Below are 50,129 nucleotides of genomic sequence, written 5' to 3'. Positions count from 1 at the left end.
GCAGCCCAGCTCGGGCGGCCACCCGGGCTGGGCCATTCCTCACGGAACGAGGCCATTCTAATCCAGTGCGCTAAAACAAGGGTGGGCAAAGGCGCCCCTGCGCCGTGCCCACGTCTTCTAAATGGTGGGCACGCTATCGCTTTGCCCACCCTACGGCAGCGGTGAATGCGGCTACCGCCAGTGCAGCAACCTTGTCTCCAGCCAGCCGATCACCTTGCCCACCGCGAGCCCGAATACCGACAGGATCACCACGCCCGCGAGCAGCTGATCGGTCTGCATCAGATTGCCAGCCTGGAGCACGAAGGCGCCGATGCCGTATTGCGCGCCGATCATCTCGGCGCTGACGACGAGCAGCAGCGCCACCGAGGCGGTGATGCGGAAGCCGGCGAGGATCGCCGGCAGCGCGCCCGGCCAGATCACTTTCCGCACGATGGTTGCGAAGGGAACGTTGAAGCTCTGCGCCATGCGGATGAGGTTGCGCGGCACCGCATCGACGCCGCTGTAGACCGAGATCGCGGTCGAGAAGAACACGCCAAGCGCAATGGTCGCGATCTTCGGCTCTTCGCCGATGCCGAGCCAGAGGATCAACAGCGGTAATAGCGCGATCTTCGGAATCGGGAACAGCGCCGAGATGAAGGTGATGCCGACGCTGCGCGCCAGCCGCGACAGGCCGATGGCGAAGCCGACCGCGACACCGGCCGCAGTCCCGAGCACCCAGCCGACCCCGATGCGCAGCAGCGAGGCGGACAGATGCTCCCAGAGCGCGCCTGAAATCGCGAGCTGGTAGATCGCGCGCGCGATCGCCGACGGCGCTGGCAGGAACAGCGGATTGACGAGGCCGGTGCTTCCGGCGGCCTGCCAGACCGCGATGACGAGGGCGAGCGCGATCCAGCCGCCGAAGCGGCTCGACGCGGGCACGAAGCCGGCGCCGCGGAAGCGGACGCGCCGGATCGCCTCAGCCTTCTCTGATGTTTCCGTCACCGGCGCGCGGTCAAGCATGCTGGACCTCGCGCTCGGCATCGATCGCCTCGTTGCGGATCAACGACCAGATCTGATTCTGCAGCGCCAGCAGCTTTTCACGCGCCGTCGCCTCGCCGCGCGCCGCGCGTGTCATCGGCACGGTCACGACCTCGCGGATACGGCCGGGGCGGCGCGACAGCACCACGATGCGGTCGGCGAGCCGTGCGGCTTCTTCGAGATTGTGGGTGACATAGACCGCGCCCATGCCGCCATCGGCGAGCAGGCGGACGAAGTCCTCCATCAGCAGCTCGCGGGTCTGCGAATCCAGCGCTGACAGCGGCTCGTCCATCAGCAGGATCGCAGGTCTGACCGCGAGCGCGCGCGAGATGCCAACACGCTGGCGCATGCCGCCGGAGAGCTGTTTTGGGTAGGTCTGGCGAAAGTCGGTTAGCCCGGTGCGGCGCAGGGCATCGTCGACGAGCGCGCGGCGCTGGGCTGCCGAGAGCTGGGTATGCAGCAACGGGAATTCGACATTCTCCTCCACCGTGGCCCAAGGCAGCAGCGCAAAATCCTGGAACACGAAGGTGAGCGGATTGAGACTGTCCGCAGGCGGCGCCCCGCGCAGCTCGGGCGCGCCCGACGTCGGCTGCAACAGCCCGCCAAGGATCGACAGCAGCGTGCTCTTGCCGCAACCGGAGGGACCGACGATCGCCACCACCTCGCCAGCACTAAGGGTGAAGGAGATGTCGTCGAGCACGGCGAGATCGCCGAAATGGTGGGAGATGTGGTTGGCGATCAGGTCCATGGGCTGCGCCCTCTCACTCTCGCCCCGTCATCCTGAGGCGCTCGACTTGCGGCGCGCCGCAAGTCGAGCCTCGAAGGATGTGCGGCCCGGATGCTGCTCGGCCGTACATCCTTCGAGGCTCGTAGCGCAGTGCAGATGCACTGCGCTACTCGCACCTCAGGATGACGGGGAGAGAATATAGTGCGCAGCATCAATCCGCCTTCACATAATCCTTGGCGATGATCGCATTCGCGTCAAAACCCTTGTCCGCGAATCCCTGCTCCTGCAGCCATTTGATCTGGTTGTCGACGTTCTTCACGTCGAGCTTGCCGTCGGGATCGATATAGGCGCAGTTGCCGACCACCTGCTCGACCGGCAGGTTGGTGTACTTCGCGATGATCTCCAGCAGCGGCTTTGTCTGCTCGTTGATCGGCGCTGTGCCGTCCTTCATCGCGGCGAGGATGGTGTCGTGATATTCGCGGTCGGCTTTTGCGAGCACGCCGAGAAATTTCGTGACCAGCGCCTTGTTGGTCAGCATCTTCGGCGAGGCGAACACCGCGCCCAGCTGCCACGGCGTCTCGTCGCCGACCCAGCCCAGGAATTTCGCGCCGCCCTCGTCCATCAGTTTTCGCGCGGTCGAGATGGGGAGAAGCGCTGCATCGACGGTTTCGCCCTTCAGTGCGGCGGCTGCATTCGACAGCGATTGCAGTGGCACGATCTTCACGTCCGCGAGCTTGAAGCCGTATTTGTCGGCGAGCAGGCCGAGCGAATAGTGAAAGGAGGAGCCAACCTGCGTCATCGCCACGCGCTTGCCCGCGAGGTCCTTCGGCGTCTTCAGACCGCTCGCATAGGCGTTGTTGCTGGCGAAATAGCCGATCAGGGGATAGCCGGGCTTCTCGCGGCTCATGCCACCGATCACCTTCAGCACGCCCTTGCCGGCGAGATTGTAGAGACCGGCGGTGAAGGCGGTGACGCCGAAATCGACGTCGCCCGAGGTGGTGGCGACCGCGATCGGCTGCGCCGCGTCGAAGAACTTCAGCTCGACCTCCAAGCCGGCGTCGCGAAAATAGCCCTTGTCCTGCGCGATGAAGACCGGCGCAGAGGAGGACAGACGGAGCACGCCGACCTTGGCCTTCAGCGCATCCTCGGCCCGCGCCGTGCCCATCGCCATGATCGCCATCAGGCCAGCAGCTGCGAGCCTTGCAATTCCGATCATCCCGTTTCCTCCGTCGTCTTCTTTAGCTGCCCGTCACAGACCTTCTGGCACGGGCTGATCCCGCCCAATGAAGGCGCCCTGTTGTTTCAACGTTTCCTGCAATTTTTCAATGGGGATTTCGCGTGGAATCCGGTTTCCGGAGAGCGCCAATGCGGCGGCGGAACCGGCTGCCTCGCCCATCACGAAACAGGCACCGGAGACCCGCGCGGCCGACTGCCCCTCATGGGTCATGGAAGCGCAGCGGCCGGCGACCAGGAGGTTGTCGACGCCCTCGGGCACCAGCATGCGGTAGGGCAGCTCATTGTAGCCGCGCGACTCCGGGATCGGCGGGAAGGTGAAGACGACATCACCGGGAACATGGGCCTCGATCGGCCAGCCATTGACGCCGATGGTGTCCTCGAACGATGCGCAGCCGAGCACGTCCGCGCCGCTGAGCTGATAGCCGCCTCTGATGCGGCGGGTTTCTCGGATGCCGAGCTGCGGCGGCAAATCGACGATGTAGGATTTTTCAAAGCCGGGCACGGTGCTGCGCAGGAACTCGTACGCCGCGAGCGCCTGCTTGCGGCCCTCGATCTCGCCGCGGGTGAGATCGTCGGGCTCGATGCCGTTGATGGCATGGCCGTCCTCGCGCGCCACTTGTGTAAAGTTCACCCGCCATTCGATGCCGGATTTTTGCGGTCGCACGATCGCGCTTTTCCGCGGAAATTTATGCGTGCCGGCCGCGATCGCCTTTTCCATCAATTGCGGGATGGTGCGCCAGGCATCACCGGCCTTGTCAGGATCGATGCCGTTGAGACGCAGCATCATCGAGGGATAGAGCGGATGGCCGTGCTCGTCGCCGATCTCGAACGGTGCGCCGGCCCAGACCGCGAGATCGCCATCGCCGGAGCAATCGATAAAAATCTCCGCGCGCACGGCCTGCCGGCCGGCCTTGGTCTCGACCAGCAGCGCGTCGATGCGGCGGTCATCACTCATCACAACGCCGGCTCCGAGGGCATGGAAGAGGATGTGCACCTTGTGGCTCGCGAGCAGTTGATCGGCCGCGATCTTGTAGGCCGCGGTGTCGTAGGCTTGGGCGAAGACCTTGCCGAGGATCAGGTGCGGCGTGTTGAGGCCATTGAGGAGATCGATCCGTGCCAACAGCTCGGACGCCATGCCCTGCACCAGCCGGTGCGCCTTGCCGTAGACATTGCCGTGCAGGCCGCAGAAATTGGTGACGCCGGCCGCCGTGCCCATGCCGCCGAGAAAGCCGTAGCGCTCGATCAGCAGCGTCTTCCGCCCCGCACGCGCCGCTGAGGCCGCCGCCACGATGCCGGCCGGACCGCCGCCGAGCACGACGACTTCATATTCGCCGTAGAGCGGCACTTTGCGCGCTGGTTCATCGATCGTCGTGGCCCGCATGGCGCGTCCCTTCCCAAAATTCCTTGCTTGCGGCCGACTATGAATTAACGCGTAGCGGGCTACAATCCATCAAAATAGGCGATCAACTTTCGCGAATCGAGAAAGGTCGAAATGGACATCCTCGTGAACCTCCAGGCCTTCCTCGCCACCGCGGACGCCGCCGGCTTCTCCGCCGCCGCGCGAAAGCTCAATGTCTCGACCTCGGTCGTCGCCAAGCGCGTCACGCAACTGGAGGCGCGGATCGGCACAGCGCTGTTTCACCGCTCGACGCGGCAATTGCGGCTCACCGAAGCCGGCCAGCGCTACGTGCATCGCGCGCGCGGTGTCGTCACCGATGCCACCGACCTGCTCTCGCGCATGGGCGAGAAGGGCCACGATCTCGTCGATCACCTCCGCATCAAGGCGCCGACCTCGCTGACGGTGGCGCGGCTCGCCGACGCCTTCAGCGCATTCCAGACCCAGAACCCGCGGCTCAAGCTCGATATCGTGCTGATCGATCGCCCGGTCGATCCAGTCACCGAAGGCTTCGACATCGCCATCGGCGCCTTCCCGCATTCGTTCGGCGGTGTAGTCGACGAGCCCCTGTGTTTGCTGAAGCGCCTGCTCTGCGCCTCGCCCGCTTATTTGAAGAAGCACGGCACGCCAAAACATCCGCGCGACCTGGTCGAGCATCGCTGCCTGAGCTTCCTGCCGACCGGCCCGGAATGGGTCTTCGACGGGCCGCGCGGCCGCATCAGCATCCAGGTCAGTCCATTGCTGTCCTCCAACGAGGGCCACGTGCTGGCGCGCAGCGCCATCGCCGGCAACGGCATCGCGCTGATGTCGCATTACCTCGTGGCGGATGCGTTGCGTGACGGCTGGCTGAAGCCCGTGCTGCGCGACTTTCCGATTCCAGAATTGTGGGTGAAGGCCGCAATTCCGGAACGGCGACGCAACGCCGCCGCGGTGCAGGCGCTGCTGACTTTGCTCAAGACGTCACTCGCACCGTCGCTGTAGCCCGTGTCCAGGTGGCCGTAGCCCGCATGAGCGAAGCGACATGCGGGACTCTCGCGACATTCCCGGATGTCGCTTCGCTCATCCGGGCTACGCGGTGCGCGCCGCGTCGCGCACCCGTCACAACTTCGCAGTTGCTCTCGCAGGACGGACCTGAGAGAAGCGTCGCCATGGATTCGATTCTCGTGAAATTTACTCTCGCCGCCCTGACTGCCCTCGCGCTCTCGGCCTCTCCCGCCTCGGCCCTGGAGCAAAACTGCCGCTTCATCCAGGCCAAGCCCGATCGTGAGGCCTGCTACAAGCGGCAGGAGGAAGAGCTCGCCGCGAAGCGCAAGCCGGCCGCGCCGACCGAGGAGAGCACGACGCTCGAAACGATGCGCCAGATGCGGCAGGACGACGACGCGGTCTATCGGAGCATCAACAACATCTGCCGCGGCTGCTGAAGCTCAACCTTTCCCGCCACCCCAACTCGCCGCCCGCTTCTCCGCAAACGACGCCAGCCCTTCCGCGGCTTCCGCGCTCTGGCGCTTGAGCGAATGCAGCTGCACGAGCCGCGAATACGCCGCATCGTCCACCGCCATGCCGCCGAACGAGCTCTCCAGCGAGAGCTTCTTGGTCTCGGCCATCGCCTCGGGTCCGTTGGCGAGCAACTGCTCGACCACCTTGGCTCCGGCGGCTTCGAGATCGGCGAGCGGCACCACCTCATGGACGAGGCCGATGCGGCGGGCCTCCTCGGCTCCGAAGCGCTCGCCGGTGAGAGCATAACGACGGACTTGCCGGACCCCGATGGCGTCGCAGAGCTGTGGGATGATGATCGCGGCGGTCAGGCCCCAGCGCACCTCGGTGATGGAGAACAGGGCGTTGTCCGCGGCAATCACGACATCGCAGGCCGCGATCACGCCGGTGCCGCCGCCGAAGCAGCCGCCCTGCACCAACGCGACCGTCGGGATCGGCAAGGTGTTGAGCCGCTGCACGGCCTCGAAAGTCGCACGCGAGGCCGCCTCGTTTGCTTCCGTCGATTGCGGCCGCACGCCATTGATCCATTTGAGGTCGGCGCCCGCCTGGAAATGCCTGCCGTTGCCCCTGAGAACGACGACCCGCAAGGCCGGCTTCTTGGCCAGATCGTCCATGGCCGCCAGCACGCCTGATATCAGCGCGCCGTCATAGGCGTTGTTGACCTCCGGCCGGTTCAACGTGACGCTCGCAACCCCGCGTTCATCCAGGGTCCACAGGACAGGGCTGGCAGTCATCGGCGATCCTCCGGTTGTTTGCCGCGCACTATGACCGAGGCCACGCATCCCGATCCATATCTTTCCGGCGTAGGGCAGCCGCGTCCATCGCATGGCGGCTTGTGTCATGCTGCCGCCTGATGGCACCAAGAGATCAGGGACAGGATCAACATGCGCATCTGCATTTTCGGCGCGGGCGCCGTCGGCAGCCACATTGCGGTACGGCTGGCACGCGCCGGCCATGAGGTCTCATGCGTGATGCGGGGGGCGCATCTCGAGGCGGTGCGCGCGGGCGGCCTCAAGCTGCGGGTCGGCGATTCCGAGGTTAGCGCCAAGGTGAACGCGTCAGGGGATCCGGCCCAGCTCGGCCCGCAGGACGTCGTGATCTCCACGCTGAAGGCGACCGCGCTGACGGGACTGGTTTCCAGCATCAAGCCACTACTCCAGGACGACACCGCGATCGTGTTCGCGCAGAACGGCATTCCCTGGTGGTACGGTATCGGCCTGCCGCCCCGGCATCCGACACCGCCGGACATTTCGTTCCTCGATCCCGGCGGCCGCCTGCGCGCCTGCATTCCGAAAGAGCGGATCATCGGCGGCGTCATCTTCTCCTCCAACGAGGTGACCGCGCCCGGCGTGGTGCAGAACCTGACGCCGGACCGCAACCGCCTCCTGATCGGCGAATGCGACGATCGCAATTGCGAGCGGATCACGAAGCTTCGCAACGTCTTCAACGACGCGCGGCTGGAATCACCACCGGTGGCCGAGATCCGCGAAGCGATCTGGTCAAAGCTGCTGACCAACATGTCGCTGTCGGTGCTGTGCCTTCTCACCGGCCAGACCGCGCGCGGCGTACGCGACGACCCCGCTTTCGCCGAGGTCATTCCGCGCATGCTGAACGAGGCCAACGACATCGCCCAGCACTTCATCCCCGAGGTCAAGCGCGTGACGCGCAGCGGGCCCGCCCCCAACCACAAGCCGTCGCTGCTGCAGGATTACGAGCTTGGCCGCGCCATGGAGATCGACGTGCTGGTGAAGGCCCCGGCCGCCTTCGCGCGCACCGCCGGCCTGTCGACGCCGACGCTCGACCTGATCGCCGCGCTGGCGATCCAGAAGGCGCGCGACAAGGGGCTCTATTCGGCGTGAAGCGCAAGCGCTTCACATTATCTTTTGGAGCACGATCTTCTCGGAAAACCGCCGCGCACTTTTCCGGATCATGCTCGTGCCTCAGGCGATTTGGTCGATCCAGGCTACGAGCGCGTCCAGCACCTCCGTGAGCGCCTCGTCATTCGTCCGGCCAGACTTTTTCAGCACCGCAAACGAGTGATCCCCGCCTTCGACCTGATGCAGCATCGCCTTCGCCCCGAGCTTCTCGACGACAGGCTTGAGGTAGCTCAGGTCGGCAAGACCATCGCGGGTGCCTTGCAGGAACAGCATGGGGACAGTGATACCGGCGAGGTGCTCGGCGCGCTCGGACGACGGCTTCTTGTCGGCATGCAGGGGAAACCCGAGGAAGGCGAGCCCTTTGACGCCAGGCAGTGGCGACTTGGACTGCGCCTGCGAGGTCATGCGCCCGCCGAACGACTTGCCGCCGGCGACAAGCGTCACGCCGGGGCACAGCCGCGCCGCCTCCGCGACCGCCACGCGAATCGCGGCGTGCGCAACCGCCGGCTGGTCGGGACGTCCCTTCTTCTCTTCCATGTAGGGAAAATTGAAGCGGAACGTCGCAATGCCGCGCTCGCTGAGGCCCGCCGCGACCTTCTCCATGAACGCATGCCGCATGTCCGCACCCGCACCATGCGCCAGCACGTAACAGGCGCGCGCATCGTCCGGCAGCGTCAGGATGGCCGAGACCGTGCCGATGCGTTCGATGTCGAGCTTGAGCTCAGTCGTCTTGCTCCTCATGGCGTCTTGCAGCCTCGATCTGCACCTAGCAGCGCGCGCCCCTCGCGGGCCAGAGGTAGTCCAGGACCTGGTTGAGCGTCATCATGACCTCGCGGCGCCCCTCGTTCTTCACTGAGCCGAATTTCTCTTCGAGTGCAAGCTTGGCAAAGCCGTGAACGGTCGACCAGGCCGCCGCGGCCGCCGTCCTCGCCTCCTTCGGCCTGCCGCCGACCAGTTCGGCGACGACGACCTCGAACGCCTGGCCGGCGGCTCTGCTCGCCTGCCTGAGGCGCGCGTCGTCGGCGACGAGGCGCTTGTTCGCAAACATCATCTGGAAGCGGCCGGGATGTCGCAGGGCAAAATCGACATAGGCAAGGCCCTGGGCATGGAGTTTTTCGCGCGCGCCCTCTTTGCCGGACGCCGCCTCCCGCAAGACGCCGGCAAGCGCGTCGTAGCCGCGGATCGCAACCTCGGTCAAAAGGCCCTGGGCATTGCCGAAATGATGCGATGGAGCGGCCGGCGAGACGCCGGCGCGGCGCGCGGCTTCGCGCAACGTGAAACCTTCGGCACCTTGCTCGGCGAGAATGGCTTCGCTTGCGGCGATCAGCGCCTCCTGCAATTCGCCGTGATGATAGCCAGGCTCTGGCTGGGCGATCCGGGTGCTGCGGCTGGCGGGAGAGGTCCGTTTTTTCATGTAACTTGACACTGTTCAGATTGCGCCGTATCTATCTTAACACTGTTCAGATGGATCGACCGGAGTTCGAAATGACCGAAATGCAGGATATCACCACGACGAGCCCGGTAAAGCGTCGTCACCTGGTCGGTGGCGCAGCTCTGGGTGTGCTCGCCGGCGCGGTCGGCGGCCTCGCGGGCGGCGTGGCGCTCGGCCAGGGTGCGGCGCTGCCACAGCAGAAACCCAGCGGCAAACGCCGATTCGAGGGCAAGGTCGTGATCGTCACGGGCGGCACCTCTGGCATCGGCCGGGCCGCGACCCTGATGTTCGCCGCCGAGGGCGGCCGGATCGTGTTCTGCGGGCGCAACGTCGAGCGCGGCAAGCAGGTGGAGAACGACGTTCGCGAGGCCGGCGGTGAGGCAACCTTCGTTCGCGCCGACGTCCGCAACGAGGCCGAGGTGAAGGCGCTGGTCGACAAGACCATCGAACGCCATGGCCAGCTCGACGTCGCTTTCAACAATGCCGGCATCTCGATCGAAAGGCCGCTGCACGAATACAGCGCAGCCGAATTCGACGACGTGATCAGCACGGATTTGCGCGGCGTGTTCCTGTCGATGAAGTATGAGATCCCACACATGCTGGAGAAAGGCGGCTCGATCGTCGTCACCTCCTCTTCGAACGCCATCGGCACGACCGCCAGGCGCTCGGCCTATTCGGCGGCCAAGCGCGGGCTGGTCGGCCTGGTCCAGGCCGCGGCATTCGACTACGCAAAGCACGGCATCCGCATCAACACGTTGATCCCCGGCACCACGGACACGCCGATGATTCGCCGCCTCGCCGGCATGGAGGGTCTGCCCGACGCCGCCTGGCATGTCGGCATCGCGCAATGGGCCAAGTCCAACGTTCCCGGGTTGCAGCGCGTGGCGACGCCCGAGGAGATCGCCGCCTTTGCGCTCGTGCTGGCCTCCGACGATCATCCCTATACGACCGGTGGCCAGTTTGTCATCGACGGCGGCAAGACCGCACATGGCGGGTAGACCCCGCGCAGCCTGAAAACACAATTCAATGCGATCTCGATTGACGTAACACAGGCGCCGGGCCTTGCGCCCGTACCGGTCGCTGTGGCAGGCCTGACGCTCCGGCAGTCGCAAAGTGACATCACCGATCGAGGTAACCATGTCCTACCGCTCCTCCTGGATGACCGAAGAGCTCGATGTCTTCCGCGACCAGTTCCGGAAATATCTCGCCAAGGACCTGGCGCCGCACGCCGAGAAATGGCGCGAGCAGAAGATGGTCGACCGCTTCGCCTGGCGCGGCCTCGGCGAGATGGGCGCGCTGCTGGCGAGCGTGCCGGAGGAATATGGCGGCCTGGGTGCAACCTTTGCCTATGACGCCGCGGTGCTCGATGATCTCGAAAGCACGGTGCCGGAGCTGACCACCGGCGTCTCCGTGCACAGCGCCATCGTCGCGCACTACATCCTCAATTACGGCTCGGAGGAGCAGAAGAAGCGCTGGCTGCCGAAGATGGCCTCGGGCGAGATGGTCGGCGCCATCGCCATGACCGAGCCCGGCACCGGCTCGGACCTCCAGGCCGTCAAGACCACGGCGAAGAAGCAGGGCAATTCCTACGTCATCAACGGCCAGAAGACGTTCATCACCAACGGCCAGGCCGCCGATCTCGTCATCGTGGTCGCGCGCACCGGCGAGGCCGGCGCGAAGGGCATTTCGCTGATCGTGGTCGAGACTTCAGGTGCGGACGGCTACAAGCGCGGGCGCAACCTCGACAAGATCGGCCTGCACGCCTCCGACACGTCGGAGCTGTTCTTCGACAACGTGACCGTGCCGCCGGAAAACCTGCTCGGCAGGGAAGAAGGCCAGGGCTTTGTCCAGCTGATGCAGCAACTGCCGCAGGAGCGCCTCGCGCTCGCGGTCGGCGCCGTCGCCGCGATGGAGCGCGCGGTGAAGCTCACTATCGACTACACCAAGGAGCGCAAGGCGTTCGGCAAGCCGCTGATGGATTTCCAGAACACCGCCTTCACGCTCGCCGAGCGCAAGACCGAGGCGATGATCGCGCGTGTCTTCGTGGACTGGTGCATCGAGCGGCTGATCGCAAAGGATCTCGACACCGTGACGGCGTCGATGGCGAAATACTGGTGCTCGGACAAGCAGGTCCAGACTGCCGACGAATGCCTGCAGCTGTTCGGCGGCTACGGCTACATGCAGGAATACCCGATCTCGCGCATCTTCATCGATTCCCGCATCCAGAAGATCTATGGCGGCACCAACGAGATCATGAAGCTATTGATCGCGCGGTCGTTGTAGGAGCAGCTACCTCATCCGCTTGTCGGCGGCGATGAAGTCGATGAAGGTCCGCACTTTCGCGGAGAGATATTTGCGGCTTGGATAGACCGCGAACAGCTTGCCGACGAAGACGACCTGGTCCGGCACGACATGTTCGAGACGCCCCGCAGCGATGTCTGCGGCGACCAGCCATTTCGGCAGGAAGGCGAGGCCCATGCCTTCGAGCGCGGCCATGTGCAGCAGCGTCTCGTTGGCGCTGCGCAGCACCGGGGCGAGCTTGATGGTCTCGGGGCCGTTCTCGCCCTGGAAAGAGAAGCTCTCGCCGGGATAAAGCGCGTATTGCAACAGCGCGTGGCCGGCCATGTCGGCGATTCTGGCCGGGCGCCCTGCGCGTTTGAGGTAGGCCGGCGCGGCGACCATGTAGAAGGGAACGTTGGTGATGGGGCGCGCGATCAGCGCCTCGTCGGGCGCGGCGGTCGCGCGCAGAGCGAGATCGAACCCCTCTTCCACGAGGTTGACCAGTCGGCCGCTGAGATCGATGTCGAGGCGCACATCCGGATATCGCGCCTGATAAGCCGCCAGTACGCGTGCGAAGATCGTGTTCACCATCCACACCGGCGCGGTCAGGCGCAGCGTACCGCGCGGTACGACGGTCGCCTTGCTGACGGCAGCCTCGACCTCGTCGAGCGAATCCAGCATCTGCCGCGCCTGCTCGAAATAGAGCGCGCCGCTTTCGCTCAGGCTGACGCGGCGGCTGGTCCGGTTGAGCAGCCGCGTGCCCAGCCGCTTCTCGAGCTGCATCACATGCTTGCTCGCCATGGCGGGGGAGATGCGCAGGCGCTGCGCCGCAGCCGCAAAGCTCTTCAGCTCGGCGACCAGGCAAAACACCCTCATGCTGACCAGCGTATCCATCAGATCATCAACATCCAGGAAATGAACCTATCCCGGAACCGATAATGATCAAAAACAGTGAAACCATCAAATGGTGGCAACCCTCACATTCTGGAGAACCGTCATGTCCACCACCACCTTCGAGACCGCCACCCCCGGCCGCGCCCTCCGCATCGGCCTCTGGGCCGCCCAGATCGTCCTCGCCGCCGTCTTCGTCTCGGCGGGGTTCGTCAAGCTGACCACGCCGATTCCGCAGCTAGCCGCGATGATGCCATTTGCGGGCGAGTATTCCCCAACGTTCGTCCGTTCCGTCGCCCTGGTCGATCTCGCCGGTGGCATCGGCATTCTTCTGCCGGCCCTGACCCGGATCCTGCCGCGACTGACTGTGTTGGCCGCGCTAGGCTGCTCCGTGCTGCAGGTGTTCGCATTCGTCTTCCATCTCTCGCGCGGCGAAGCTGCGACAACACCGCTCAACCTCGTCCTGCTCGCGCTCAGCCTCTTCGTGCTGTGGGGACGTAACAGCAAAGCGCCGATCGCACCGCGCCAGTTCTGATGCGATAGCGGGCACGCTAACGTGACGACACTTTTCAATCGTTTGTCCCGCAGGGGCCTGCTCGCCGGCGTATCGATCCTCACGGCCGGCGGCACCGCCGCGGCCAAGGAGGATCGCCTCGACGGTGTCGTGATCCTGATCGACAGCAACGAGCCCTACGTCATGGGTCATGCGATCAGCTACTCGGCCAACCTCTCCAGGCATTTTGCCGACAGGGGCGCGCGGCTGCTGATCGAGATCGTCGCCAACGGCAAGGGCATCGACGTCTTCCGCGCGGACAAGACCCCACTGGTCGAGCCGCTCGCGACACTGCGGCAGTCGGTGCCCAACCTCACCTACAGCACGTGCGCTTCGTCCAAAGCGATCGCGGAAGCCAAGGAGCAGATCTCCATCCCGCTGATCCCGGGTGCGAGCCTCGTCCCGTTCGGGATCGGGCGCGTCGTCGATCTGCAATTGAAGGGCTGGGCTTATATCCATGCGTAGGGCGGCACGCGAAGGCGTTGCGCTGTCGCGGCGATCGATGCTGATGGCTGCGGCAGCCTCGCTCGCTGTCCCGGGCGCGGCCCGCGCGCAGGACAGCTGGCCGCCGGTGTTCGAGGCCGGCCGCAGCCAGTTCACGGTGGTCCGCCCGCGCGCATTGATGCCGCAGCTCAGGCTTCAGGACGTGCACGGCAAGGACGTCATCGTGACGGCAAAGCCGGGCCACATCACATTGGTGAACTTCTGGGCGACCTGGTGCGCGGCCTGCAAGCTCGATCTGCCGATGCTCGCAAGCCTTGCGGGCGCGCGGCCCAACCGGCTCGACATCGTCGCGATCTGCACGGACACCAAAGACCTGCGCAAGATCCGCGCATTTCTCGGCGGCCTCGCCGTGCAGTACCTCGCCTGCCATGCCGACAGCTACGGCGCGGCGGCCGAAGCATCGACCACGACGTTCTCGCTGGTCGGCATGCCCATCACCTATCTGGTCGGAACGAGCGGACGCGTCGAGGGCTACATCACTGGGGCGCCCGACTGGCTCTCACCCGCGGGCGCGCGGCTGCTGCAATTCTATCGCGAACAGGGTTAGTGCCGTCTCAGTTCGGATGCCACCAGCGGCCGCCGATGACGACGCCCTCCGAGACGATCTTGCGATCGCCGATCAGGTGCTCGCCGACGACGTCCTCATAGTCGAACTGACCCTGCCTGACCGTGACAAGCGTGGCGTCGCCGACGCTGCCGGGCTTGAGGCTGCCGAGTTCGGGGCGGCGCAGCGCCATCGCCGCGTTCACCGTCGAGGCCGCGACCACATCGGACAGCTCCATGCCCATGCACAGGAATTTCGACATGGTCGTGACCTGGTCGAAGGCGGGGCCATCGATGCAAAGCTGATGGATGTCCGAGGAGATCGTGTCCGGATAGAAACCGTTGGCGAGCATGGCGCGCGCGGTCTTGAACGCGAACGAGCCCTTGCCGTGGCCGATGTCGAACAGCACGCCGCGCTCGCGCGCGTCCAGCACCACCTTCTTCACCGTGCCCTGCGCGGTCGCGGGCGTGTTGGGGAAGGGACGGAACGCGTGGGTCAGCACGTCGCCGGGGCGCAGGCGCGCCAGCACCTCTTCATAGCTCGGCGGCGGATGGTCGATATGCGCCATCAGGGGCATGCCGACCTCGTTGGCGACCTCGAGCGCGATGTCGAGCGGCACCAGCCCTGAGGTGCCCGAGGAATGCAAGCCCACGCGCACCTTGATGCCGACGATGAGATCGCGGTTGGCATCGGCCACCTTGGCCGCCTCGATCGGATTCATCAACCGCAGCTCCTCGCTCTCGCCGACCATGATCCGGTGCGAGAAGCCGAAGATGCCGGCATGCGAGACGTGCAGATAAGCGAGAATGCGGACCTGGCTCGGCTCGATCACATGCTTGCGAAAACCCGCGAAATTGCCGGGACCGGCGCTGCCGGTGTCCACCGCCGTGGTGACGCCGGAGAGGCGGCAGAACTCCTCGGCATCGATGCCGAGCGAGGTACCGCCCCAATAGACATGGGTGTGCAGATCGATCAGCCCCGGCGTGACGATGTATTTCGAAACGTCGCGCACATCCGTGCCCGGATCCGCCTTGAGCCCGCTGCCGATCGCGGCGACCTTGCCGTTCGAAAATGCGACATCCGTCACGGCGTCGAGCTTCTGAGAGGGGTCAACGACCCGCCCGCCGCGCAGGATCAAGTCAAAAGGCATCATGGTCTCCGGATATGGCAAAGGACAGGCATGGACCGGGCTGGAAGGTGCCTTCCAGCCCGGCCGCTTCTGTTAGCAATTTTCACACCAGCCAAGCAAATCAGCGGGCATCCTGTCCGTTCGGCTTGCGGGCCGCCTTCGGCGCCTCCTCCTTCAGCCGCTCCAGGGCATCGGGCATCATGCGGCCGAACATCGAGCTCAGCATCGCGGTCGGGATCAGCCCAGCATTGCTGCTCTCCTGGCCCTGTCCGCCCGACATCAGGAATTGCGGCACCAGCGGCTGGTTGATCTTGGTCAGCGCCTCCGCGAACTTCGCGAAGTTCTGCTCGGCCAGCCTGAACTCAGGTCCGCCATAGGCGTCGACCGCGAGCTTGGTCGCCTGGGCGTTGGCGGTGCCGACCGCAAGCACGCGATCAGCTTCGCCCTGGCCTTCGAGCCGCGACTGCTGACCGACCGCGGCCGCCGTCACCTTGCGGGTCTCGGCGTCCTTCTGCGCGCGGGCGAGTGCGGCTGCGCCCTCGTTCTCGTTCACCTTGATCTGAATGAGGGACTGCGTCAGCGCCGATTGTGCCGCCGCCGTTGCCTTGGCCTCGTTGAGCGCGCGCTCCTGTACCGCGGCCTTCTCCTGCTCCTGATAGGTCTCGATCTGCTCGCGCGCGATCTGGCGCGAACGGAGCTGGATCAGGATGTTCTCGATGGTGTGATCGCCGGCCGCCGCGCGCGGCGTGCCGATCAGCACTTCCTGGAGGTCGAGAGAGTAGCTCTCGAACTTCGCCTTCATCTGCGCGGCCGATTCCTCCTGGATCGAGGCCCTGTTCTGCAGCAGCTCGATCAGCGTCATCTTCTGCGCGATGTTCTTGAAGAAGGCGCTGACCATCGGGTCGAGTGTCTGCTCGACCAGCTTCTTCACGTCGCCGAAGCGCTGGATGATCATCGGCGCTTTCTTGTAGTCGATATGCATCACCACCGAGAGCGGCAGCGTCGGCTCGAACGCATCCCTGGTGATCAGCGAGATCTCCGACAGGTTCTCGTCGAGCTTCATCGCACCGACCTCGCCGCGCACCCATTTCAGGATGAAGTTGACGGTCGGGATGATCTCGATCTTGCCGGCATAGGTGTTGAACGCGTATTTGCCGGGCAGGAGCGGATCCTTCCAGACACCGCGGCCGCCGTTCACCACGAGCTCGCCGTGGCGATACTGCTCGCCGGAGACGTCGTCGCTGTGCGGGCCGGTGTAGAAGATGACGACGCCGACATTGCCGACCGGGATCACCGTCTTCGGCACCGCCTCGACGGTTGCGAACAGGCGGTTGATGTACCAGGTGCCCTCGACGATGATCTGCAGCTGCCGGCCACGATAGCCGCCGGCGGCCAGGAATTTCTCGGGCTCCTGGAAATTGTTGTGAAAGGTCGCCTCGTCGCGGAGGTCAGTGCCGACCTCGGGCGCGATGATCTCGCCTGATGGCAGCGACGGGCCGTCATGCACGGTGACAATGCCGACGAGGTCGTGATCGGCCGCGAGCACGACGGGTGCAAAGCCCCAGCGCTCGGCGATGGTGAGCTGCATGGCGTCGAGCACGCCGCGCTCCTGCTCGCTCAGGGCATGGCCGTAGACGCGATCGTCGGTGATGATCGCGAACTGCGTCGTGTTGATCGCATAGGTACCCTCGCGCAGGATCTTGCGCTGCGGCCCCTTCTGGCCGCCGCCGAGCAGGAAACGCCGCGCGTCCTGGAAATCCGACCTGTCCTCGCTGTCGTTGGCGCCGAGCACCTGCGATGCGCCAAGCGGCGCGCCGTCGCGCGCGAACACATAGGCGATCTTGCCCTGTCCGACCGTGACCAGATCCGATTTGTGGATGCGGTACATGAACGGAAAGAACACGTGCAGGCCGCCGCGCAGCACTTCCGGCTCGTAACCGGCTTCACCGTTCAGCGCGATGAAGCCGCCGTCGATCGATCCCGAGGTCGACCATAGCTTCTCGACGATGCCGACCTGGTTGTTCGGAATGTAACGAAAGATATTGGCAAGGCGCAGCAGGATGACGAACGCAATCGCTGCCGCGGCCCACAGCCCCGGCTGGATCAGCCAGGCGCCATTGAAACCATTGAGGTCCATAGCTCATCTCCAAAATTCGCAACTGGACGACCTTGTTAACCAAGGCCACACCCCAGAATTGCGGGAGCGCAGATGTGAACAGGGAACCCGCCGCGCAAGCCGATTGGCACGTAAAGCCGTGCCAATCTTTTTTTATTGGGGACTTGACGGGAGGAAGAGAAAGAGTCAGCGGAAAATTCTGAAAAGCCGCATTATGGAATGGCGATCCCGGGAAGACTCGAACTTCCGACCTACGGTTTAGGAAACCGTCGCTCTATCCGGCTGAGCTACGGGACCGCGGAACCCGTGGGTACGGGTTCGATCCCCTCATAGCAGAGCAAAATGAGGTTCGCCAGCCGTCAGGCGGGCCAGGCCATCGTCAACCTGAACGAGGCGGCTATACAATCGCTTCCAGGCCCCTCTCGGCGGAGCAGCTCACATGATCGAAAGCATCAGCGCCATCACGCTCGGCACGCATGACATGGGGCGCGCCGTGCACTTCTACCGGTCGCTGGGGTTCGAGCTCCTGTATGGTGGCGAAGCCGCCGCATTCACGAGCTTTCGCGCCGGCACCGGCTATCTCAATCTGACTGCGCAGCCGGAAGACAAGCGCTGGTCCTGGTGGGGCCGCGTCATCTTCTACGTGGCCAATGTCGACGAGACCTACGCGCAGGCGCGCGCTGCCGGGTGGCAGCCGTCGACCACGCCGCGCGATGCCGAATGGGGTGAGCGCTACTTCCATCTCACCGACCCCGACGGCCACGAGCTCAGTTTCGCACGGCCGTTGTCCTGACCGAATAAGTCGCATCTGCTGACGTTCCAACGCGCAAGTAGCGCTGTCTCCGCCGCCGTGGCAAGCTTGGCACGGGCTTCCTCAAGTTCTAACCAGGGAGGACGACCATGGTAACCTATGTTGTGCTGGGGAGCTTCACCGATCAGGGAGTTCGCAACGTCAAGGACTCGCCGAAGCGGGCCGAAGCCTTCAAGGAGATGGCCAAAACGTTCGGCGTGACTGTGAAAGAGATCGTCTGGACGCAGGGACGATATGACGTTGTGACCGTTCTCGAGGCTCCAGATGAGGCTGCCGCGATGTCGCTCGGCCTTAGTCTCAGCGCACTCGGCAATGTCCGCACCGAAACGCTGCGCGCGTTTTCGGCAGCAGACATGACAAAGATCGTTGGCAAGATGCTCTGACGCTCGGGCCCGCGCGAGCGCACCGGACCTGATATCGGACCTGCCACCGAACTTGGCACCGGACCCGGGATGGCAATCCCGGGCATGGGCTTGTCTCATGCCCTGATATTGTTGTCCCGCACCACCTTGCCCCAGTAGGCGACCTGCTTGTCGAAGAAGGTCTTGAAGGCGGCGCCGTCCTGGAGCAGCAGCGTCATGTGCTGGGTTTCCTTGAGCTGGGCGGCGGTGGCGGGCTCGCTCAGGATCTCCCTGGACACGGTTGCCATGGCTGACACGATATCGGGCGGCGTGCCCGCCGGCGCGAAGATGCCCCACCAGGCCAGCGTCTCGAAATCGGGGAAGCCTGCTTCGATCGCGGTCTGCGTATCTGGCAGAGCCGGAAGCCGCTCGCGGCCGAGCTGCAGGATCGGGCGCAGCATGTTGGTGCCGAGCTGGGCGGCGACCAATGCAGCCGATCCCGCGATGAGATCGACATGGCCGCCGAGCACGTCGTTCATGGCCGGGCCACCGCCGCGATAGGGCACGTGCATGATCTCGACCCCGGCCTTGTTGCCGAGCACAGTCATGGCGAGATGGCCGAGCGTGCCGATGCCGACGGAGGCGTATTTGACCGCACCGGGCGTCGCCTTGCAGGCCGCGACCACGTCGGCAAAGCTCTTGTAGGGACGGCCCGCGCCGGCCGCGATCACGTAAGGCGCGGTGCCGATCAGCAGCACCGGCATCAGCTCGCGCTCGACATCGACCGGCGGCTTGTCGAGGATCGACGGGATCACCGCGTGGGAATCGAAGGTGACCAGGAATGTCGAGCCGTCCGCCGGGCTCTTGGCGACCTGCGCCGCGCCGAGCGCGCCGGCGGCGCCCGACTTGTTCTCGACCACGACGATGCGGTTGAGTTTTGTCTGCAAATTGCTCTGGAGCAGCCGCGCCATCGCGTCGGTCGATCCGCCCGGCGGGAACGGCACCACCAGCGTGATCTTGCCGGCCTGAGCCGCGGCTGGTGCCATCGCGAGGATGGCGGGCGCAGCCAGCAGCGCCCGTCGTGTGATCGTCATCGTCCCCTCCCTTTGTTTCTGCGCCCGGCTTTTGCTCTTTGGCTCTTTGGCGCTTAGGTCGTCCCGAAGCCCGAACCCGCTTTTTTGTATTCTGGCCGAGGCGGGCTGAAGATGTCCAGCACACGGGCCCCATCGGGGCCGGCACGCATGGTGTGCGGCACGTTGCCGGGCGTGCGCCAGAAATCGCCCTTCTTCACCGGGATTTCCTCATCGCCCTGGACGCGGATGGCGGAGCCGTCGAGCAGCACGCCCCATTGCTCCTCGGGATGATGATGCAGCGTTCCTTGCGCATGCGGCGCGAGCGTCACCACCGACAGCATCGCCTGCTCGCCGGAGAAGATGCGTGTGGACACCCCCGCGGCGAGCTCGCGAAACAGCCCGTCGTCGGGATTGTTGATGTTGTGGAATTCATCCTTCTGGCTCACGCCGCTCTCCCCTTCGTTCTTCTCTGGTCAGGATTTGCCGTAGGAGCCCTGGTAGCGGCCCTCGCGGATCGCCTTCAGCGTCTCCTCCTCGCGCGCGACCTGGGCGCGGACGGCTTCCAGCAGCGCGGCGGCGCCCGCGGCGGGAAACGACACCACGCCGTCCTCGTCGCCGACCACGATATCGCCGGGCGCAATCACGCTGCCGCCGACGGTAACAGGCACGTTGATCTCGCCGGGGCCGTTCTTGTAGGGACCGCGATGGATCACCGCGCGGGCGTAGCAGGGGAAGTCATCCGCCGCGAAGGCAGCGACATCGCGGATCGCGCCGTCGATGACGTAGCCTTCGGCTTTGCGCCATTGCGCGATGTTCTTCATGATCTCACCAACCAGCGCGCGGGTCTCATCACCGCCGCCGTCGACCACGATGACGTCGCCGGGCCCGACCAGCTCGAGCGCGCGGTGGATGGCGAGATTGTCGCCGGGCCGGGTGCGCACGGTGAAGGCCGTCCCCACCAGCTTGCTGCCGCGATGATAGGGCTTGAGCCCCACCGCGCCGGGCAGCCGGGCGAGATTGTCCGAGATGACCGAGGTCGGCGCGCCGCGAAAACCCGCGATGATCTCGGCGGGCGGTTTGGGCACGCTGTTCGCCGCGATCGTGATCGTCATGTCAAAGAGTCCTTTCGTGAATTTTCTTATTCGGCATGCGCCGGCGCCTTCGCCGGCAAAATCCGGAAGGCGCGCCCTTCCTTCATCTTGGCAGCGCGCCTCGGGGTGAGGCGCTCGCGGCGCGAAGTGTAACAGCCGGAACTGGGCCTTCAAGACATCAGCGCTCGGCGCCGCAGCCCGGACTGTCGAACAGCGCCGCGAGACCGCATTTCGAGGTGAGCATCCTGTCGGCGTCATGGCCGACGCCGGCGACATCCCAGACCCGGTGATTCGGGGTGCCGTTGTCTCGCTTGGCCATCGCATCGGCATAGGCGTGACCGCGGACGTATCGCGTGGCGCCTTGCGCCTCGGCCATGCAGCTCTTGTCCAATGCGGAATGTTTTGGATTGGTGTCGAGCGTGCCGAGCAGGTAGATCACCTCGCGCTCGACATAGCGCTGCTCGAGCGCCGCAGGCGTCGCGTCCGCGAGATAGGGCGGACGGTCGCCCATGCCGTATTTCCAGTTGTTGTAACCGGAGCAGGATGCGGCAATCGCTGGCACGGGCCGTTCAGTGCTGAAATAGGCATAGGACGAGGGATTGGCGACGACGTAGCGGATGTCGATATGCTGGCGCAGCAGTGGCGCCTCGCCCTTGCCCGCGATGGCATAGCGCTGCACGACCTGGCCGCCACCGGAATGGCCGGCGACCACGACCTGCTTCAGGTTCGGAAAGACACGCCGGTCCGAGAGTTTTGCCAGGATCGCATCGAGCGCTTCGAAGGACGACACCGGATTCGGCGCGAGCGCGGCATCGCCGCCCTCCCACCCCTCCAGCGACCAGCGCAGCATGTCCGAGGAAAGCCTGTGCGCCTCGATATCGATCTCCGCCAGAAACTGCGGGACGATCATCAGCGCACTCTTGCCGTCGTCGCCCGCCGCGGCCTGCGCATTGTTGGCCGATATGTAATATTCGTCGGCATTGCGCAGGCGTCCATGCAGCACGATGATCGCGCGCGAGATCGCCGGCAGCGGCATCGACCAGTCGCGGGAGAGGTAAAGCGGCAGCATGCCCCGCCCGCCGACCGGGAGCCTGGCATCGCCGATGGCCTTCACCGGCTTGCGGTTGGGTGCATCCTCCTCCGCTGCGAAGGCAGGGCCGCACGTCAGCACCAGGGCGAGTGCGGCAAGTCGGGCCAGCGCTCTCATGACGGAGATTCCCCCTCGGATTCAAATCGATAAAAGTCTAAGCGCAACATGTGGCGCGCGGCTGTGACTCCCGCGCCACGTCAAGCAAAAAATGTCAGCATCACAGCCATGAAATTCCCGGGTTCCACGGGTGACAAGCCGGCGATAAAGAGGCAAAAATCCGGCTCGACTCGGTTCGAGTTGAGTCTTGCAAGGAATGCTCTCGTAGAATGTCGGTTGTCGTTGCATCGCGTCGTGCGGCGCTTCTCGTTGCCGCAGCAGGATTTTTTCTGCTGACGCAGTCGCATGCCCAGGCGCAATGGTGGAAGCGCGCCCCTGTCGACTTCGAGGAATGCGCTGATACCGCCGAGAAGGCCGCAACCAAGGCCGAGAAGACATCCGCGCTCGCCGATTGCAACGCCAAGTTCGCGGGCCGCCGCAAGCCGGGCGGCGGCTACACCTATTACGACTTCCTCCAGGACCGCACCTTCGACATCGCCGGACCCAACCCGACGCCGGAGGAGCAGAGGAAGATCGACGAAGCCTATACCGCCTACCTCGCCAATCAGCGTCGCAGCAATGAAGCGGCCCAGGCCACGGCCCGCCAGCAGCGCGAGCAGCAGGAGCAACAGGTCCAGCAGCTTCAGCAGATCGCCCTGCGAACCGAGGCCGAGCGCGTGCCGGTGCCGGTCGAGCGGCCGAAGGTCCAGGCCGCAGGCCCGAGGCAGAAGGGCGCGCCCTGCACCAAGGGCTCGTTCTCCTGCGAATGGCCGCGGCTGTCGGAAAGCTTGAACGATTTGAAGAAGCTGTTCAGCCCGACGCCGAGCAAACCGGCGAAGAAGGGCTGAGCCTCACGGCTTTCGTTCCGCTACCGCCGCAAACTCCGCTGTCGTCCCGGACAAGCGCGCCTTAAGCGCGCGTAGATCCGGGCCCCATAGCCACCGAATTGAATTTGACGAAGACTCGGAGTGACCAGCCTCGCGCCACAACTTCTCCCTGTGGTTATGGGTCCCGGATCGGCGCGCGCTTTTGGGCGCGCTTGTCCGGGACGACGACGGAGAGTGTGGCTTCAGTCCGTGTGCTTCTTCTTGCTGCGCTTCGGTTTGACCACCGGCGCATCCGACGGCGCCGTCGTCGTCGCCGAGCCACCCAATTGCGACCTGCTCTCCTGCAATCGCCTGTCATAGCCGGGCGAGGTCATGACCGTCGGCGGCCTCGCAAGGGCGAGCGTCGATGCGCCGCAGAGCGCGGTCAGCGCGAGCCCGATCATTAGACAACGCCTCATCGCGTTCCTCCTTGCGTTCAGGCCGTCCCGCGAATCTGCTGCGGTGTCAGCCCGGGCGGGCCCTTGCCGGCGCGTTCAGCCTCCCTGATCAGCGCAACAATGCGGCGCATCAGCGGCACGGCGACATCCTTCTGCTCAGCAAGCGCGATGACTGCGCCCTGGAGATAATCGATCTCGGTCTTGCGGCCCTGCTTCAGATCCTGCCACATCGAGGAGCGCGCCTCGGGATCGATCTTCATCGTGCGTCCGAGGATCGCGTTGAAGATCATGTCGGGCAGCCGCAGCAATGTTGGAGACCAGTTCATCGGGATCGGCGTCGCCGACACCGGCGCGATGCCGGCGGCGTGCAGCGCGGCCAGCCCCTCCGCCATCTGGTCGGCGAACAATCTTCGCCAGTCGCGGTTGGCCAGTTGCGCGGCGAGCGGCATGTCGGACAGCGCGCTGAGCGCGTTGTTCAGATTGATGATCAGCTTGCCCCATTGCACGCCGGTGATGTCACCGCTCGCGCGCACGTCAAGGCCGGGCGCCGAAAGTGCCCCGGCGGTGTTTGCCGCGTCTGCTCCGACATGGATGTCGCCGGAGCTCGAGCGGTGGAAGCGACCCTCGCCCATCGCGACCACGTTGAACGGCACCATGCCGGCCAGCACGCGCCGGTCGCCGAGGCGCTCTCGTAGCACCGCGACATTGCCGATACCGTTCTGAAGCGAGACGATGACGGCATCCTGCGGCGCATGCTGCGCGATCTGGTCTGCGACATCGGCGGTGTCGGCGCTCTTCACCGTCACCAGCACGATGCCGGCGCTGTGGAAGATCGAAGGGTCTTCCGAGAGCGCGAGCTGGCCGGCACCGAGCTTCTTCTCGGAGCCGTCGAAATCGGTCAGAAGCAGGCCGAACCGCTCGATCTCGGTCTTCACCCGCGGCCGCACCAAGAGCGCGACGCGGCGGCCGGCGGCCGCCAGCATGCCGCCGACGAAACAGCCGATGGCGCCCGCGCCGGCCACCACGATCGGTCGATCCGCAACCACCTCGTTCTCCCTAACGTCCCGCCTTCGATAGCAGAGGCAACGCCGCCTGCCCATTGGTTGCGACGCATCCGCCTTGTAACCGTCATGAGAGCCCCATATGTTTTCGCCCCGGGGGCAGTCAGCGGCGAGCGCTCGCCGAACGAGACGCCAAAGGAGAGTACCATGGGTCTACTCGATGTCCTCAACGGCATGCAGAACGGCCCTCGCGGCCCCAACACGCCGAGCTCCGAGCAATCCTCCGGCGGCATGTCGCCGATGACCATGGCGCTGCTCGGCCTGCTCGCCTGGAAGGCGTTCAAGCATCTGACGGCAGGCCAGCCCGGCGCGGCGCCTGCCCCGCAGCAGCGCTCACCGCTGCCGCCCCCGACGCCGGTCAATGCCGGCAACGCCACGCTGCCCGGCGGCAGCGGCGGCCTCAGCGATCTGCTCAAGGGCGGCCTCGGTGGCCTGCTCGCCGGCGGCGCGGCCGGCACCGTGCTGAGCGGCGGGCTCGGCGATCTGCTCAACCAGCTTCAGCAGAGCGGCCATGGCGAGACCGCGAATTCCTGGGTCGGCAAGGGCGAGAACAAGCCGATCGCGCCCGGCGATCTCGCGAGCGCCCTCGGCGCCGACCAGATCGAGAGCCTTTCTGCCCAGAGCGGACTGTCGCGCGAAGAGCTGCTCTCCGGTCTCAGCCAGTATCTGCCGCAGGTGATCGATCACCTGACGCCAGATGGACGGGTGCCGACCGAGAACGAAATCTCGGGCAGAATCTAATCAACGTCTGATCTACGCGTTCAGGAGAAGGGGAGCACACTCATGAGCATGGGCGGCCTGTTGTGGATCATCATCGTCGGCTTCGTCGCCGGCCTCATCGCGCGCTGGCTTGCACCGGGGCCGAACAATCCGAGCGGCTTCATTCTCACCACCATCCTCGGCATTGCCGGCGCATTTCTCGCGACCTTCGTCGGCCAGGCCATTGGTCATTACAGCCCCGACCAGGGCGCCGGCTTCATCATGGCCACGATCGGCGCAGTGGTGGTGCTGTTCATCTGGCACCGGCTGGTGGCCAGCGGCGTGATCAAAGGGTAGCGGCATAGGCTGTGGGCACGCTGCCACCCCCACACTCCGTCATTGCGAGGAGCTCTTGCGACGAAGCAATCCAGGATGTCTCCACGGAGAGATTACTGGATTGCTTCGCTTCGCTCGCAATGACGAACTACGTAATCAAATGCATCCCCGCATCCATGCGCACGACCTCGCCGGTCATGTTGCTGGAGGCCGGCATCGCCAGGAAGCAGACGAGCTGGGCGATGTCGTCGGCGGTTGATGCGACCTTCAGCGGCACCTTCGCCACCACGCTGTCGCGCACCTGCTTGGCGCCGGCCTCGCCGCGGCCCTTGGTGAACCAGGGCGTGTCGATATAGCCGGGGCACACCGTATTGACGCGGATCAACGGCGCCAGCGCGCGCGACAGCGACAGCGTCATGGTGTTGAGCGCGCCCTTGCTCGCGGCATAGGCGATCGACGAACCGACGCCGCTGATGCCGGCGACCGACGACACGTTGACGACGGCGGAGGGCCGGCCCGAAGCCTTCGCACCGGCCTCGAGCAGGCTGCGCGCGGCGCGCACCATCTGGAACGGGCCGATGGTGTTGACACCATAGAGCCGCTGGAAATCTTCAGCCGACAGGCCGTCGAGATCGGCATGGGCGACATGCTTGGTGGTGCCGGCATTGTTGACGAGGATGTCGAGCCGGCCCCAGCCGCTGGCTGCCGCGACGATCTTGCGGCAATCCTCATCCTTCGACACGTCGCCCTGCGCGACCAGAACCTCCGCCGCGCCGGCCTTGCGGCAGACTTCCGCGGTGGCCTCGGCCTCCTTCTGGCTCGACGAATAGTTGATGACGAGCCGCGCCCCGCTCCGGGCGAGAATTTCCGCAGTCGCTGCACCGAGCCCGGATGCGGACCCCGTCACGATTGCGCACAAACCGTCTTTTGCCATCCGGATTTCCTTCCCCTGTATCTGATGTGGCGCCCTGTTTAGCGAGTTTGCCGCGCCCTGCAAATCGAGCAAACTCCGCTAAGCGGAATTAGCATTTCTTGAAGCCTGCCCCCATGCCGGCCCCGCAGATGGACCTGCGATCAACGCTTGTCAGGGCCATGGCTTTTTCCGATCATCGGGCGCAAGAAGAGACTGCGCACTGGCCGATCAGGCCGGACGCGCCAATGGCAAAACACGGGGAACGCTGTGGCGGAGAGTGACAATATCGTCGTCGAGACCGCGGAGAAAATCTTCGCCGATCTCGCCGATCCGCAAACCATCAACAACGACAAGAATAATTCGTGGCAGGCGCCGCTGTGGCAGGCACTGAGCGAAGCCGGCCTGCCGCTGTCCTGGGTGCCCGACGATCTCGGCGGCTCCGGCGCCAGCCTTGCCGATGGCTTTGCACTGCTGAACGCCGCTGGTCGCTTCGCGGTCGCAGTTCCCCTCGCCGAGACCATGCTCGCAGGCTGGCTGCTCGCACAGGCGAAGATCACCTCGCCCGAGGGCGAGATGACGGTCGTGCCGGCGAGCCCGAAGGATCGCATCACCCTCGATGCCGACGGCGCGATCTCCGGCCGCGCCCGCGGCGTGCCCTTTGCCAAGGCGGCGAAACATTTTGCGGTGCTGGCGCACGGCAAGGATGGCGCGGTCGTTGCGCTGGTCGATGCGACCAAGGCGCGGATCGAATCCGGCCTCAATGTCGGCTACGACCACAGTGACACCGTCACGCTCGACAAGGTCCAGCCGATTACCATCAAGCCCGCACCGAAGGGCTTTGAGCAGACCAATCTGATGCTGATGGGCGGCGTTGCGCGCAGCCTTCAGATCGCCGGCGCGCTGGAATCGATGCTCGACATTTCCGTGCGCTACTCCAACGAGCGCGTCGCCTTCGAGAAGAAAATCTCGAAATTCCAGGCCGTGCAGCACAATCTCGCGCGCCTCGCCGGCGAATCCGCCGCGGCGCTTGCCGCCGCAACATCTGCCGCCGACGCCATTGCAAATGCAAAGTCGTTCAACGACGAAGTCTATCTCGAGGCTGCCTCGGCAAAAATCCGCTGCGCGGAAGCGGCCGAAAAAGGCGGCGCGATCGCGCATCAGGTCCATGGCGCGATTGGCTTCACCCTGGAGCACATCCTGCACCGCTACTCGCTGCGGGCGCTGGCCTGGCGCGACGATTTCGGTTCGGAAAGTCATTGGGCCGTCGAGCTCGGCAAGCTCGTCGCCACCAGAGGCGCCGATGAATTGTGGCCGCTCGTGGCGTCGCGCTGATCAGGAGACGAGACAACAATGACCGCTGCCCTCCGTTTCGATCCGATCCGCCTGCCCGAAAAGTGCGAGCAATTGCGCAAGGAAGTGCGCGCCTTCCTCGCCGAAGAAATCGCCGCCGGCACCTTCGATCCGAACAAGCCCAACCGCGAGGACACCGACGCACCGGAATTTTCCCGCCGGGTCGGTGCCAAGGGTTGGCTGGGAATGACCTGGCCGAAGAAATATGGCGGCCAGGAGCGCTCCTTCCTCGAGCGCTACGTGGTCACCGAGGAGATGCGCGTCGCCAATGCGCCGACGCGGCGCTTCTTCGTCGCCGACCGCCAGAGCGGCCCGGTACTGCTGAAATACGCGCCCGAGCACATCAAGATGGAGATCCTGCCGCGGATCTGCCGCGGCGAGATCTGCTTTGCCATCGGCATGAGCGAGCCGAACTCGGGCTCCGACCTGTTCGCGGCCAAGACGCGCGCGACCAAGACAGAGGGCGGTTATCTCATCAACGGCACCAAGATCTGGACCTCGTCGGCGCACATCGCCGACTACATGATCGCGATCTTCCGGACCTCGCCGCCGACCAAGGAGAATCGCCGTCACGGCCTGACCCAGTTCCTGGTCAAGATGAAGCAGCCGGGCATCAAGGTGAACCCGATCGGCCAGATCACCGGGCAGTACGAGTTCAACGAGGTCGTCTTCACCGATCATTTCATTCCGGATGATCACGTGCTGGGCGAAGTCGACGGCGCCTGGAAGCAGGCGACGAGCGAGCTCGCCTATGAGCGTTCGGGGCCCGAGCGTTTCCTGGAGACCTATTATGTGCTGACGGAGCTGGTGCGCGCGGTCGGCCCCAATCCGGACACGCGCAGTGCCGAAGGCATCGGCCGGCTGGTCGCGCAGCTTCACACCATGCGGCGCATGTCGGTCTCGGTTGCCGGCATGCTACAGGCCGGCAAAGAGCCGGTGGTCGAGGCGTCCATCGTCAAGGACATCGGCACGGTCTGGGAGCAGCAGCTTCCGCACCGCGTGCGCGATCTCGCCGCCTTCGTCGAGGAGACCGCGACCAACCGCGAGACCTTGGAGCGGCAGCTCGACTTCGCGATCAAGACCGCGCCGAAACTCACGATCCAGGGCGGCACCACCGAGGTGCTGCGCGGCATCATCGCCCGCGGGCTTGGCTTGCGCTAGATGGGACCGAGACGCCGGCCGCGCGCTCCGTTCACCTCTCCCTTTGGGAGAGGTGGTCCTTCGCTACTGAGACACTGGAGGCCAAATGAGCACGTATAAAGACATCGGCGTCGAGAAGGTCGGGCATGTCGGCACCATCGAGATTCGCCGCCCGCCGCTCAACTTCTTCGACATCTCGCTGATCAACCAGATCGCGGACGCGCTCGACGAGTTCGACCGCGACATCGAGATCCGTGCTTCCGTTCTCTCCGCGCAGGGCAAGGCGTTCTGCGCCGGCGCCAATTTCGGCGACCCGGCGCGGCAGGCGCAGGAAGCACGTGAGGCCGAGCAAGCGAGGAAGGGCGACCCGGCCGACAATCTCGGGCAGATCAGCCATCTCTACATCCAGGCCGTGCGCATCTTCCGCGCCAAGAAGCCGATCGTCGCTGCCGTGCAGGGCGCGGCCATCGGCGGCGGCCTGGGCCTCGCGGTATCCGCGGACTTCCGTGTCACCTGCCCCGAAGCGCGCTTCTCCGCCAACTTTACCAAGCTCGGCTTCCATCCCGGCTTCGGCCTGACCGTGACGCTGCCCGAGCTGATCGGCAAGAACAACGCCGAGCTGATGTTCTACACCAGCCGCCGTGTCACCGGCGAAGAGGCCTACAAATGGGGCCTCGCCAACGAGCTGGTGCCGCAGGACCAGGTGAAGTCGGCCGCGATGAAGCTCGCCGGCGAGATCGCCGAATGCTCCCCGCTCGGCCTGCTCTCGACCCGCGCCACGATACGCAATGGCCTCGCCGACCGAGTCATGGCCGCGACCAATCACGAACTCGCCGAGCAGACAAGGTTGCGCGCGACGGAGGATTTCAAGGAAGGCGTCAAGGCCACGGAAGAGCGCCGCGCGGCAAATTTTAAGGGAAGGTGACTCCCTTCTTCTTCTTCCTTGAGCCACCACACGTCCATCCGTCATCCTGAGGTGCGATCTGCACGGTGCGCAGCAGCGTGCGGAGAGCCTCGAAGGATGAACGGCCCCGCCGGTGGCCGTCGCCCTTCGAGGCTCGCCGAAGAGGCGAGCACCTCAGGGTGACGGATAACAAAGAAGCAGATCAATTCACGCGGAACGTCACCCCACCCAGCAGAAACTCATTGCCCGCGACCGCGAGCCCCTTCGCCTTGGCGGTATGCAGCACCTGCGCCACGTCAGTCACCCGAAACTCCAGCGCGCTCATGATCTCGCTGGCGCCTTTGACGAAGCGGAAGCTGGCATTGGGCAAGTTCAGTTCGGCCTCATCATTCGGCGCAACACCGATGATCTTGCCCCAGTGCTCCGCCAGCCCTTGCGGATCCGGGCTCTGCATCTCCACACCCGTCAGCGCCTGCGTCGCGTCCGTGCGAATGAACTTCTGCCAGTCCGGCCCCGCCGGCGGATACGGGCCCAGACTATCGTCGCTGCCTTCGGTGTGGTTGAATTCGATGAAGGCTGCGCGGCAGTCGCGCGGGTGGAGCTGGACGCCGTGATAGGGCGCGTGGTCGATCACGTTGGCGGTGCGCACGCCCAGCCTATTGGCATTGCGGCCGCGCTCCTCGGGATCATCGCAGCAGAAGATCGCCATGTAGCCGCCGCGGCCGCCGGTCTTTTCGATGAAGCGGCCCGCCGTGGTGCCGTCCTTGAACGGCGCCACCACCTCCAGCAGGATCGTGTCGACCGGGAGCAGCGCGTTCTCCAGGCCGTATTTTGCGACATTGCCGTCGCGGTAGCAGACGGCGAGACCCATGATCCGGGCGATGTCGGAGATCACGGGCTCGAGCTGCGGCGCGACCAGGCAGATCTGCCGCAAGCGCAGATACGACGACATCGTCACTCGCCCCTGAAGGCGGGCTTGCGCTTCTCGACGAAGGCCTTTGCGGCCTCCTTGTGATCGGCGGTGTCGCCGCAGCGGGTGTGATGGATCGCCTCGCCGTCGAAGCAATCCTCCAGCGCCAGATGCTCGGCGTTGTTGATGTTGCGCTTGATGAAGCCGAGCGCGATCGAAGGCCCTTGCGCCAGCGACAGCGCGAGCTCGTGCGCGGCCGCATCAATCTCGGCGTCGGGCACGACCTTCGTGACCATGCCGATGGCATGCGCTTCCCTCGCGGTCAGCACCGGCGACATCAGATAGAGCTCGCGCGCCCGCGCACTGCCGAGCAGCTGGGTGAGGAAATAGGTGCCGCCGTAATCGCCGGAGAAGCCGACTTTGGCGAAGGCCGTCGTGATCTTGCAGGATTCGCTGGCGATGCGCAGATCGCAGGACAGCGCCATCGAAAGCCCGGCGCCGGCCGCCGCACCGTCGAGCTGCGCCACCACCGGTTTCGGCATCTGGTGCAGGATGCGCGAGACCTCCATGCCGCGGCGCAAATTCGCAAGCTTCTGCTCGAACGGCAGCGGCGCGCGGCCCTCCGCCATCGACTTGACGTCACCGCCGACGCAGAAGCTGCCGCCGGCGCCCTTGAACAGCACCGCGCGCACCTCCGGATCGTCAGCGGCACGCCGCGCCGCCTCGACCAGCCCGCGCACCATGTCGGGGTTGAGCGCGTTTTTCCGCTCCGGGCGGTTCATGGTGATGGTGAGCAGTCCGCCTTCGAGCTTTTGCAGGACCATGTCGTTGCTCACAGGACGTCTCCCTTGTTGTTGCTTTGCTCCGTCATTCCGGGGCGCGCAAAGCGCGAACCCGGAATCCATTTCTCATCGATCACTGCCGCCCGATGGATCCCGGGCTCTCGCTACGCGAGCCCCGGGATGACGTCGTGGCTCACGTCACGACGTCACTTCTTCACCAGCGGGCAGCGCGACTGCTCCAGCGACTGGAACGCCTCGTTGCCGGGCACGGTGGCGAGCAGCTTGTAGTCGTCCCAGCGGCCCTTGGACTCCGACGGCTTCTTCACCTCGAACAGGTACATGTCGTGGATCATGCGGCCATCCTCGCGGATCTTGCCACCCTTGGCGAAGAAGTCGTTGATCGGCGTCTCCTTCATCACCTTCATGACCGCGGTGACATCGGTCGTTCCGGCCGCCTTCACGGCCTTGAGGTAATGCGTCACGGAAGAATAGACCCCGGCCTGCGCCGAGGTCGGCGGCCGCTTCACGCGCTCCTGAAAGCGTTTCGAGAAGGCGCGCGTCTCGTCGTTCATGTCCCAGTAGAACGCTTCCGCCAGCAACAGGCCCTGTGCGGTCTCCAGCCCGATCGAGTCGATATCGGTGACGAAGGCGAGCAGCGGCGAGACCTTCTGGCCGCCCTTGGTGATGCCGAACTCGGCCGCCTGCTTGATGGCGTTGACGGTGTCGCCACCGGCGTTCGCCAGCCCGATCACCTTGGCCTTCGAGGACTGGGCCTGGAGCAGAAACGAGGAAAAATCCGACGTGTTGAGCGGATGGCGGACATTGCCGAGCACCTTGCCTCCAGTCTTGGTCACGACGTTGCTGGTGTCCTTTTCCAGATCCTGGCCGAAGGCGTAATCGGCGGTGAGGAAGAACCAGGTGTCGAGGCCGGATTTCACCGCGGCAAGGCCGGTCACGTTGGCCTGGCCGAAGGTGTCGAACACGTAGTGCACGGTATAGGGGCCGCAGGCCTCGTTGGTGAGGCGGATCGAGCCCGGTCCGTTGAACATGATGATCTTGTTGCGCGCTTTCGCGATCTCGCCGGCGGCGAGCGCGGTCGCGGAGGCCGCGACGTCGTAGATCATCTCGACGCCCTGGTTGTCGAGCATGTCGCGGGCGATGTTGGCGGAGAGGTCGGCCTTGTTGAGATGGTCGGCGGCCAGCACCTGGATCTTGCGTCCCAGCACCTCGCCGCCGAAATCCTCAACGGCCATCTTCGCCGCAGTCTCGCTGCCGGGACCTGTGATGTCGGCATACAGGCTCGACATGTCGAGAATGCCGCCGATCTTGAGTGGCGGCTTGTCCTGGGCCTGCGCGGCGCTCGCACTCAGGGCAAACGCAGCGGCAAAAATGCCGGACAAAATATTCTTCATCGAAAAAGACCTCCCTTATCGCGCCGTGCTCTGATGGCGGCTTGGTTATTGCTTTTGGCAATCGTTGTTGCCGCAATCATGCCGCATGCGCGAGAGGGCAGCAAGCACGGGGGCGATGAAGGTGTATGATTGTCGCGCATGTTTTCCGCAAAGCGGAATGGTAAGGCACGACCAAATGTTTCCGCGTCGTCATTGCGAGCGCAGCGAAGCAATCCAGAAATACATCCGCGGAAAGATTCTGGATTGCTTCGTCGCGAGGGCTCCTCGCAATGACGGAGTTTGACGAAGCCCCTTCGCGACCCACTACGCATGAGTTATAGTTTCCGCGTAATGCAACCTCTCCGGGCAACGTGACGCAACGGCTTCACTTCATCGTCGCATTTCTTCTCGTCGCGGGTCACACCGCGTTCGCGGCACCATGCCAATTCGAATCGCAGGGCGAGGGCCGCGTCGCCGCCATCGTCGATGCGCGCAGCGTGCGCCTCGATGACGGTCGCGAGATCCGCCTTGCCGGCATCGAACCGACGGCGACGACGAAGCAGACGCTGACATCCCTGCTCGCCGGCCGCGACGTAACGCTGCGAGGCGCCGACGACACGCCCGACCGCTACGGCCGCCAGGGCGCGTTCGTCTTCATCGGCGAAAGCGATACCTCGGTGCAGGCCACGCTGCTGGCCCGGGGCGAGGCCATCGCCTCGGCCGAAATCGCCGACAAGGACTGCGCGGCCGCCCTGCTGGCGTCGGAGGCCCAGGCGAGGCGCCAAAAAATGGGCAACTGGGCTGACCCATCGGCCATAAAAAACGCGGAAAGTCCGGACGATATTTTGGCGGGGATCGGGCGCTTTATGGTGGTCGAGGGCAAAGTCCTGTCGGTCCGGCAAGCTGGGGCAATGACCTACCTCAACTTCGGACGGAACTGGACACGCGGCTTTGCCGTGACTATTTCAAGGCGCACGCTACCGGCATTCGAAAGCGCCGGGATTACCCTTAAGTCCTTGGAGAATCGGCGAATTCGTGTCCGGGGCTGGGTCGAGGGGAATACCGGGCCGCGGATTGATGTGCGGCTCATAGGGCAGGTCGAGTTGCTGGGCGCAAACGAGCCGACAGGGGTAGGGCCCTCAAAGGGGCCAGGCACGGGTTAAGCGACGTGAATGGGGTGCTAGAACAGCACGTACGGAGTGAACGCCGCCTGTGGGCGGCGCCCGCCGCGCTATGCCTGGCGCTGGGCGGGCTTCTCGCCGGTTGCGGCGACATGAACCGGTTCCAGACCGCCGCCGCCCCGCCGACCGTCGCGATGCCCAAGCCGAAGCCGGCGGTCGCGCAGACCCCCGCCACCGAGAAGGAGCACGAGCGCATCCTGGTGAGCTATGGCGGCGCCTATGACGACCCCAGGCTCGAATCGCTCGTCAGCAAGACCGTCGACCGGTTGGTCGCCGCGTCGGACCGTCCCGACCAGGGCTACAAGGTCACCATTCTCAATTCCGGCGCGGTGAATGCGTTCGCGCTGCCGAACGGCCAGCTCTATGTCACGCGCGGCCTGCTGGCGCTGGCGAGCGACACCTCGGAATTGTCCTCCGTGCTCAGCCACGAGATGGCGCATGTGCTGTCCAAGCACGCCGCGATGCGCGAGGACCAGGCGCGCCAGGCCGCGATCGTCACCCGTGTCGTCACCGACATGAGCAACGACCCGGATCTCACCGCGCTCGCGCTCGCCAAGACCAAGCTCACCATGGCGAGCTTCTCGCGCAACCAGGAGTTCGAGGCTGACGGCATCGGCGTCGGCATCTCCGCCAAGGCGCATTTCGACCCTTATGGCGCCGCGCGCTTCCTCTCGGCGATGGAACGCAATGCCGAGCTGAAGGCCGGCAAGAGCTCGCTCGATCCGCGCGCGCAGGATTTCACCTCGTCGCATCCGGCAACGCCGGAACGCGTGCAGAATGCGCAGAACATCGCACGGCAATACTCGGCCCCTGAAGGCGCCGAGCGCGACCGCGAGAGCTATCTCGCCGCGATCGACAACCTCGTCTATGGCGAAGACCCCAGCGAAGGCTTTGTCCGTGGCCGCCGTTTCCTGCATCCGAAACTCGGCTTCACCTTCCAGGCGCCTGACAATTTCACGCTCGACAACACCGCGCAGGCCGTGATCGGCGTGCGCGACGGCGGCTCGCAGGCGATGCGCTTCGACGTCGTACGCGTGCCGGCCGAGCAGTCGCTCGGCGACTACCTGAATTCGGGCTGGATGGAAGGCGTCGAGAAGGCCTCGACCGAGGACCTCACCATCAACGGCTTCCCGGCCGCGTCCGCCACCGCCAAAGGCGACCAGTGGCAGTTCAAGGTCTACGCGCTGCGCTTCGGCAGCGACGTCTACCGCTTCATCTTCGCGACACGACAGAAGTCGACCGAGAGCGAGCGGAACGCACGCGAGACCGTCAACTCATTCCGCCGCCTGACGCTCGACGAGATCCAGGCCGCGCGGCCGCTGCGCATCAAAGTCATCACCGTTCAGCCCGGCGACACCGTGGAATCGCTCTCCCATCGCATGTCCGGCGTCGATCACCCCGCCGAACGCTTCCGCGTGCTCAACGGCCTCGATCGCACCGCGCAGGTGAAGGTGCGGGATCGCGTGAAGATCGTCGCGGATTGACGTGCGCTAAGCGCACGTCATCTCGGGGCGCGCTTGAGCAGCGAACCCGGGATCTGGAGCTACAAATTCGCTGTCGTAGGTTGGGCAAAGCGAAGCGTGCCCACCACTTCTCTATCGTGATCGCTGAAAGATGGTGGGCACGGCGCGATGCGCCTTTGCCCACCCTACGACACCTGTGATGTGGCGACGGCGCGAACCTCAGCGCCCCGCGTCCATGTCACCGGCCTCGCGCTGGCCGCTGAGCCAGAGCGCGAGCAGGGTCCAGAACGCACCCGACAGCAGATACGCACCCGAGGCGATGACACCGAGATTGGTGGCGAGCAGCAACGCGACCAGCGGTGCAAAGCCCGCGCCGAACAGCCAGGCCATGTCCGAGGTTAGCGCCGAGGCGGTGTAGCGGTAGGCCTGCCGGAAGTTCGAGGCGATCGCACCAGAGGACTGGCCGAAGGAGAGGCCGAGCAGGATGAAACCGATCACCATGTAGATGGTCTCGCCGAACGCGCCGGCGTCGAGCAGCTGCGGCGCGAAGCCGCTGTAGATCGCAATCGCGATCGCCGATCCCATCAAGAGCGACTTGCGGCCGACGCGGTCAGCAATAACGCCGGAGAGCACGATCGCACCGACGCCGAACGCAGCAGCGACGATCTCGATGATCAAAAAGCGCACCGGGCTCTCGCGGGTGAACAGGAACACCCAGGACAGCGGAAACACCGTGACCATGTGGAACAGCGCGAAGCTCGCCAGCGGCGCGAACGCGCCCAGCATGATGTTGTGGCCTTCGCGCGCGACGGTGTCGGAGATGCGCGAGGGCTGCAATTCGCGGGTCTCGAACAGCGAGGCATATTCTTCCGTCGTCACCATGCGCAGGCGCGCGAACAGCGCCACGACGTTGATGGCGAAGGCGACGAAGAACGGATAGCGCCAGCCCCAGTCGAAGAAGTCGTCGGCCGAGAGGTTGCCGGCGAAATAGGCGAACAGCGCGCTCGCCACGATCAGCCCGAGGGGGGCGCCGAGTTGCGGCACCATCGCGTACCAGCCGCGCTTCGAGGCCGGCGCATTCAACGCCAGCAGCGAGGCCATGCCGTCCCAGGCACCGCCCCAAGCCAGACCCTGCGCGATTCGCGCCAGCGCCAGCAGCCAGATCGCGGCAACGCCGATCTCGTGATAGCCGGGCAGGAACGCGAGCGCGACGGTGGCGGTGCCGAGCAGGAACAGCGCCGAGACCAGCTTGGCCGTCTTGCCGTATTCCCGGTCCACCGTCATGAAAATGACGGTTCCGATCGGCCGCGCCAAAAACGCCAGCGCGAAGATCATGAAGGAATAGAGGGTACCGGTCAGTTCGCTCGTGAACGGGAACACCAGGCGCGGGAACACGATCACCGAGGCGATCGCGAAAACGAAGAAGTCGAAGAATTCCGAGGTGCGCCCGATGATGACGCCGATGGCGATCTCGCCGGGACTGGCCTGGTCGTGGCCGTGCTCGCCCGAGTGGAGGTCTGCCATTGCGGGGGTCTGTGCCGTCGCCATTCGTGCGCCCTTAACGTCCTGAAAACCAAAGCCGACCGCCCGGCGGGAAGCCAGGCAATCTGGCCCTGTCTGGCCCAACATTCCGCACTGCAACATTGGACAAATTGTCCAATGTCCGGATTGCTGCGTCGCAGCTACCCGTTGGCCCCGCAAAGGAAACTCATTCTCAAAGGCTCGGCCCGTGTCTCGTCTCAAGATCCTGGCGCTACTACCCCTGGCAGTTTCGCTCAGCGGCTGCAACTACGTCGTGCTGGCGCCAGCCGGCGACATCGCTGCCCAGCAGCGCGACCTCGTCATCATCTCCACCGTCCTGATGCTCCTGATCGTCGTCCCCGTGATGGCGCTGACGGTGCTGTTCGCCTGGCGCTACCGCCAGTCCAACACCTCGGCCCGCTACGAGCCGGAATGGGACCACTCGACCAAGCTCGAACTGGTGATCTGGTCGGCGCCGCTGCTGATCATCGTCTGCCTGGGCGCGCTGACCTGGATGGGCACGCATCTGCTCGACCCCTATCGCACCCTCGGCCGCATCAAGGCGGAGCAGGCCGTGGACCAGTCCAGGGCCCCGCTCGAGGTCGATGTCGTCGCGCTCGACTGGAAGTGGCTCTTCATCTATCCGGACTACGGCATCGCCACCGTCAACGACCTCGCTGCTCCGGTCGATCGTCCGATCAACTTCCGCATCACCGCATCCTCGGTGATGAACTCGTTCTACATTCCCGCGCTCGCCGGCCAGATCTATGCGATGCCGGGCATGGAGACGAAGCTCCACGCCGTCGTGAACCACACCGGCACCTACAAGGGCTTTTCGGCGAACTACAGCGGCGCCGGCTTCTCCGGCATGCACTTCGACTTCCAGGGCCTCGATGACAAGGGCTTCGACGCCTGGATCGCCAGCGCCAAGTCCGCCGGCGGCTCGCTCGGCCGCGCCGAATATCTCCAGTTGGAGAAGCCCAGCCAGAACGAGCCGGTGCGCCGCTACGGCACCATCGATTCCGATCTCTACCGCCTGATCCTCAACATGTGCGTCGAGACCGGCAAGATGTGCCAGAGCGAGATGATGGCAATCGACGCCAAGGGCGGTCGCGGCCATGAGGGCCTGAACAACACCCTGCCGCTCACTTACGACAAGTACGCCCGCCGCGGCACCCCGCTCGGGCCGGAGCCGACCTTCGTCGCCGGCACCTGCACGCCGGATGCGCCGCAGGGCCAGACCACCGCGTCGATCAAGGCTCCGACCGACATTGCGCCGCTGACCGGCGCCGGCCTGAAGCGGCCGACCTTCACGCCGCTGAAGTCCTCGTCCTTCTTCCTCGGACAGCGTCCGAAGTCAGACTCCTAAAGAGAACGCGCATGTCTCCTGATCTTCTCAAGCTCATCTTCGGCCGGCTCGGCCTCGAATCGCTGCCGCTGCACGAGCCGATCGTCGTCGGCACCTTCGTGGTGGTCGCGCTCGGCGGCGCCGTGCTGCTCGGCGGCCTCACCTATTTCCGCCTCTGGGGCTACCTCTGGCGCGAATGGTTCACCACCGTGGACCACAAGCGCATCGGCATCATGTACATGATCCTCGGCATCGTGATGCTGCTGCGCGGCTTTGCGGACGCGCTGATGATGCGCGGCCAGCAGATGCTCGCCTTTGGCGGCTCCGAGGGCTATCTCAACGCCCATCACTACGACCAGGTCTTCACCGCCCACGGCGTGATCATGATCTTCTTCGTAGCGATGCCGCTGGTCACCGGCCTGATGAACTATGTGGTGCCGCTGCAGATCGGCGCGCGCGACGTGTCGTTCCCGTTCCTGAACAATTTCAGCTTCTGGATGACGGTCGGCGGCGCGGTACTGGTGATGGCCTCGCTGTTTATCGGAGAATTCGCCCGCACCGGCTGGCTGGCTTATCCGCCGCTGTCGAACATCGGCTACAGTCCTGATGTCGGCGTCGACTATTACATCTGGGCGCTGCAGGTCGCCGGCGTCGGAACGACGTTATCCGGCATCAACCTGATCTGCACCATCGTCAAGCTGCGGTGCCCCGGCATGACCATGATGAAGATGCCGGTGTTCACCTGGACCTCGCTCTGCACCAACATCCTGATCGTCGCCTCCTTCCCCGTTCTGACCGTCGTGCTCGCGCTGCTCTCGCTCGACCGGTACGTCGGCACCAACTTCTTCACGAACGATTTCGGCGGCAGCCCGATGATGTATGTGAACCTGATCTGGATCTGGGGCCACCCCGAGGTCTACATCCTGGTTCTCCCGGCCTTCGGCATCTTCTCGGAAGTCACCTCGACCTTCTCCGGCAAGCGGCTGTTCGGCTACACCTCGATGGTCTACGCCACGGTCGTCATCACCATCCTGTCGTACCTCGTATGGCTGCACCACTTCTTCACGATGGGCTCGGGCGCCAGCGTCAACTCGTTCTTCGGCATCACCACGATGATCATCTCGATCCCGACGGGCGCGAAGATGTTCAACTGGCTGTTCACGATGTATCGCGGCCGCATCCGCTACGAATTGCCTATGATGTGGACGATCGCCTTCATGCTGACCTTCGTGATCGGCGGCATGACCGGCGTGCTGCTCGCAGTGCCGCCGGCCGACTTCGTGCTGCACAACAGCCTGTTCCTGATCGCGCACTTCCACAACGTGATCATCGGCGGCGTGGTGTTCGGCGCGTTCGCCGGCATCAACTACTGGTTCCCGAAGGCGTTCGGCTTCAAGCTCGATGTGTTCTGGGGCAAGCTGTCGTTCTGGTTCTGGGTCGTCGGCTTCTACCTCGCCTTCATGCCGCTCTATGTGCTCGGCCTGATGGGCGTGACCCGCCGCCTGCGCGTGTTCGATGATCCGTCCCTGCAGATCTGGTTCATCATCGCCGCGATCGGCGCCTTCCTCGTGTTCCTCGGCATCCTCAGCATGCTGATGCAGTTCGCGGTCAGCCTGCTCAAGCGCGAGCAGCTCAAGGACGTCACCGGCGATCCCTGGGATGCGCGCACGCTGGAATGGGCGACCTCCTCGCCGCCGCCGGACTACAACTTCGCCTTCACCCCCGTCGTTCACGACAATGACGCGTGGTGGGACATGAAGAAGCGCGGCTACCAGCGTCCGCTCACCGGGTTCAAGCCGATCCACATGCCCAGCAGCACCGGCACCGGAATCATCCTCGCCGGCCTCGCCACCGCGATGGGCTTCGGCCTGATCTGGTACATCTGGTGGCTGGCGGCTGCGAGCTTCCTCGCGATGCTCGCCGTCGGTATCGGTCACACCTTCAACTATCACCGCGACTTCGACATTCCGGCTGAAGACGTCATCCGGACCGAGGACGCGCGCACCAAACTGCTCGCCGGAGCCAAGTAAATGACTGTTGCCGTCAATCCAACGCAAACCGGCGAGCCGCTGTTCTATCTCGCCGACGAACACCCGCATCCGGAAGGCTACAGCACCTCGCTCGGCTTCTGGATCTACCTGATGAGCGATTGTCTCATCTTCGCGATGTTGTTCGCCGCCTTCGGCGTGCTCGGCGCCAACTACGCCGCCGGCCCCGCGCCGAAGGACCTGTTCGACCTGAACCTGGTCGCGGTGAACACGTCCATGCTACTGCTGTCGTCGATCACGTACGGTTTTGCGATGCTGACGATGCAGCAGAACAAGATCGGCCAGACGCAGATGTGGCTGGCGATCACCGGCCTGTTCGGCGCCGCCTTCATCGGCATCGAGCTCACCGAGTTCGCCCACATGATCCACGAAGGCGCCACGCCCCAGCGCAGCGCCTTCCTGTCCGCGTTCTTCACCCTGGTCGGCACCCACGGCCTGCACGTCACCTGCGGCCTGATCTGGCTGGTGACCCTGATGGTGCAGGTCGGGAAATTCGGCCTGATCGAGGCCAACCGGCGCCGCCTGATGTGCCTGTCGATGTTCTGGCACTTCCTCGACGTGGTCTGGATCGGCGTCTTCACCTTCGTCTATCTCCTGGGAGTTCTGCGATGACCACCGATACCCACGCAGCCGGCGCGCACGACCATCACCACGACGACGGTCACGCCCACAGCACGTTCTCGGGCTACATGCTCGGCTTCGTGCTCTCGGTGGTGCTCACCGCGATCCCGTTCTGGCTGGTGATGAGCGGCGCGCTGCCGAGCAAGCAGATCACCGCGCTGGTCATCATGGCCTTCGCGGTCGTGCAGATCGTCGTGCACATGATCTACTTCCTGCACATGAACGCCAAGTCCGAGAATGGCTGGACCATGATGGCGCTGATCTTCACCATCGTCATGGTGGTGATCGGGCTGTCCGGTTCGCTGTGGGTCATGAACCACCTCAACAGCAACATGATGCCCATCCACCAGATGAGCGGAATGAAGTGAGCGATATAGGGACCGTGACGATCAAGGCACTGGGCGCGCCCCGCAAGGCTGCACGCCCGTCCTTGTGGCTCACGGTCCTCTCGCTCACGGCCTTTGTACTTCTGATCGCCCTCGGCGTCTGGCAGATCGAGCGCCGCGCCTGGAAGCTGGCGCTGATCGATCGCGTCGAGCAGCGCGTCCATGCCCCGGCGCAGCCGATCCCCGTTCCCGCGGCGTGGCCCACAGTCACCGCCGCAAGCGACGAATACAGGCACGTCAGCGTCACCGGCCGCTTCCTGCACGACCGCGAGACGCTGGTTCAGGCCGTGACCGAAGAAGGCCCCGGCTATTGGGTGCTGACGCCGCTTCAGCGCGGCGACGGCACGCAAGTCCTGGTCAACCGCGGCTTCGTGCCGACCGATCGGCGCGACGCATCGACGCGACAGGCCGGCAATCCCGAAGGCCCGGTCGAAATCACCGGCCTCTTGCGCGTCACGGAGCCGAAGGGCGGCTTCCTTCGCACCAATGTTCCGCAGCACAACCGCTGGTACTCGCGGGACGTCGCCGCGATTGCGGCGGCACACGGCCTCCACGACGTCGCCCCGTTTTTCGTCGATGCCGACGCCGGATCACAATCCGCCGGCGGGCCCATCGGCGGATTGACCGTGATCCGCTTTCCCAATAACCACCTGATCTATGCGCTGACGTGGTTTGCCCTGGCTTTCATGCTGGCCGGTAAACTCTTCGTCACATTCGGCGGCGGGCTGTTCCGCCGCAGGCGCTTCGTCCACGAACCGGCCGGCGGCCCCGATGCCACCGCCCGCAGGACGGGATCAGATGCTGGAACGATCGTCGAACAGGCCTGACGACGGAAGAACGCAGACGCTCGCCCATGGCGGCGAGCCGGCCGTCACGCTGCAGTCGCAGGCGGATACGCGCAGCGAGCTGATCGGCGCTGCGCCCACCGACGACGAGACCAACCGCAAGAACATGGCGCTGCTGATCCAGCTGCGCTGGACCGCGGTGGTCGGCCAGATCGTGACCATCGGCGGCGTGCATTTCTGGCTCGGCATTCCGCTGCCGCTGGAGCGGATGGGTGCGGTGATCGGCGCGCTGGTGCTGCTCAACGTCTCGAGCCTGGTCTGGGTGCGCCATCGCGCCGCGATCTCCAGCAACGAACTGCTGGTTGCGCTGATGCTCGACGTCGCCGCGCTGACCGCGCAGCTTTACCTCAGCGGCGGCGCGACCAATCCCTTCACCTCGCTGTTCCTGCTCCAGGTGACGCTGGCTGCCGTGCTGCTCGACGCCCGCTCGACCTGGTCGCTGGTGGCGCTGACCTGCGCGTGCTTCGTCTGGCTGACGCTGGCGTACCGGCCGCTCGACCTGCCGCCGAACCCGATCAGCGAGACCTACAGCCTCACCGTAACAGGCATGCTGCTCGGCTTCGCGCTCAACGCCGTGCTGCTGGTCGTGTTCGTGACCCGCATCAACAGGAATTTGCGCGAGCGCGACGCACATCTGGCGGCGCTGCGCCAGCATGCGGCCGAGCAGGATCACATCGTCCGCATGGGCCTGCTCGCCTCCGGCGCGGCGCACGAGCTCGGCACGCCGCTCGCCTCGCTCTCGGTCATCCTGAGCGACTGGCGCCGCATGCCGGATCTTGCCGCCAAGCAGGAGCTTGCCGAGGACCTCGCGGAAATGGAGACCTCGCTGCAGCGCTGCAAGTCGATCGTGACGGGCATCCTGGTGTCGGCGGGCGAAGCCCGCGGCGAAGGCTCCTCGCCCACGACAGTGACGGCTTTCGTCACCGCGCTGGTCGAGGAGTGGCGCGACGCCCGTTCGGCGCGCACGCTCTATTTCGTCAACACGTTTGGCGAGGACGTCGCCATCGTCTCGGACGTCGCGCTGAAGCAGGTCATCTTCAACGTGCTCGACAATGCCTATGAAGTTTCGCGCGACTGGGTCGAGCTTGTGGCCGAGCGCGAGGGCGACAATCTCGTGCTGTCGATCTCCGACCGCGGCCCGGGCTTTGCGCCAGAGATGCTGGCGCAGCTCGGAAAGCCCTATCACTCCAGCAAGGGCCGCGCCGGCGGCGGGCTCGGCCTGTTCCTGGTGGTGAATGTGGTGCGCAAGCTGGGTGGCAGCGTGACCGCCGAGAACCACAGGAAGCGCGGCGCCACCGTCCGCCTGACGCTGCCGCTCGCAACGCTCGCGATCGGAGGCAGCTTTGACGCCTGACCGTTCGCTCATCGTCGTCGAGGACGATTCCGGCTTTGCGCGCACGCTGAAGCGCTCGTTCGAGCGCCGCGGCTACGAGGTCGTGCTCGCCGCCTCGATCGAGGAGGTGCGGAAGGTGCTGGAGGAGCGCTCCTTCGGCCATGCCGTGGTCGACCTCAAGCTCGGCGGCGCCTCGGGGCTCGCCTGCGTCGAGCTGCTGCACACGCACGATGAGGACATGCTGATCGTGGTGCTGACCGGCTTTGCCAGCATCTCGACCGCCGTCGAGGCGATCAAGCTGGGCGCCTGCCACTATCTGGCAAAGCCGTCGAATACCGACGACATCGAGGCCGCCTTCCACAAGGCCGAAGGCAACGCCGAGGTCGCACTCGACGCCCGGCCGACCTCGATCAAGACGCTGGAATGGGAGCGCATCCACCAGACCCTGATCGAAACGGATTTCAATATTTCGGAGGCGGCGCGACGATTGGGGATGCATCGCAGGACGCTCGCGCGCAAGCTCGAGAAGCGGCCGGTGAAGTGATGCAAACGTAGGGTGGGTTAGGCGAAGCCGTAACCCACGCTTTCCTTTCCGTTGAGGAAGAACCGGTGGGTTACGCTAGCGGACTGCGCTTCGCGCAGCCGCGAGCTAACCCACCCTACGAAGTACGAACCCAACAAAAAGCCCGGCCATCCGGCCGGGCTCTTGATCTCTTGTGATCGACGCGAGACGCTTACGCGGCCTCGTCGGCAACGGTGGTGTCGTCGCCATCGGTATCGTCGGTATCGCCCTCGGCATCGGTCTCGCCTTCGCCGGCTTCCGCCTTGGCATTGGCGCGGCGCGGGCTCTTGGCGAGCTGGGCCTCGATCTCCTTGACCGCTTCGGTCTCGGTCGAGTGCTGCACCACCGCGATCTCGCGGGAGAGACGATCGAGCGCCGCTTCATAGAGCTGGCGTTCAGAGTAGGACTGCTCCGGCTGCGACTCCGAGCGGTAGAGGTCGCGCACGACTTCCGCGATCGCAACGATGTCGCCCGAATTGATCTTCGCTTCGTATTCCTGGGCGCGGCGCGACCACATGGTGCGCTTGACGCGGGCGCGGCCCTTGAGGGTCTCCAGCGCCTTCTTGACCAGCGCGGGCTCGGACAGCTTGCGCATGCCGACATTGGCGACCTTGGCGGTCGGAACGCGCAGCGTCATCTTGTCCTTGATGAAATTGATGACGAACAGCTCGAGCTTCGCGCCGGCGATCTCCTGCTCCTCGATGGCCAGGATCTGGCCGACGCCGTGAGCGGGATAGACGACGAATTCGTTGGCCTTGAAGCCCTGACGCTGGGTCACGACCTTCTTTTCCTCGACCTTCGGCGCAGCAGCGGGCTTGGCGGCCGGCTTGGCAGCAACGGGAGCCTTGACAGCAACGGGAGCCTTGACAGCAACGGAAGCCTTGGCAGGAGCAGCAGCAACAGGGGCCTTCGGCGCAGGCTTGGCAGCGGGAGCCTTGGCGGCAGCAGGCTTGGAAACGGTCGCTTTCGCGGCCGGCTTGGCAGTCTTGTTAGGCATTGCGCTTCTTTTGTTCTTCGAGGACTTTGCAGCCGGCGCCTTCGTCGCGGTCCGACCCTTGGATGCGCTACGGCTGGCCGCGGCGACTTTTTTGGCCTCCTTATGGGAAGCCCTCGCTGAAGTACTCTTTTTACGCGTTTTCTGTGACACAGCCTGCGCGCGGAAACTGCCACGCCCCTGTTCGACATTTGGTTTCACGGGAACCCAGCGGGGCCAACGGGGCTGACGGGGTTCGGCTTAATGTGCCCAATATAGCACATTTCCCGCAAAAATCAATGATTTAGGGGTCTTGAGGGCTGGTTTTCGGCCGCAACGAAGGTATTAGGGTTAAGTTTGGGCGCGGATTAGTCGCCGGAGCCGGGGTTCGGAGAAAAATATTTCTCGAACTTGCCTTCCATGCCGTCGAATTCCTTCGCGTCGGCGGGTGATTCTTTCTTCTGGGTGATGTTCGGCCAGCTCTTGGCGTAATCGGCGTTGACCTGGAGCCACTTTTCGAGGCCCGGTTCCGTGTCCGGCTTGATGGCGTCGGCGGGGCATTCCGGCTCGCACACGCCGCAATCGATGCACTCGTCGGGGTGGATGACGAGCATGTTGTCACCCTCGTAGAAGCAGTCGACCGGGCAGACCTCGACGCAGTCGGTGTACTTGCACTTGATGCAGTTTTCAGTGACGACGTAAGTCATCCAACGCTCCGAAAAGCTCTTTTAAAAGTCGCGGCTTGCGTAGCGCGGATGGCCCGGCGCCGCAAGGTCGGCAAGGCCCGATCATGACGGCTTTATGTGTTTGATCGACCAAGAAATGAATTCGAACCGCAATTAATTGCGTTTCGCTTCACTCAGCTCCTCGTAGAGCACGCGCGCCGAGGCGGCATCGCCGCGGCGCTCGTTGAAGCCAGTGACCTTCAACACGCGCACGGTGCGGTCGAGCGCGATGGTGAGGACGTCGCCGAGCTTGACCGCATGTCCCGGCGAGGTCTCGCGCGCGCCGTTGATGCGGACGTGGCCCGATACGACCAGCTCGGCCGCGGAGGTGCGCGCCTTCACCACCCGCGCGTGCCACAACCATTTGTCGAGGCGCTGCCGCTCGGTCGTGGGATCACTCCTTCCGACCGGACAGCTGCTCTTTCAGCGCGGCGAGTTTTGCAAAGGGCGAGTTGGGATCGACCGGACGATCACGCTCGCGCGGGTTCGCACTCGACGCGTAGGGCCGCAGCGAGGGACCCGACTCGCGATCGCGACGGTCGCGGCCCTTGTCGCGGTCGCGGCCACCACGGTGCTCGCGGCCACTGTCGCGATCGCCGGGCTTGCCTTTGCCTCGATCCCGATCGCGATCCTTGCCCTCGAAGCGACGGTTGTTGTCGCTGCGCTGCTCGCGGCGATCGCCGCCGCCCTCTTCGCGGCCCTTGCGGAAGTCTTTCCGATGTCCGCCATGGCGATGGCCCGGCTTTGCGCCTTCAGCGGCTTCGCCGGACGCAGCTTCCGCGGGCGCGCTGCCGGCTTCGGCACCGGCCTGCGGACGCGGCTGATTGTGGTGACGCTGGTGGCGATGGCGCTCGTGGCGCGGCTTGCGATCCTCGTGACGGCCACCGGGACGCCAGACCTCGACCAGCTCGGGCTCGGCGGGCGCGGTAGCGGCTTCGACAGGCGCGGCAGCATCGGGCGATGCAGCGGCTTCGGTGGCGGCGGTCTCGGCAGCTGCAGCTTCCAGGCCGGAGGTCTCAACCGGCGCAGCGGCCTCGTCGGCCGGCGGCGCGATGCCGGGGGCATCTTCCGGCGTGACGGGGGCTTCGGGAGAAGCTTCGAGCGCCGGCTCCTCAGGGGCGGGCTCGTCGTGCTGCTCCATGCCGGGCGCGTCTTCGACGGTGACAGCTTCGGCAGCAACCTCTGAAGCCGGAGCCTCCGGCAAGCCGGCAACGGCTTCAGCCGCAGTCTCGGTCGAGGTGTCCGCGGTGCCCTCGGCAGGCGGCGTCTCGGCCACGACCGTCTCGGCAGCGGGCGCTGCGGGCTTCACCGGCCGCGGCGGACGTTTCTCCATGCGATAGCCGAGCGCGCGCAGCACGGACGCAAAATCTTCGCCGGCGGAGCCGGTGAGCGAGGTCATCGCCTGCGTCACCACAAAGCTGCGGCCGTCGAAGGCGCCGGCGGGCTTTTCGCCGGGCGAGTTCTCGCGCCAGGCCAGCGCCGGGCGGATCAGATCGGCAAGACGCTCCAGGATGTCGACGCGCACGGCGCGCTCGCCGGCCTGCTTGTAGCCGAGCACGCGATAGGCATCACGCGGCAGCTGCTTGTCGACCGGGAACGAGGTGCGGCCCGACGAGGCCAGATGCTGCGCGCCCGAGAGCGCGGACAGATCGACATTGTCCTGCTTCAGCGCCCACAGGAGCGCAGCGAGCGCACGCGCGGCGGGCTTGAGCAGGCCGGGGAAATAGATGTGATAGGCGCCGAAGCGGACGCCGTACTTGCGCAGCGTCGCGCGCGAGGGCTGGTCGAGATCCTTCAGCTCGTTCGCGATTCTGGGACGCTCGAGCACGCCGAGCGCCTCGACCAGCTGATAGGCGATGCCGCGGGCAATGCCGGTGACGTCCTCGGCCTTGGAGAGCTCGAACATCGGTCCGAGCAGCTTTTCGATATGCGTCTTGAGCCAGAGGTCGAGCCGCGCCTGCACCTTCTCGCGGGGGCCGCCGGTGAGGCGCTCGTCGGAGATGATGCGGATGCGCGGATGCAGCGCGTCCTCTGCGGCGGACAGCCGCGCCACGGCATCGCCGGTCCAGCGGATGGTGCCTTCCGAGGTGAGCACGAACTGCTCGTCCGGCGCGTTGCCCAGTTTTTCGGCGCGCGCGTTGATCTCGCCGGCGAGCACCGCTTGCGCTGCAGCCTGCAAGGCTTTCGCATCGGAGCCGGCCTCCGCCGCATCCGGTGCAAAGGTGAAGCCGTCGAGGCGGCCGATGACATGGCCTTCGACGATGACTTCGCCGGTCTTGCCGATTTCAGTATTCAAGCTCGTGTTCTCCCGCAGGCGGCGCATCAATACACTGGTCCGACGATCAACGAAACGCTCAGTCAAGCGTTCATGGAGCGCATCCGATAATTTATTTTCGACCTCCCGCGTGATCCCCTGCCAGCGTTCGGGGTCTTTCAGCCAGTCCGGGCGGTTGGCGACGAAGGTCCAGGTGCGGATCTGCGCGATCCTGGCCGACAGCGTGTCGATGTCGCCGTCGACGCGGTCGGCCTGCTCGACCTGGGCGGCGAACCAGGAATCGGGGATGCAGCCCTTCCGCATCAGGAAGCCGTACAGCGTGGTCACCAGCTCGGCATGGGCGGCCGGCGACAGTTTTCGGTAATCGGGGACCTGGCAGGCCTCCCAGAGGCGTTCCACCGCCGCCTTGCCGTGCGCGATATCGCGCACCTCGACATCGCGGGCGGCATGGTCGAGCACGCGCATGTCCTCGGCGATCGGCGCGCGCGTCAGCGCCTCATGGCCGGGGGCGAGGTTCAGCGACACCTGGAGCGCGCCGAGCGAGGAGAAATCCAGCTTCGAGTTGCGCCATTGCAGCATCTTCACGGCATCGAAGGTGTGGTTCTGCAGCGCGTTGACGAGCTCGGGCTCGAACGGCGCGCAGCGGCCCGTGGTGCCGAAGGTGCCGTTGCGCGTGGCCCGGCCGGCGCGGCCTGCGATCTGCGCGAATTCGGACGGCGTCAGCCGGCGGAACTGGTAGCCGTCGAACTTGCGGTCGGAGGCAAAGGCGACGTGGTCGACGTCGAGATTGAGGCCCATGCCGACCGCGTCGGTGGCGACGAGGTAATCGACGTCGCCGTTCTGGAACATCGCCACTTGCGCGTTCCGGGTGCGCGGCGAGAGCGAGCCCAGAACAACGGCAGCGCCGCCATGCTGGCGGCGGATCAGCTCGGCGATGGCGTAGACCTCATCCGCCGAGAACGCGACGATGGCGGTGCGGCGCGGCTGGCGCGTGATCTTGCGATCACCGGCAAATTCGAGGCTGGACAGCCGCGGCCGCGTGATCATGGAGACGCCAGGCAACAGGCGCTCGATGATCGGGCGCATGGTGGCAGCCCCTAACAGCAGCGTCTCGTCGCGGCCGCGGCGGTTGAGGATGCGGTCGGTGAAGACGTGGCCGCGTTCCAGATCAGAGGCGATCTGGACCTCGTCGACGGCGAGGAAGGAAACGTCGAGGTCGCGCGGCATCGCCTCGACGGTGGAGACCCAGTAGCGCGGGTTCTTCGGCTTGATCTTCTCTTCGCCCGTCACCAGCGCGACGCTCTCGACGCCCGCGCGATCGGCGATCTTGTTGTAGACCTCGCGCGCAAGCAGGCGCAGCGGCAGCCCGATCACGCCCGAGGGATGCGCCAGCATCCGCTCGATGGCGAGATGGGTCTTGCCGGTGTTGGTCGGCCCGAGCACCGCAGTGACGCCCGCGCCAGGCACTCGATCGTGAAGGGCGCGCTCGGAGGCGAAGGAGGAGGGAGAGAAGGCCATGTCTGGGGATTAGGTAGTGCCGATTTGGGCGAATGTCAGTGCTGTTTGGGGCGGTGAGGCGACTGATCCGTCATCCTGAGGCGCGAGCCCTGCGGCGCCATTGCGCCGTGGGGCGAGCCTCGAAGGATGCACGGCCCGGATGCCAGCCTAGAGCGTGCTGGCGGCACCGGTGGGGCCCGTCGCCCTTCGAGGGCCGCTGAAGAAGCGGCCACCTCAGGGTGACGGGAGCAACAGGCCCGCCTCCCCATCCCTCGCGCAACTGTTTCACTTTGCGACGCTTTTTCCGTTCTCTTTAAGCTTCGGAACGACTCTAGAACGAATCGCGGCCGAATCGCTGACTCCCTGTTGAGTCCTGTTCCGTTCACGCAACATGTCGCGGGACTCGTCTTAGGCGCGCACTAGATGGAGTTTTGCCCCGTCGCACAAGCGACGTTTCGATGGCGGGTTCCTTAAAATTGGGGACGGCGCGGAGTCGAATCAGAATCGGGGAGGAGTCAAATGGATTCCGGGATCGGGGGCTGCCCAAAACAAAACTGCGAAAACAACCCCATGCACAGTAGGAGCGGGTGAGTGGCGGTTGGCGCGGTGGCGGCATGTAAGATATTGAGATAGCTCACTTTCTTACCCTCCCCTGGAGGGGGAGGGTCGCTGGGCATGGAGCGCAGCGAAATGCGCAGCGGGGTGGGTGATCTCTCCCCACGGGAACTGTTCGTGCGGAGGGATCACCCCACCCCGCTCGCGCTGCGCGCGATCGACCCTCCCCCTCCAGGGGAGGGTAAGAAATCACTGTCCAGACCGGATAGAGAGGTAACACAGTAGACCGGATGGATGGGTGACAGTTCTCTGTCGGCTGGGAGGACCAGCCGATGCCTTGGCGAGAGA

General features: G+C 65.1%; 49 protein-coding genes, 1 tRNA gene and 1 pseudogene. 25 read left to right on the top strand and 26 right to left on the bottom strand.

What is annotated here, in order from left to right:
- Nucleotides 1–171 precede the first annotated feature (171 nt).
- The 4 genes from GGD63_RS37600 to GGD63_RS37585 all read right to left on the bottom strand — a co-directional run bounded on the left by GGD63_RS37600 (nucleotide 172) and on the right by GGD63_RS37585 (nucleotide 4,361).
- On the bottom strand, nucleotides 172–999 hold the full coding sequence (locus GGD63_RS37600; protein ID WP_183250022.1) for an ABC transporter permease: 828 nt from the start codon (nucleotides 997–999) through the stop codon (nucleotides 172–174).
- On the bottom strand, nucleotides 992–1,765 hold the full coding sequence (locus GGD63_RS37595) for an ABC transporter ATP-binding protein (RefSeq protein WP_183250020.1): 774 nt from the start codon (nucleotides 1,763–1,765) through the stop codon (nucleotides 992–994). Before GGD63_RS37595 ends, GGD63_RS37600 begins: the two co-directional genes overlap by 8 nt.
- A 190-nt stretch (nucleotides 1,766–1,955) precedes the next feature.
- The gene (locus GGD63_RS37590) at nucleotides 1,956–2,960 is read right to left on the bottom strand and encodes an ABC transporter substrate-binding protein (protein ID WP_183250018.1); all 1,005 of its coding nucleotides are present in this window, start codon (nucleotides 2,958–2,960) and stop codon (nucleotides 1,956–1,958) included.
- A gap of 33 nt (nucleotides 2,961–2,993) precedes the next feature.
- On the bottom strand, nucleotides 2,994–4,361 hold the full coding sequence (locus GGD63_RS37585; RefSeq protein ID WP_183250016.1) for an FAD-dependent oxidoreductase: 1,368 nt from the start codon (nucleotides 4,359–4,361) through the stop codon (nucleotides 2,994–2,996).
- Between the two features lie 111 nt (nucleotides 4,362–4,472).
- Here GGD63_RS37585 and GGD63_RS37580 point away from each other — a divergent pair, with 111 nt between their 5' ends.
- Together GGD63_RS37580 and GGD63_RS37575 are read left to right on the top strand one after the other, a co-directional pair.
- Nucleotides 4,473–5,357, top strand: a complete 885-nt coding sequence (locus GGD63_RS37580) for a LysR family transcriptional regulator (RefSeq protein ID WP_183250014.1) — start codon at nucleotides 4,473–4,475, stop codon at nucleotides 5,355–5,357.
- Between the two features lie 167 nt (nucleotides 5,358–5,524).
- On the top strand, nucleotides 5,525–5,797 hold the full coding sequence (locus tag GGD63_RS37575; protein WP_183250012.1) for a hypothetical protein: 273 nt from the start codon (nucleotides 5,525–5,527) through the stop codon (nucleotides 5,795–5,797).
- 3 nt (nucleotides 5,798–5,800) lie between these two features.
- On the opposite strand, the gene GGD63_RS37570 is transcribed toward GGD63_RS37575, so the two are convergent.
- Entirely contained in the window at nucleotides 5,801–6,604 is an 804-nt protein-coding gene (locus GGD63_RS37570; RefSeq protein ID WP_183250010.1) for an enoyl-CoA hydratase-related protein, read from the bottom strand.
- Between the two features lie 150 nt (nucleotides 6,605–6,754).
- Here GGD63_RS37570 and GGD63_RS37565 point away from each other — a divergent pair, with 150 nt between their 5' ends.
- Complete coding sequence (locus GGD63_RS37565; RefSeq protein WP_183250007.1) at nucleotides 6,755–7,729, top strand: ketopantoate reductase family protein; 975 nt, start codon at nucleotides 6,755–6,757, stop codon at nucleotides 7,727–7,729.
- Between the two features lie 81 nt (nucleotides 7,730–7,810).
- Here GGD63_RS37565 and GGD63_RS37560 read toward each other — a convergent pair whose 3' ends face one another.
- Nucleotides 7,811–8,488: an alpha/beta family hydrolase gene (locus GGD63_RS37560; protein WP_183250006.1), complete on the bottom strand. Its 678-nt coding sequence runs from the start codon at nucleotides 8,486–8,488 to the stop codon at nucleotides 7,811–7,813.
- 25 nt (nucleotides 8,489–8,513) lie between these two features.
- Nucleotides 8,514–9,161 (bottom strand): TetR/AcrR family transcriptional regulator, encoded by a 648-nt coding sequence (locus tag GGD63_RS37555; protein WP_183250004.1) that lies wholly within the window; start codon nucleotides 9,159–9,161, stop codon nucleotides 8,514–8,516.
- 71 nt (nucleotides 9,162–9,232) lie between these two features.
- Here GGD63_RS37555 and GGD63_RS37550 point away from each other — a divergent pair, with 71 nt between their 5' ends.
- The gene (locus GGD63_RS37550) at nucleotides 9,233–10,177 is read left to right on the top strand and encodes an SDR family NAD(P)-dependent oxidoreductase (RefSeq protein WP_246785812.1); all 945 of its coding nucleotides are present in this window, start codon (nucleotides 9,233–9,235) and stop codon (nucleotides 10,175–10,177) included.
- A gap of 139 nt (nucleotides 10,178–10,316) precedes the next feature.
- Complete coding sequence (locus GGD63_RS37545) at nucleotides 10,317–11,462, top strand: acyl-CoA dehydrogenase family protein (protein ID WP_183250002.1); 1,146 nt, start codon at nucleotides 10,317–10,319, stop codon at nucleotides 11,460–11,462.
- Nucleotides 11,463–11,468: 6 nt separating this feature from the next.
- On the opposite strand, the gene GGD63_RS37540 is transcribed toward GGD63_RS37545, so the two are convergent.
- Nucleotides 11,469–12,353, bottom strand: a complete 885-nt coding sequence (locus GGD63_RS37540; RefSeq protein WP_183250000.1) for a LysR family transcriptional regulator — start codon at nucleotides 12,351–12,353, stop codon at nucleotides 11,469–11,471.
- A 103-nt stretch (nucleotides 12,354–12,456) separates the two neighbouring features.
- Between GGD63_RS37540 and GGD63_RS37535 the strand changes: the two genes are divergently transcribed.
- From GGD63_RS37535 to GGD63_RS37525, 3 genes are read left to right on the top strand one after another with little or no spacing between them, the layout of a single operon-like run.
- Entirely contained in the window at nucleotides 12,457–12,885 is a 429-nt protein-coding gene (locus tag GGD63_RS37535; protein WP_183249998.1) for a DoxX family protein, read from the top strand.
- A 21-nt stretch (nucleotides 12,886–12,906) separates the two neighbouring features.
- Nucleotides 12,907–13,368, top strand: coding sequence for a DsrE family protein (locus GGD63_RS37530; protein ID WP_183249997.1), 462 nt, complete (start codon nucleotides 12,907–12,909; stop codon nucleotides 13,366–13,368).
- Nucleotides 13,361–13,954 carry a TlpA disulfide reductase family protein gene (locus tag GGD63_RS37525; RefSeq protein WP_183249995.1) on the top strand — a complete coding sequence of 198 codons (594 nt, stop codon included), beginning with the start codon at nucleotides 13,361–13,363 and terminating at the stop codon, nucleotides 13,952–13,954. The genes GGD63_RS37530 and GGD63_RS37525 overlap by 8 nt, the downstream gene beginning before the upstream one ends.
- Before the next feature lie 7 nt (nucleotides 13,955–13,961).
- On the opposite strand, the gene GGD63_RS37520 is transcribed toward GGD63_RS37525, so the two are convergent.
- The 3 genes from GGD63_RS37520 to GGD63_RS37510 form a co-directional block, all read right to left on the bottom strand.
- Entirely contained in the window at nucleotides 13,962–15,101 is a 1,140-nt protein-coding gene (locus tag GGD63_RS37520; protein ID WP_183250027.1) for an amidohydrolase/deacetylase family metallohydrolase, read from the bottom strand.
- Nucleotides 15,102–15,201: 100 nt separating this feature from the next.
- Complete coding sequence (locus tag GGD63_RS37515; RefSeq protein ID WP_183249993.1) at nucleotides 15,202–17,217, bottom strand: SPFH domain-containing protein; 2,016 nt, start codon at nucleotides 17,215–17,217, stop codon at nucleotides 15,202–15,204.
- A gap of 199 nt (nucleotides 17,218–17,416) precedes the next feature.
- Nucleotides 17,417–17,493, bottom strand: a tRNA-Arg gene (locus GGD63_RS37510).
- Between the two features lie 142 nt (nucleotides 17,494–17,635).
- Here GGD63_RS37510 and GGD63_RS37505 point away from each other — a divergent pair.
- A complete protein-coding gene (locus GGD63_RS37505) occupies nucleotides 17,636–17,989 on the top strand; it encodes a VOC family protein (RefSeq protein ID WP_183249991.1) in 354 nt (117 codons plus the stop codon).
- Between the two features lie 107 nt (nucleotides 17,990–18,096).
- Nucleotides 18,097–18,390 (top strand): GYD domain-containing protein, encoded by a 294-nt coding sequence (locus GGD63_RS37500; protein WP_183249990.1) that lies wholly within the window; start codon nucleotides 18,097–18,099, stop codon nucleotides 18,388–18,390.
- 95 nt (nucleotides 18,391–18,485) lie between these two features.
- Here the strand turns inward: GGD63_RS37500 and GGD63_RS37495 are convergent, their stop codons facing one another.
- From GGD63_RS37495 to GGD63_RS37480, 4 genes are all read right to left on the bottom strand, one after another.
- Nucleotides 18,486–19,442 carry a tripartite tricarboxylate transporter substrate-binding protein gene (locus tag GGD63_RS37495; RefSeq protein WP_183249988.1) on the bottom strand — a complete coding sequence of 319 codons (957 nt, stop codon included), beginning with the start codon at nucleotides 19,440–19,442 and terminating at the stop codon, nucleotides 18,486–18,488.
- 53 nt (nucleotides 19,443–19,495) lie between these two features.
- Nucleotides 19,496–19,867, bottom strand: a complete 372-nt coding sequence (locus tag GGD63_RS37490) for a cupin domain-containing protein (RefSeq protein ID WP_183249986.1) — start codon at nucleotides 19,865–19,867, stop codon at nucleotides 19,496–19,498.
- A 27-nt stretch (nucleotides 19,868–19,894) separates the two neighbouring features.
- Nucleotides 19,895–20,533 carry an RraA family protein gene (locus tag GGD63_RS37485; protein ID WP_183249984.1) on the bottom strand — a complete coding sequence of 213 codons (639 nt, stop codon included), beginning with the start codon at nucleotides 20,531–20,533 and terminating at the stop codon, nucleotides 19,895–19,897.
- A 157-nt stretch (nucleotides 20,534–20,690) separates the two neighbouring features.
- On the bottom strand, nucleotides 20,691–21,719 hold the full coding sequence (locus GGD63_RS37480; protein WP_183249982.1) for an alpha/beta hydrolase: 1,029 nt from the start codon (nucleotides 21,717–21,719) through the stop codon (nucleotides 20,691–20,693).
- A gap of 209 nt (nucleotides 21,720–21,928) precedes the next feature.
- Between GGD63_RS37480 and GGD63_RS37475 the strand changes: the two genes are divergently transcribed.
- Nucleotides 21,929–22,546 carry a hypothetical protein gene (locus GGD63_RS37475; protein WP_183249980.1) on the top strand — a complete coding sequence of 206 codons (618 nt, stop codon included), beginning with the start codon at nucleotides 21,929–21,931 and terminating at the stop codon, nucleotides 22,544–22,546.
- Between the two features lie 221 nt (nucleotides 22,547–22,767).
- Here GGD63_RS37475 and GGD63_RS37470 read toward each other — a convergent pair whose 3' ends face one another.
- Together GGD63_RS37470 and GGD63_RS37465 are read right to left on the bottom strand one after the other, a co-directional pair.
- On the bottom strand, nucleotides 22,768–22,983 hold the full coding sequence (locus tag GGD63_RS37470; RefSeq protein ID WP_183249978.1) for a hypothetical protein: 216 nt from the start codon (nucleotides 22,981–22,983) through the stop codon (nucleotides 22,768–22,770).
- 17 nt (nucleotides 22,984–23,000) lie between these two features.
- Nucleotides 23,001–24,008 carry a 2-dehydropantoate 2-reductase gene (locus GGD63_RS37465; protein WP_183249976.1) on the bottom strand — a complete coding sequence of 336 codons (1,008 nt, stop codon included), beginning with the start codon at nucleotides 24,006–24,008 and terminating at the stop codon, nucleotides 23,001–23,003.
- Nucleotides 24,009–24,170: 162 nt separating this feature from the next.
- Between GGD63_RS37465 and GGD63_RS37460 the strand changes: the two genes are divergently transcribed.
- Both GGD63_RS37460 and GGD63_RS37455 read left to right on the top strand, forming a co-directional pair.
- Nucleotides 24,171–24,764 carry a YidB family protein gene (locus GGD63_RS37460; protein ID WP_183249974.1) on the top strand — a complete coding sequence of 198 codons (594 nt, stop codon included), beginning with the start codon at nucleotides 24,171–24,173 and terminating at the stop codon, nucleotides 24,762–24,764.
- A 42-nt stretch (nucleotides 24,765–24,806) separates the two neighbouring features.
- Entirely contained in the window at nucleotides 24,807–25,079 is a 273-nt protein-coding gene (locus GGD63_RS37455; protein WP_183249972.1) for a GlsB/YeaQ/YmgE family stress response membrane protein, read from the top strand.
- 127 nt (nucleotides 25,080–25,206) lie between these two features.
- Here GGD63_RS37455 and GGD63_RS37450 read toward each other — a convergent pair whose 3' ends face one another.
- On the bottom strand, nucleotides 25,207–25,992 hold the full coding sequence (locus tag GGD63_RS37450) for an SDR family NAD(P)-dependent oxidoreductase (RefSeq protein WP_183249970.1): 786 nt from the start codon (nucleotides 25,990–25,992) through the stop codon (nucleotides 25,207–25,209).
- A gap of 246 nt (nucleotides 25,993–26,238) precedes the next feature.
- On the opposite strand from GGD63_RS37450, the gene GGD63_RS37445 reads away from it, so the two are divergent.
- From GGD63_RS37445 to GGD63_RS37435, 3 genes are all read left to right on the top strand, one after another.
- Nucleotides 26,239–27,303 carry an acyl-CoA dehydrogenase family protein gene (locus tag GGD63_RS37445; protein WP_183249969.1) on the top strand — a complete coding sequence of 355 codons (1,065 nt, stop codon included), beginning with the start codon at nucleotides 26,239–26,241 and terminating at the stop codon, nucleotides 27,301–27,303.
- An 18-nt stretch (nucleotides 27,304–27,321) separates the two neighbouring features.
- Nucleotides 27,322–28,482: an acyl-CoA dehydrogenase family protein gene (locus tag GGD63_RS37440; protein WP_183249967.1), complete on the top strand. Its 1,161-nt coding sequence runs from the start codon at nucleotides 27,322–27,324 to the stop codon at nucleotides 28,480–28,482.
- 85 nt (nucleotides 28,483–28,567) lie between these two features.
- Nucleotides 28,568–29,386, top strand: a complete 819-nt coding sequence (locus tag GGD63_RS37435; protein ID WP_183249965.1) for an enoyl-CoA hydratase/isomerase family protein — start codon at nucleotides 28,568–28,570, stop codon at nucleotides 29,384–29,386.
- A 181-nt stretch (nucleotides 29,387–29,567) separates the two neighbouring features.
- Here GGD63_RS37435 and GGD63_RS37430 read toward each other — a convergent pair whose 3' ends face one another.
- The 3 genes from GGD63_RS37430 to GGD63_RS37420 form a co-directional block, all read right to left on the bottom strand.
- Complete coding sequence (locus GGD63_RS37430) at nucleotides 29,568–30,317, bottom strand: hypothetical protein (RefSeq protein ID WP_183249963.1); 750 nt, start codon at nucleotides 30,315–30,317, stop codon at nucleotides 29,568–29,570.
- 2 nt (nucleotides 30,318–30,319) lie between these two features.
- Entirely contained in the window at nucleotides 30,320–31,111 is a 792-nt protein-coding gene (locus tag GGD63_RS37425) for an enoyl-CoA hydratase (RefSeq protein WP_312013492.1), read from the bottom strand.
- A gap of 152 nt (nucleotides 31,112–31,263) precedes the next feature.
- Nucleotides 31,264–32,469 carry an ABC transporter substrate-binding protein gene (locus GGD63_RS37420; protein WP_183249961.1) on the bottom strand — a complete coding sequence of 402 codons (1,206 nt, stop codon included), beginning with the start codon at nucleotides 32,467–32,469 and terminating at the stop codon, nucleotides 31,264–31,266.
- Between the two features lie 350 nt (nucleotides 32,470–32,819).
- On the opposite strand from GGD63_RS37420, the gene GGD63_RS37415 reads away from it, so the two are divergent.
- Together GGD63_RS37415 and GGD63_RS37410 are read left to right on the top strand one after the other, a co-directional pair.
- Complete coding sequence (locus GGD63_RS37415) at nucleotides 32,820–33,611, top strand: thermonuclease family protein (RefSeq protein WP_409334114.1); 792 nt, start codon at nucleotides 32,820–32,822, stop codon at nucleotides 33,609–33,611.
- A gap of 110 nt (nucleotides 33,612–33,721) precedes the next feature.
- Nucleotides 33,722–35,113: a M48 family metalloprotease gene (locus tag GGD63_RS37410; protein ID WP_210316125.1), complete on the top strand. Its 1,392-nt coding sequence runs from the start codon at nucleotides 33,722–33,724 to the stop codon at nucleotides 35,111–35,113.
- A gap of 198 nt (nucleotides 35,114–35,311) precedes the next feature.
- Here GGD63_RS37410 and GGD63_RS37405 read toward each other — a convergent pair whose 3' ends face one another.
- On the bottom strand, nucleotides 35,312–36,640 hold the full coding sequence (locus GGD63_RS37405; protein ID WP_183249957.1) for an MFS transporter: 1,329 nt from the start codon (nucleotides 36,638–36,640) through the stop codon (nucleotides 35,312–35,314).
- A gap of 181 nt (nucleotides 36,641–36,821) precedes the next feature.
- On the opposite strand from GGD63_RS37405, the gene cyoA reads away from it, so the two are divergent.
- Genes cyoA through GGD63_RS37370 form a run of 7 tightly spaced genes read left to right on the top strand, consistent with a single transcriptional unit; the run spans nucleotide 36,822 to nucleotide 43,738 of the window.
- The gene (cyoA, locus tag GGD63_RS37400) at nucleotides 36,822–37,982 is read left to right on the top strand and encodes a ubiquinol oxidase subunit II (RefSeq protein ID WP_183249955.1); all 1,161 of its coding nucleotides are present in this window, start codon (nucleotides 36,822–36,824) and stop codon (nucleotides 37,980–37,982) included.
- A gap of 11 nt (nucleotides 37,983–37,993) precedes the next feature.
- Nucleotides 37,994–39,991, top strand: coding sequence for a cytochrome o ubiquinol oxidase subunit I (cyoB, locus tag GGD63_RS37395; protein ID WP_183249953.1), 1,998 nt, complete (start codon nucleotides 37,994–37,996; stop codon nucleotides 39,989–39,991).
- Complete coding sequence (cyoC, locus tag GGD63_RS37390) at nucleotides 39,992–40,621, top strand: cytochrome o ubiquinol oxidase subunit III (protein ID WP_183249951.1); 630 nt, start codon at nucleotides 39,992–39,994, stop codon at nucleotides 40,619–40,621. It abuts the gene before it with no gap.
- Complete coding sequence (cyoD, locus tag GGD63_RS37385) at nucleotides 40,618–40,998, top strand: cytochrome o ubiquinol oxidase subunit IV (RefSeq protein ID WP_183249950.1); 381 nt, start codon at nucleotides 40,618–40,620, stop codon at nucleotides 40,996–40,998. The genes cyoC and cyoD overlap by 4 nt, the downstream gene beginning before the upstream one ends.
- The gene (locus GGD63_RS37380; protein ID WP_183249948.1) at nucleotides 40,995–41,843 is read left to right on the top strand and encodes an SURF1 family protein; all 849 of its coding nucleotides are present in this window, start codon (nucleotides 40,995–40,997) and stop codon (nucleotides 41,841–41,843) included. Before cyoD ends, GGD63_RS37380 begins: the two co-directional genes overlap by 4 nt.
- Nucleotides 41,815–43,215 (top strand): ATP-binding protein, encoded by a 1,401-nt coding sequence (locus GGD63_RS37375; RefSeq protein WP_183249945.1) that lies wholly within the window; start codon nucleotides 41,815–41,817, stop codon nucleotides 43,213–43,215. The genes GGD63_RS37380 and GGD63_RS37375 overlap by 29 nt, the downstream gene beginning before the upstream one ends.
- The gene (locus GGD63_RS37370; protein WP_183249943.1) at nucleotides 43,205–43,738 is read left to right on the top strand and encodes a response regulator transcription factor; all 534 of its coding nucleotides are present in this window, start codon (nucleotides 43,205–43,207) and stop codon (nucleotides 43,736–43,738) included. Before GGD63_RS37375 ends, GGD63_RS37370 begins: the two co-directional genes overlap by 11 nt.
- A gap of 190 nt (nucleotides 43,739–43,928) precedes the next feature.
- Here GGD63_RS37370 and GGD63_RS37365 read toward each other — a convergent pair whose 3' ends face one another.
- From GGD63_RS37365 to GGD63_RS37350, 4 genes and pseudogenes are all read right to left on the bottom strand, one after another.
- A complete protein-coding gene (locus GGD63_RS37365) occupies nucleotides 43,929–44,753 on the bottom strand; it encodes a CarD family transcriptional regulator (RefSeq protein ID WP_183249941.1) in 825 nt (274 codons plus the stop codon).
- A gap of 344 nt (nucleotides 44,754–45,097) precedes the next feature.
- Nucleotides 45,098–45,436, bottom strand: a complete 339-nt coding sequence (fdxA, locus tag GGD63_RS37360) for a ferredoxin FdxA (protein WP_018643465.1) — start codon at nucleotides 45,434–45,436, stop codon at nucleotides 45,098–45,100.
- A gap of 132 nt (nucleotides 45,437–45,568) precedes the next feature.
- A pseudogene (locus GGD63_RS37355) lies at nucleotides 45,569–45,838 on the bottom strand (RNA-binding S4 domain-containing protein); the annotation flags it as partial.
- A 10-nt stretch (nucleotides 45,839–45,848) separates the two neighbouring features.
- Nucleotides 45,849–49,247 carry a helicase-related protein gene (locus GGD63_RS37350; protein ID WP_183249937.1) on the bottom strand — a complete coding sequence of 1,133 codons (3,399 nt, stop codon included), beginning with the start codon at nucleotides 49,245–49,247 and terminating at the stop codon, nucleotides 45,849–45,851.
- Nucleotides 49,248–50,129: the final 882 nt, after the last annotated feature.

Origin of the sequence: Bradyrhizobium sp. cir1 (assembly GCF_014198245.1) — a bacterium.
GTDB lineage: Bacteria > Pseudomonadota > Alphaproteobacteria > Rhizobiales > Xanthobacteraceae > Bradyrhizobium.
Note: the sequence above shows the minus strand (reverse complement) of the source record. Positions and strands in the feature narration are given on the sequence as shown.

Bases quoted from the DNA above. Each gene is read 5' to 3' on its own strand.
- GGD63_RS37460 (WP_183249974.1), top strand. From the start codon at position 24,171: ATGGGTCTACTCGATGTCCTCAACGGCATGCAGAACGGCCCTCGCGGC.
- GGD63_RS37450 (WP_183249970.1), bottom strand. From the start codon at position 25,992: ATGGCAAAAGACGGTTTGTGCGCAATCGTGACGGGGTCCGCATCCGGG.
- GGD63_RS37485 (WP_183249984.1), bottom strand. From the start codon at position 20,533: ATGACGATCACGATCGCGGCGAACAGCGTGCCCAAACCGCCCGCCGAG.
- GGD63_RS37570 (WP_183250010.1), bottom strand. From the start codon at position 6,604: ATGACTGCCAGCCCTGTCCTGTGGACCCTGGATGAACGCGGGGTTGCG.
- GGD63_RS37440 (WP_183249967.1), top strand. From the start codon at position 27,322: ATGACCGCTGCCCTCCGTTTCGATCCGATCCGCCTGCCCGAAAAGTGC.
- GGD63_RS37410 (WP_210316125.1), top strand. From the start codon at position 33,722: ATGAACCGGTTCCAGACCGCCGCCGCCCCGCCGACCGTCGCGATGCCC.
- GGD63_RS37430 (WP_183249963.1), bottom strand. From the start codon at position 30,317: ATGTCGTCGTATCTGCGCTTGCGGCAGATCTGCCTGGTCGCGCCGCAG.
- GGD63_RS37435 (WP_183249965.1), top strand. From the start codon at position 28,568: ATGAGCACGTATAAAGACATCGGCGTCGAGAAGGTCGGGCATGTCGGC.
- GGD63_RS37495 (WP_183249988.1), bottom strand. From the start codon at position 19,442: ATGACGATCACACGACGGGCGCTGCTGGCTGCGCCCGCCATCCTCGCG.
- cyoD (WP_183249950.1), top strand. From the start codon at position 40,618: ATGACCACCGATACCCACGCAGCCGGCGCGCACGACCATCACCACGAC.
- GGD63_RS37560 (WP_183250006.1), bottom strand. From the start codon at position 8,488: ATGAGGAGCAAGACGACTGAGCTCAAGCTCGACATCGAACGCATCGGC.
- GGD63_RS37600 (WP_183250022.1), bottom strand. From the start codon at position 999: ATGCTTGACCGCGCGCCGGTGACGGAAACATCAGAGAAGGCTGAGGCG.
- cyoC (WP_183249951.1), top strand. From the start codon at position 39,992: ATGACTGTTGCCGTCAATCCAACGCAAACCGGCGAGCCGCTGTTCTAT.
- GGD63_RS37580 (WP_183250014.1), top strand. From the start codon at position 4,473: ATGGACATCCTCGTGAACCTCCAGGCCTTCCTCGCCACCGCGGACGCC.
- GGD63_RS37585 (WP_183250016.1), bottom strand. From the start codon at position 4,361: ATGCGGGCCACGACGATCGATGAACCAGCGCGCAAAGTGCCGCTCTAC.
- GGD63_RS37515 (WP_183249993.1), bottom strand. From the start codon at position 17,217: ATGGACCTCAATGGTTTCAATGGCGCCTGGCTGATCCAGCCGGGGCTG.
- GGD63_RS37590 (WP_183250018.1), bottom strand. From the start codon at position 2,960: ATGATCGGAATTGCAAGGCTCGCAGCTGCTGGCCTGATGGCGATCATG.
- GGD63_RS37500 (WP_183249990.1), top strand. From the start codon at position 18,097: ATGGTAACCTATGTTGTGCTGGGGAGCTTCACCGATCAGGGAGTTCGC.
- GGD63_RS37475 (WP_183249980.1), top strand. From the start codon at position 21,929: ATGTCGGTTGTCGTTGCATCGCGTCGTGCGGCGCTTCTCGTTGCCGCA.
- GGD63_RS37535 (WP_183249998.1), top strand. From the start codon at position 12,457: ATGTCCACCACCACCTTCGAGACCGCCACCCCCGGCCGCGCCCTCCGC.
- GGD63_RS37555 (WP_183250004.1), bottom strand. From the start codon at position 9,161: ATGAAAAAACGGACCTCTCCCGCCAGCCGCAGCACCCGGATCGCCCAG.
- GGD63_RS37420 (WP_183249961.1), bottom strand. From the start codon at position 32,469: ATGAAGAATATTTTGTCCGGCATTTTTGCCGCTGCGTTTGCCCTGAGT.
- GGD63_RS37365 (WP_183249941.1), bottom strand. From the start codon at position 44,753: ATGCCTAACAAGACTGCCAAGCCGGCCGCGAAAGCGACCGTTTCCAAG.
- GGD63_RS37470 (WP_183249978.1), bottom strand. From the start codon at position 22,983: ATGAGGCGTTGTCTAATGATCGGGCTCGCGCTGACCGCGCTCTGCGGC.
- cyoB (WP_183249953.1), top strand. From the start codon at position 37,994: ATGTCTCCTGATCTTCTCAAGCTCATCTTCGGCCGGCTCGGCCTCGAA.
- GGD63_RS37540 (WP_183250000.1), bottom strand. From the start codon at position 12,353: ATGGATACGCTGGTCAGCATGAGGGTGTTTTGCCTGGTCGCCGAGCTG.
- fdxA (WP_018643465.1), bottom strand. From the start codon at position 45,436: ATGACTTACGTCGTCACTGAAAACTGCATCAAGTGCAAGTACACCGAC.
- GGD63_RS37595 (WP_183250020.1), bottom strand. From the start codon at position 1,765: ATGGACCTGATCGCCAACCACATCTCCCACCATTTCGGCGATCTCGCC.
- GGD63_RS37480 (WP_183249982.1), bottom strand. From the start codon at position 21,719: ATGAGAGCGCTGGCCCGACTTGCCGCACTCGCCCTGGTGCTGACGTGC.
- GGD63_RS37565 (WP_183250007.1), top strand. From the start codon at position 6,755: ATGCGCATCTGCATTTTCGGCGCGGGCGCCGTCGGCAGCCACATTGCG.
- GGD63_RS37375 (WP_183249945.1), top strand. From the start codon at position 41,815: ATGCTGGAACGATCGTCGAACAGGCCTGACGACGGAAGAACGCAGACG.
- GGD63_RS37545 (WP_183250002.1), top strand. From the start codon at position 10,317: ATGTCCTACCGCTCCTCCTGGATGACCGAAGAGCTCGATGTCTTCCGC.
- GGD63_RS37575 (WP_183250012.1), top strand. From the start codon at position 5,525: ATGGATTCGATTCTCGTGAAATTTACTCTCGCCGCCCTGACTGCCCTC.
- GGD63_RS37455 (WP_183249972.1), top strand. From the start codon at position 24,807: ATGAGCATGGGCGGCCTGTTGTGGATCATCATCGTCGGCTTCGTCGCC.
- GGD63_RS37520 (WP_183250027.1), bottom strand. From the start codon at position 15,101: ATGCCTTTTGACTTGATCCTGCGCGGCGGGCGGGTCGTTGACCCCTCT.
- GGD63_RS37525 (WP_183249995.1), top strand. From the start codon at position 13,361: ATGCGTAGGGCGGCACGCGAAGGCGTTGCGCTGTCGCGGCGATCGATG.
- GGD63_RS37350 (WP_183249937.1), bottom strand. From the start codon at position 49,247: ATGGCCTTCTCTCCCTCCTCCTTCGCCTCCGAGCGCGCCCTTCACGAT.
- GGD63_RS37405 (WP_183249957.1), bottom strand. From the start codon at position 36,640: ATGGCGACGGCACAGACCCCCGCAATGGCAGACCTCCACTCGGGCGAG.
- GGD63_RS37550 (WP_246785812.1), top strand. From the start codon at position 9,233: ATGACCGAAATGCAGGATATCACCACGACGAGCCCGGTAAAGCGTCGT.
- GGD63_RS37505 (WP_183249991.1), top strand. From the start codon at position 17,636: ATGATCGAAAGCATCAGCGCCATCACGCTCGGCACGCATGACATGGGG.